This window comes from uncultured Jannaschia sp., from assembly GCF_947494025.1.
GTDB lineage: Bacteria > Pseudomonadota > Alphaproteobacteria > Rhodobacterales > Rhodobacteraceae > Jannaschia.
Window position 1 is genome coordinate 1 of sequence record NZ_CANLTQ010000018.1, and the last position, 57188, is coordinate 57188.

Sequence of the window (57188 nt, forward strand, 5' to 3'; positions counted from 1 at the left end):
GACCTTGGCAGCACCTTTGACGGCTACTGGGTGTCCAGCCCCGCTGCCGTCATCCACCTCGTAAACGCGAAGGACGGTTCTTGGAATTAGTCCGCTTTGCCCCCGCGCTGCGGTCGTTCGAAATCGGCGCAGCGAACGGCTGGACGCGATGGTAGTGACCTAAATCGAAGGTTATTGGACACCTTCCTTGAACCCCGTTCAAAAATAGGTTTTCTCGTTTTTCGGACATGTCCATCGGAAAAGAGGGATTTAGGACATCTTGGCTCGTACCTTCGCCTACCTCCGCGTCTCGACTGTCGGGCAGACGACCGAAAACCAGAAACAGCAGATCGCCGCCGCCGGAATAGAGGTCGAAGACTTCCGCATCATGGCCGAGACGATCTCGGGCAGCGTCGAGGCGATGAAGCGTCCGGGCTTCGCGCGTCTCGTCGATCGGCTCGAGGCCGGCGACATGCTGGTGGTCACGAAGATGGACCGGCTCGGGCGCAACGCGGTAGACGTGATGGCGACGATCGAGCGGCTGGGTGAAATGCCGGTTCGAGTGAAGAGCCTCGACCTGGGCGATATTGACCTGACCAGCGCCGCGGGGCGGATGACGACAAACATCCTCAACGTCGTCGCGCAGTTCGAACGGGAATTGATCGTCGAGCGGACCAGGGCCGGGATCGACCGCGCCAAGGCCGAAGGCAAGCGGCTCGGCCGACCGCCGGCCCTCGATGCCAAGACCCGGGCCGAGATCGACGCCGGACTGAAGAAGGGCGAGACGATCTCCGCCCTGGCACGGCAGTTCAAGACAAGCCGTCAGACCGTGCAGCGTATCCGCGACGGACTAGGCATGGTGAACCCCAAAGCCGAGGAGACCTGAGCCATGTGCAACCTGTATTCCTTGACCCGGGGCCAGGCCGCGATCCGGGAGATTGCGGAGGTCATGGAGGACCTGACCGGCAACCTCGCCCCGCTACCCGCCATTTTTCCCGACCAGTCCGCACCGGTCGTGCGCCAGACCGCCGATGGCCGCGAACTTGTCATGATGCGATGGGGGATGCCGTCGCCGTCCTTCGCGCTGAAGAACCGCAAGACCGATCCGGGCGTCACCAACGTCCGCAATCTCAGCTCGTCCCACTGGCGACGCTGGCTGGGCCCCGAGCATCGCTGCCTCGTCCCGTTCACCAGCTTTTCGGAATACCGCGTGGAACAGGACAAGAGCCGCACGCCGGTCTGGTTCGCGCGGAACGAGGACCGACCGCTGATGTTTTTCGCCGGCATTTGGACGGAGTGGACGAGCGTCCGGAAGGTGAAGGAGGGCGAGGTGACGGCCGAGCTCTACGGCTTCCTCACCACCGAGGCGAACGAGACCGTGGGCGCGATCCATCCGAAGGCCATGCCGGTGATCCTGACCGAACCGGACGAGTGGAAGGCGTGGCTGACCGCACCGTTCGACGAGGCGCGCGCGTTGCAGCGGCCGCTACCGGACGATGTGCTGCGGATCGTAGCGGCGGGGGAGCGAAGGGATGGTGACGACAATAGGTAGCCTCGGTTGTTCCGCATTGCGGCGATCGACACGGAGGGCGGAAAGCGGACTTTCGCCGCAAATGCGTGCCAGACATGGCGCGAAGGTGGGAGCCGACATTCGGACGACGCCGGAACTGCATGTTGATCTGCGCTGCCGCAAGGCCGCTCCGAGCCTAGATCGACCCAACAATGACATTTACGAACGTCTGCTTAGCATTGTTCTTGCATAGCTCCGCGTATTAAGAAAGGGTATGATACCCAATCTTTAGAGGCTATGGCTGCGCGTTTGATCCCCACCTCGGAGGCGGCTCGACTAACGGGTCTCTCGGTCGCGACCTTTCGCGAGTGGACAGTTCGACGTGCGCTCATCGCACCCGACGTCTCTCCGGCGGGGAAAGGGTCTTCGGCGAAGTTCGCGTGGCAGACAGTTCTCGTCCTGCGTATCGCCGCTCTTCTCAAGGATCGCCTGCACATCGAATTGCAAGCCCATCGGGGCTCTTTCGCCGAGCTTCGTGCACTCCTAGGGCGGACGTCTTTCGTTAAGCTTTGGGGTTGTCGGCTTCTCTGCGATCTGGACGGGAGTTGGGAGACGTTCGGCCCGGCAAATGAAGCTGATCCCGATAATTCCATCGTACTGGTCCTCGATCCGCATCTCGTAATTCTGCGAGACGGGTTCGCCCTTCCGAGGCAGCCCGGCCCAGAGCAGCTCGACCTGTTTACTTTGCCGGCGCTGCATGGCGAGGGGAGGCGGCGTATCGAGGCAGCCACCATCAGGCGATCGGCATGAATGGCTCTGACAGGCACGCGCTTCGCTGGCTCGAGCAGCTCGGCTATACCGCCGAGCCGGACGTCCTCCATATCCGCGGACGCTCGGTGGAAAAGACGCACCCGTTTGCTTTGGAAATTGAGACGCTCCTGAAGCCCGACGGCGCGATCCGCGCGCGGGCGGTCTTCGACGTTGAGGGCATCCCGACGGTGATCTTCGTTGACGAGAATGGCGGGGATCCGGACCGCCCCACGCTCGATGCGATCCGCAAACGCATCTGGAACCAGAACCTCGCGACGGTGGTAATCGAACTCGGCGAGGCGGAGGCCACGGCCGTCCCGGTGAGGCGGCTGGCAGACGCCCAAGAGACTTTGCGGATTGACGAGGTGCGTGTGGACGGCCCGTTCTCGGCGCTGGACGTGGCAAGCGCGAACCTGACGCGCAGGAAGCCCGCTTGGTTCGACATGAAGGCGCGGGTCGACGCAAAGCTGCTCGAGAACCTCAGCCGGGCGGTCGACGGCATTGCTCGGAACGGCCTCGAGGAGTCGGCGCGCCTAGACGAAGAGGATGGGCGCGCGCTCGCTGAACTCCTGATGGGGCAAGTCCTCTTTATCTCCTATCTCGAGCACCGTGGTATCGTCGGCGAGACCTACCGGTCCCGGCGGGACGTGCGCGCGATGCATGGTCTCGTGGCCGAGGCGGATCGCGATGGCGTGCGGTGGCTGATTGAGCGTCTGCGCGAGGATTTCAACGGCGACTTCCTCGGGAACGATCGCCATCATCCGTGGAACGCCCTAGCGAAGACGGGGTTCGAAACGCTCAACGCCTTCTTACAGCAGACCGATCTGGACACGGGCCAGCAAGCGTTCTGGAACTACGACTTCTCCTTTATCCCCGTGGAGCTACTTTCGGGGCTCTACGAAGCGTTCCTGTCGAAGGAAGAACAGGCGACGAACGGCGCGTACTACACGCCGCGCAACCTTGCGGTACTAGCGATCGATCAGGCGCTGGACGCCTCGCCCGCGCCTCTCGACGAGACGATCTTCGACGGTGCCTGCGGATCGGGGATCCTTTTAACGACGGCCTATAGGCGTCTGATCGCGCTCTCTGAGCATGCGGCGGAGACGCCGCTCGGCTTCACCGAGCGTGGCGAGCTACTGAGGCGGTCGATCTTTGGCGGCGACATCAATCCGATGGCGTGCCGGGTCACCGCGTTCAGCCTCTATCTATCGCTGCTCGAAGGGCTCGACCCCAAGGACATCTACGAAGCCCAAGAGAAGGAGGGGACGCGACTTCCATCTCTCGAGGGCACGAATCTCGTCCGCGGTTGGAACGATGCGGACTTTTTCTCCAAGGCGCATGGGTTCGCAGGCCGCCGGTTCTCGATGGTCATCTCGAACCCCCCTTGGGCGGAGGCTGCGGGGGGCACATGGTCCTCAATGGACGACTGGGCAAAGGCGGCTGGCCTGCCGATCGCCCGTCGCCAGATCGCCGGGGCGTTCACCGAGCGGGCGCTCGAGTTCCTAGCGGAGGGCGGCGTGGCCTGCTTCCTCCTCCCCATCGGTCAGTTCCTGGCGCCGACGAGCGCCGACTATGTAAGTCGTCTCTTCTGCCGATATCGCCCGCTCAGGCTGACGAATTTCGGTGACCTGCAGAACCTCCTCTTTCCGAGCGCGGAGAACACCTGTCACGTCTTCCTAGGCCAACGGCGGGCTGCCGAGGTGAACGGGCCGGCCCCGATGGAGGCGTTCGAGTATCTCGTGCCCAAGGCAGATTTGAGCTTGGTATATGGCCGCCTCACCATGCAGTCGGCCGACCGTCACATGGTACCGACCCAGTCGGTGATCGACGATCCAAAGCTGCTGGTGGCCTTGATGTGGGGCGATGCGAACGACCTCGCAATTTGGTCGCGGCTCGCTATCCGCGGCCGTCTTGCAGACTTCTGGGAAGGCCCGCCGCTTTTCAGACGTTGGGTCAAGCGCAAGGGCATCCATCGAATGGACAAGTCGCGGCAGGCCGTGAGCGCTGAGCCTTTGCGGGCGATGGATCATGTCACTGTCGAGGCGTTGCGAACTGGGTCTCCGGTTCTCCACCGCGATCTTCTCCGATCATGGCCCGAGGAGACCGAGACGGTAGTTGGTCTGTCGGACGGGGTCCAGCGCGTCTTCAACGGCCCGCGCGTGCTCTTCCCCGATGGGTTCTCGCGCGAGGAGCCGAACATTCGCGCGGTCTATTTCGATGGGCTGGCGACGTTTACTAGCAGCGTCGGTGTGATCGCGGGCAAGGCAGAGGACGCCGATCTCCTGAAGTTCTTGGCCGCCTATTTGCGGTCCGCGCTGGCTCGCTACTTCCTCGTCATTAACGGTTGGAAGCGCCTGACCGATCGCAACGCGATGCATCTAAAGGATGTCGAGGGCTTCCCCTTCTTCATGCCTGAGGGGGCTCCGGACCCGAAGGCGGCCGACGCCGCACTTCGAAAGGTGGTCGGTTGCATTGACGAGATCGCCGCGCTGCCCGAGCTCGATCAGAAGCGCGCCTACGGTGCTGCAAGGGCGGAGATCGATGATGCGATTTTCCGGTATTTCGGCCTCTATGAGGAGGAGCGTGCGCTCGTCCTCGAAACTTGCGAGGTGATCCTCCCGTCCGTGCGGCCGCGGAACTACAGGAGTCTCGACACGCCAATTCAGCGGCCTGCGGCGCAAAAGGATTTCAACCGCTATGCGTCGGGATTGGCGGATGCACTGACCTCGTGGCGGGAGCGGACGAGCGGACAGGGCCGTTTCCGAGTCGAGGTCTTTGCATCCGAGGGTGATCGTCAGGGGCGGGTGGGGATTGCGCGCGTTCATTATGAGGAAGCGCCCACTGGGCCACCACTGGCACAGGCGCGAATGAACGACGCAGCGGTGATCGAGACCTTGGGTGTCCTGCGCGAGGCGGGCCTGCATGTGATTCCGAGTGGAGAATACATGGGGCTAGTCCCCGATATTCACATTTGGGTCGGCGGCGATCTCTACGTAGTGCGGCCCCTCGCGCGCCGCAACTGGACTCTCAGGCAAGCCCTGCGCGACGCGGAGAGGATCGTTCGGGACGTGCAGCAGCGGGTGCCGGAGCCGCGAGAGAGGCTGAGCACTTGAGCGATCGGACTGCATGGCGGGCAGCGTTTCCGATCCGGCCGGCGACGGAAGCTGTCGAGGCAATCATCGAGGGTTGGACGCGTCTGGCGGCGACGGAGCTTCCGCAGTTCAACCCTAGGACGCGCGAGGACAAGCTGACGAAAGCGCTGAAGTTCCAAGTAGAGCGGGACGTCGCCCGGAGGCGGGGCCTACTCGGCGGATGGACGGCGGAGAACGTGATTGGGACTGTCAATCCCGCCACTGGCGAGATCACGGAGCAGCGTCGAACTGACATCTCCTATCATTGGAACGATGCGCTCCAATCAATGAACCTCGTGTTCGAGTTCAAGCGAGTCGGTCGTGGAAAGGGCCACCGGGACCATTATCTCGGGCCGAACGGTCTGGAGCGCTTCGTGAACGGCATCTACAGCGAAGGGCAATCTGTAGCGGCGATGGTCGGGGTATTGCTCGATCCCAAGGACGAGGTGATCCCACCACTGCGCAAGACGCTCGAGGAGATCGATCCAAACGGACCGCTCCAGTTGCGTAAGACGCCCGCGGGCACGTCGTGTATTGATCCGTCCGGTCTCTTTGCTGACGCGCTGTTTGATACCGTGCACGACCGGGCGCCGCCCGTGGGGCCGCCGCACGGATCGATCCATGTCTCACACATCTTCCTCGCGTTCGGCTATCCGACCACGACGCGGCGCCCTAGGAAGAAGGCTGCATCCTGAGGCAGAAACAAGCGAGCGGCCTAGGCCCGATAGATCGTCCGAAGCGGACATTCGGCTTGTAATAATCGACGGCAGTTCAGTCTGCACAGTTGACCTTCATCAACTCGCCAATGCTGCGTGCCACTGTGAAGGTCCGCTCTGGGGAAGCTGCACTGCGGCGCGCAGCGGCCATGCGAATGACCGGTAAGGGCCGAAATGTCAGGTTCACAACCAGGGCAGCAGCTCACGCTTTCATCCAGTCCTCGAGCAACTCCACCGACGTGGTGCCGGCGAGTTTGCCCATCCTTGCGATCTCGGCCAACAGTCCCGCGTGGCGCGCCTTGCCAAACCGCTCACCGGTCTCTGGCCAGAAGGCGCGCACCCGGATTGCCTGACCGACGCGCCGAGCGTCGAGCCGCCCGATTGGACGGTCCCCCTGCATGACGGGAAAGACGTAGTAGCCGTATGTCCGCTTGGCCTCGGGTACGAAGATCTCGATCCTGAAGCGAAACCCGAAGAGCCGTTCAGTTCGTGCCCGATCGCGCAGGACGGGGTCGAACGGGCTTAGAATGCGAACGCGCGAAGACGGGGCGGGCAGTGATGCAGCGCGGTCCAACATCGCTTCCGTCGTGAAACACCGGCGGCGGGCGCCGTCGGCCATTTCGATGTCCGCTTCGACGATCCGCCTCGCGGCCAGCGCTGCGGCGCACCAGGCCCTGGCCTCGTCGCGGCTCGCGATCTCGAAGAAGGCCGCGAGTTCGCCGCTCGTCGCGAACCCCAGTCTCTCCAGTGTCTCGGACATGGCCCAGTTGACGATCTCGGCGTCCTCACGGCGGACGGAAAGGTATTCCTGCGGGATAACCCGTTCAGGAAGATCGTAGTACTTCCGGAATCCTCGCCGATGGCAGACCGCGATCCGGCCAGAGCGCCAGAGGAACTCGAGGGCCGTCTTCGACGGATGCCAGTCCCACCAGCCGGACGATTTCTTTTCCTCGTTCTCCCCGACGTCGAGCGAACTGACCGCCCCGTGATCCGTAATGAGCTTTAGAATGGTTTCGAGTTCGTCTTGCCAACCGTCGCGTTGCGACGCAGGCCAGCGTTTTCGCATCCGGGCTTCGTCGCGTTCGAACTTCGATGGTGTCCCGGGACGTGGTGTAGCTCATCATGGGCCTCGCGCTCACTGGCGGGCCGAGCAGGTCAGTCGCGCTGCGCAGCAGGCAGGCTGACCATCACATCATCGCAGACCGGCGTGAGCGTTTCCAGCGTCATGTAACGGCCGCGCTGGACGGTCCATTCCTCGGTCTGCTCCAACAGGATCGCACCCACCAGTCTCCGGATCGAGGCCTCGTTTGGGAAGATCCCGACGACGTCCGTGCGTCGCTTGATCTCGCCGTTCAGGCGCTCAATTGGATTCGTGCTGTGTAGTTTCGCTCGGTGCTGGGCGGGGAAGGTCATGTAGGCCAGCACGTCCTCCTCCGCCGTGTCCATGAGCGTGGCCAACTTCGGCAGCTTGGGCCGCATCTGGTCCGCCACCAGCCGCCACTGGGTCTTGGCCGCAGTATGGTCGGGCTGCGCAAAGGCGGTGGCGATGAAGGCCGAGACCACCCTGCGGCTGCTCTTGCCGGCATGAGCGAGCGCATTACGCTGGAAATGAACCCGGCAGCGCTGCCAGGTGGTCGACAGCACCCGGGCCGTGGCCGCCTTGATGCCTTCATGCGCATCACTGATCACCAGCTTCACGCCGGAGAGGCCGCGGCGCACGAGGTCGCGCAGAAACTCTGTCCAGAAAGGTTCGGCTTCGGAAGCCCCGATCGCCATGCCCAGCACTTCGCGCCGGCCGTCGGTGTTGACGCCCACCGCGATCGTCACGGCAACAGATACGATCCGGCCACTCTGGCGCACCTTGAGGTAAGTCGCGTCGATCCAGAGGTAGGGCCATTCGCCCTCGATCGGGCGAGTGAGAAAGGCATCCACCCGTTCATCGATATCTTCGCAGAGCCGGCTAACCTGGCTCTTCGAGATGCCGGTCCCGCCCATGGCCTGCACGAGGTCATCCATCGATCGCGTCGAAACGCCATGGACATAGGCCTCTTGGATAACGGCCGTCAGCGCTTTCTCGACCGAGCGCCGCGGCTCGAGAAAGGACGGGAAGTAGGAGCCGGTGCGCAGGCGCGGGATGCGCAGCTCGACACTACCGGCCCGGGTCTGCCAGTCGCGATCGCGGTAGCCATTGCGTTGCGCCAGCCGCTCAGGGGTCTTCTCGCCGTAGTCGGCGCCAGTCTTGGCACCGACCTCCAGCTCCATCAGACGTTCGGCGGCAAAGCCGATCATCTCACGCAGTAGATCAGCATCTCCGCTCTTCTCCACCAGCGCGCGGAGGTCCATCATCGGTTTGGTCATCGGGTCTATCCCTCGGTTCAGGTTGGTTGTCGCAACCCGACCCTACCGAGAAACCCGATGGCCACCGACAGCTACACCACGTCCCGGGACATCATCCGAACTTCAAACGCCACATCGGATAGTAGCGCATCGGGATCACCGCGGCGTCGTGGGTCCAGTGCTCGAACCCCGTCCGCCGACGGGCGACGAGCGCCTCGAGGGCGGATGGACGGTACTGCCCGCGCCGCGACCACAGGATCAGATCGTGCGCCCGGGCAAGCGTGTTGACGCTGTCGATCTGTACGAAGCCGAGGCCATCGAGGACCGTCTCCAGATCATGCCCCTTTGCTGGAGCCTGAACCCGGACGCAGCAGCAGGTGGCGGTCGAGGAAGAGCCGGCGGGCGGTCGGGTTGGTCAGAAAAGGGCGTGTCATCTAGGCACAATACCGGCGCCGGGGGCGTACAACAGTGTTCCCGCTCCCGAGCTTCCCTCAGGCTACAGCACGCATTGTCCAATACCGAGGCAGGAATTCGGTCCAACCCGCACGCGAGTGTTGATTGCAATGCAATCACTCTCTAACCTGACACGTAAGGTGGAGGACGCCATGGCCAGCATCACGATCCGCAATCTCGACGACACTCTGAAGCAGCGTCTGCGCATGCGGGCCGCCGAACACGGTCGGTATATGGAGGAGGAAGTCCGCGAAATCCTGCGCCGGTCGGTCGGCCGGTCGCCGTCGCGTGCGAATCTGGGCGAGACCATCCACCAGCGCTTCGCTGCTCTGGGCGGGGCGGAGGTCGACCTGCCGCCGCGCGAGCCCATGCCCGAGCCGCCGCGCTTCGACTGAGGCAGGTACCGGCCGTGATCCTGATCGACACCAACGTCGTCTCCGAGCTGATGCGCCCGTCGCCTGCGGATGCAGTGATCGACTGGTTCGGTCGGCAGGACGCGGCCGCGCTTCATCTCAGCGCGGTCAGCGAGGCCGAGCTCCGCCGTGGCGTTGCCCTTCTGCCGGACGGCCGGCGACGCGCCGCGCTCCTCGCTGCGATCGACGCGATGGTCGCGGAGGACTTCGAGGGCCGCGTGGTGGCGTTCGACAGTGCCGCTGCATCGGCCTTCGCGACCATCTTCGCCGAGCGGCAGGCAAGAGGCCATCCGATATCCTTTCCCGACTGCCAGATCGCGGCCACCGCCCGGGCGTGCGGGGCCGCGGTCGCGACGCGGGACAGGGACGGTTTCGCCGATTGTGGGATCGAGGTCATCGATCCATGGACGGAAGGGGCAGGGGGTAGATGATCGGCATCGACAAGCGCGGCCTGTCCGAGCGCGACATCTGCACGAAATTCATCACCCCCGCCTTGCGTGCGACAGGCTGGGACGAAATGCACCAGATCCGCGAGGAAGTCGGCTTCACGAAGGGCCGCATCGTCGTGCGCGGCAAGATGGTGAGCCGCGGCCAGGCCAAGCGTGCCGACTACGTTCTGTCCTACGTTCCCAATGTCCCGATCGCCGTCATCGAGGCTAAGGACAACGCGCATGCCGTTGGCGACGGAATGCAGCAAGCCCTCGACTACGCCGAGACCCTCGACATCCCGTTTGTCTTTGCCTCGAACGGCGACGGCTTCGTGTTCCACGACCGGACCGGTCAGAGCAATCAGCGCGAGACGACGCTCTCGCTCGATGCATTTCCCTCGCCTGCTGACCTGTGGGCCCGCTACCGCGCCTGGAAGGGTCTCGATGCCGCAGCGGAGCAAACCGTCCTGCAGGATTATTTCGACGACGGCAGCGGCAAGGCCCCGCGCTACTATCAGGTCAACGCGATCAACGCCGCGACGGAGGCCATCGCCAAGGGAAAGGATCGTGTTCTGCTCGTGATGGCCACCGGTACCGGCAAGACCTACACGGCGTTCCAGATCATCTGGCGGCTGTGGAAGGCCAAGCAGAAGAAGCGCATCCTGTTCCTCGCCGATCGAAACGTGCTGATCGACCAGACGATGGTGAACGATTTCCGCCCCTTCGGCGGCGTCATGGCGAAACTCTCGACCAAGGCCAAGACTATCGAGCGGCAGGACGGCAGCCGCGAGACGCTGACCCTCGCGCTCGACCGCAAGCGCCGCATCGATCCGGCCTACGAGGTGTATCTTGGCCTGTACCAAGCCATCACCGGGCCGGAGGAACGGCAGAAGCTCTACAAGGAGTTCTCGGAGGACTTCTTCGACCTCATCGTCATCGACGAGTGCCACCGCGGAAGTGCCGCCGAGGACTCGGCATGGCGCGAAATCCTCGAGCACTTCTCGTCCGCCACACAGATCGGCCTGACCGCCACCCCGAAGGAAACGGAATACGCCTCCAACATCGAGTATTTCGGGGAGCCGGTGTACTCCTACTCGCTCAAGCAGGGCATCCGCGATGGCTTTCTCGCGCCCTACAAGGTGGTGAAGGTCCATGTCGACCGGGACATCGAGGGCTATCGTCCGGAGAGGGGCCAGCTCGACCGCGCGGGCCAGGAGGTCGAGGACCGGCTCTACAACGCCAAGGATTTCGACCGCGCTTTGGTGATCGACGACCGCACGACGCTCGTCGCGCGCAAGGTCACGCAGTTCCTGCGGGAGAGCGGCGACCGCTATGCCAAGACCATCGTGTTCTGCGTCGACCAGGAGCATGCGGCGCGCATGCGTCAGGCGCTGATCAACGAGAACGCCGACCTCGCCGCCGAAAGCTCGAGATACGTGATGCGCATCACCGGCAACGACGCCGAGGGACAGGCGCAGCTCGACAACTTCATCGACCCGGAATCCCGATGGCCGGTGATCGTGACGACATCACGCCTTCTGTCTACGGGCGTGGACGCGCAGACCTGCCGGTTGATCGTGCTCGACCGCGAGGTGGGGTCCATGACCGAGTTCAAGCAGATCGTCGGACGCGGCACGCGCGTGCATGAGGACACGGGCAAGTACTTTTTCACGCTGATCGACTTCCGCGGCGCCACCAGCCATTTTGCCGATCCGGAGTTCGATGGCGAGCCCGTCCAAATCTACAGCCCGACACCGGACCAGCCCGTCGATCCTCCGACACCGGGGGCCGGTGAGCCGGACCCCAGCGAAGGCGAGGGGGTCTGGAACGATGGAGGCGACACGACCCCGATCGACCCGGTCGGCAACTTGTTCGAGGCCAAGGGCAAGGGTCCGCAGAAGAAGATCTACGTCGACGGGGTCGGGGCTGTCATCGTCGCCGAGCGTGTCGAGTATCTCGACGAGAACGGCAAACTCGTCACGGAATCCCTGCGCGATTTTACCAAACGCGCCCTGCAGCAGCGCTACGCGAGCCTCGATGCCTTCCTGCGCCGCTGGAACGCCACCGAGCGGAAGCAGGCCATACTCGAGGAACTCGCCGCCGAGGGGTTGCCGCTCGATCTCATCGGAGCGGAACTGGATCGTGACCTCGATCCCTTCGACCTGATCTGTCATGTCGCCTTCGACGCCAAGCCGCTAACGCGCGCGGAGCGCGCCGACAATGTCCGCAAGCGCGATGCCTTCGCCACGTACGGCGACCAGGCGCGCGCGGTCCTCGATGCGCTGCTGGAGAAGTATGCCGACGAGGGTGTCACGAACTTCGGCGACGTGGCAGTGCTGCGGATCGCTCCCCTCGACCGCCTCGGCACGCCCGTCGAGCTGGTCCGTGCATTCGGTGGCAGGCCCGGCTTCGAGCGCGCCGCTCATGACCTGCAAACCGAACTCTACAAGGATACCGCCTGATCCATGTCCGTCCGCACCCTCGTCAAATCCATTCAGGACATCATGCGTCAGGACACCGGCGTCGATGGCGATGCACAGCGCATCAGCCAGCTGTGCTGGATGTTCTTCCTCAAGATCATCGACGATCAGGATCAGGAATTGGAGCTCCTGCGCGACGATTACCGTTCGCCGATCCCCGAGCGGCTGCAATGGCGGGCCTGGGCGGCCGACCCCGAGGGCATTACCGGCGAGGCGCTGCAGGAGTTCGTGAACGACGATCTCTTCCCTACGCTCAAAGGCCTCATCCCCGCCACGCCCCGAGCCCGCACCGTGCGCAGCGTGTTCGAGGACGCCTACAATTACATGAAGTCCGGCCAGCTGATGCGGCAGGTCGTCAATCGAATCGACGGCATCGATTTCAACAACCTGAGCGAGCGGCAGCACTTCGGCGACATCTACGAGCAGATCCTCAACGACCTGCAATCGGCCGGCAACGCGGGCGAATATTACACGCCCCGCGCCGTCACAGCCTTCATGACCGAGATGATCGAACCGCGCCCCGGCGAGACGATGTTCGATCCGGCCTGCGGAACGGGCGGCTTTCTGACCTGTGCCATCCGTCACATGCGCGAACACCATGTGAAGCGCCCCGAGGACGAGGCTGTGATGCAGGCCAGCCTCCGCGCGGTGGAGAAGAAACAACTCCCCCACATGCTCGCGGTCACCAACATGCTGTTGCACGGGATCGAAGACCCCTCGTTCCTGCGCCACGACAACACGCTGGCCCGCCCCTACATTTCCTGGGGCAAGGACGAGCGGGTGGACGTCGTCCTCACAAACCCGCCCTTCGGCGGGCGCGAGGAGGACGGGATCGAGTCCAACTTCCCGCAGCACTTCCGCACCCGCGAGACCGCCGATCTCTTCCTCGCCCTAATTATCCGCCTGCTGAGACCCGGCGGCCGCGCGGCGGTGGTCCTGCCCGACGGCTCGCTCTTCGGCGAGGGCGTCAAGACCCGGCTGAAGGAGGCGCTGATGGAGGAGTGCAACCTCCACACCATCGTGCGCCTGCCGAACTCGGTCTTCCGCCCCTACGCCTCGATCGGCACGAACCTGCTGTTCTTCGAGAAGGGCGCGCCGACGCAGGACATCTGGTTCTGGGAACACCGGGTGCCCGAGGGGCAGAAGGCCTATTCCATGACCCGGCCCATCAGGGCAGAGCATCTGGCCGACTGCGCCGCTTGGTGGGGCGGGCCGCACCGCGAGGGGCGGGTGGAGACCGAGCGCGCCTGGAAGGTCAGCGCCGAGGACGTGAAGGCCCGCGGCTACAACCTCGACATCAAGAACCCCTACACGGTGGCCGAGGATCACGGCGACCCCGAGACGCTGCTGGAGGACTTGGGCCGCGCCGAGGCCGAGGTAGCCGCACTCCGCGACCAGTTGAAGGCGATCCTGTCGGAGGCACTCGCCCGATGAACGCCGACCGCCTGCTTGCCCTCTACGAGAAGGTGGCCGAGGCGCCCAACGCGGTTCCCCGCCTGCGCCGCTTCGTGCTGGACCTCGCCGTCCGCGGCAAACTGGTGGAACAGGACCCGACCGACGAACCTGCGTCGGAATTGCTGAAGCGGATCGCCGCGGAGAAAGCGCGGCTGGTGAAGGCGGGGGAGCTCCGGGAGCCGCGCAACGCCGTCGTGATCAAGCGCGACGAGTTGCCCTTCGTCCCACCTGCCCATTGGGTATGGGCACGCCTTATCGATATCGCGCGACCGAGCTACGGCTTCGCGTTCAAGTCCAGCCAGTTCAATGGCGAGAAACGTGGGATGCCGCTGATCCGCATTCGCGACATTTCAAAGATGGACACCGAGGCATACTACGAAGGTGAATACGATCCCGGCTATCTCGTGCGTGCAGGCGACTACCTCGTCGGCATGGACGGCGACTTCAATTTGCGACGTTGGGCCGGGCCGGATGGGCTTCTGAACCAGCGGGTGATGCGCATCAACGGCTGGCGCTGCGAAATCGACCCCAAGTTCGTGAAACTACCGCTCCAGATGATCTTGGGCTACCTGCACGGCGACACGTCTCTGACGACCGTTAAGCATCTGTCCGCGAAGCAGGTCAACGGCATCGAAATCCCCCTCCCACCCCTCGCCGAACAGCGGCGGATCGTGGGATCGGAAGAGGAACTGATGGCGCTGCTGGACCGGCTGGAGGCGGTGCGCACCACGCGCGAGGCCACCCGCGACCGGCTGACCGCCGCCAGCCTCGCCCGCCTGACCGCGCCCGGCACAGACCAAGCGGATTTCCCGGCCAACGCCCGCTTCGCCCTCGCCACGCTCCCCGCCCTCACCACGCACCCGGACCAGATCAAACCCCTCCGCCAGACCATCCTCAACCTCGCCGTCCGCGGCAAACTGGTGGAACAGAACCCGACCGACGAGCCGGCGTCGGAATTGCTCGACAAACTGCATTCGGAATCCAGCAAGAAGAAAAAGACAGCGCGGACTTCGCCAGCAAAGCATGCGGCGGAAATGTCGTTTGAATGCCCTCCTGGCTGGGCTTGGGCTCAGGTCCGGCAAATCCTCGCCCCAGATCGAGACATTTCATACGGCGTCATTAAGCTCGGCCCAGAACCAAAGTCTGGCGGCGTTCCGACGCTTCGGTGCAGCGATGTCAGACCCGGTTTCATTGACCTCTCGGGTGTCCGAAAAGTCCAAGAGTCTATCGAGGCTGACTACGCAAGGACGCGGCTCGAAGGCGGTGAGGTTGTGATCAACATCCGTGGGACGCTCGGTGGCGTCGCATTGGTGCCCGACGATCTCAAGGGGCACAACGTCGCTCGAGAAGTCGCCGTCATCCCCATTGCGGCCGATCTTTCCGGGCCTTTCTTGGTTTACTTGATGCTCTCGCCCTACTTTTGGGATCACATCCAAAATAACCTTCGCGGGATCGCGTATAAGGGTCTGAACTTGGGAATCTTGCGGGAGCTGCCCATCCCCCTCCCACCCCTCGCCGAACAACACCGCATCGTGGCGAAGGTCGATGTCCTCATGGCCCTCTGCGACCGGTTGGAGACCTCCCTCACCACCGCCGACACCACCCGCGCCCGCCTCCTCGAAGTCCTCCTCCACGAGGTCTTAGGCTCAGGACTCACAACCAGAACATGACGGTTGCGGCGATACAGATGGCGGATAGGAACAGCTCGCCGCATCTGTCGTAGCGGGTGGCGATCCGGCGCCAGTCTTTGAGGCGGGCAAAGAGGTTCTCGATCCGGTGGCGCTGCTTATAGAGTTTCCGGTCGTGGCTGGCGGGGTTCTTCCGTCCGCGCCGGGCCGGGATGCACACAGCGATCCCCTTGTCCTCAAGGGCTTCGCGGAACCAATCGGCATCGTAGCCCTTGTCGGCAAGAAGCGCCTTGGCGGGCGGCAGGGCATTCAGCAGAGCCAGCGCGCCTTTCGCATCGCTCATCTGGCCTGGTGACAGGAAGAAGGTCAACGGCCGTCCCAATCCGTCGCAGACCATGTGCAGCTTCGAGTTTAGCCCGCCCTTTGTCCGCCCGATTGCCCTCGGCCGAGTCCCCCTTTTGAGAGGCTTGCCGCCGTGCGGTGCGCCTTGAGGTGGGTGCTGTCGATCATGATGGTCTCGCCGTCCGGTCCGGGCTGCGCCAACTCGACGAAAATCCGGGCGAACACGCCCATGCGTGACCAGCGGACGAACCGGTTGTAGAGCGTCTTGGGCGGGCCGTAGATGGAAGGCGCATCCTTCCACTGCAAACCGTTCTTCTTGATGTAGATTATCCCGCTCAGCACCCGCCGGTCATCAACGCGTGGCTTGCCTCGGGACTTCGGAAAGAATGGCCGCAGCCGCTCAATCTGCTCGTCGGTCAGCCAGAAATGCCCGCTCATCATGCCCCCTCTGTTTGGGAGCTTGAATCACGCAGCCGGGGCACCCTCAAGCAAGTTTATGGGTCCTGACCCTAGATCCAACCCTTATACCGGTGATCGCAGCTATCGCATAAAATGTATAGTTCCTTTTATATTGCATAGAGCGAACGTCTGACATTAATTAATAAGATTAGATTTTCTCATTGGTTTTGCCGAGCGCGCACGTATTGACCGATAATTTCGAAAGCTTCTCGAAACGGAAGATTGAAAAACTCCCTATCTTGTCTGACGCGATAATCATCCAATAATCTATGTATTTCCTTCTCCGTCCTAGCTGCTTCTTCCACGGTCCATGCCGCTCGAACACCGAAGGGCTCCAGAACAGCAGTAGCGGCGTTTATCTCGGAGGCGCGCAATATTGGATCTCGAGTCGTATAACCGATCTTTAGAAATTCAGGCTGGGATCGCGATGACAAGACGTATATTACTCCTCCTTTCCAATCCGTTCTTCCCGTGAGATAATTTCCAAGAAATCGAGGAACACCGCAGCTTTGTAGTTCACCGCGTAAATGTTCTACAAATTCTGGTTGGTCTGACTTTAGAGATTTTCGAAGCTCGCCTAGACCCGTAGCAGACTGTTGCAACAGATGATTTGGTGGACGTCCTAGATAGGACCAGACTATGAACCAATCCCACTGATCTTGGCGGTAAGCTCTACTGAAAAGGCCCTTCGATTCGGAAAGTGCTTCGAGATCAGTAGCTGTATCGGCGTTGTCGCCTTTGATTAGATCAATTGTCCGACGTGCAGCAGTCATGCGGCGGGCGCGTGTCTCTGGTTTCTCAGGGGAGAGGCCGAAGCCCCACTTTTGGGATACTCGGACGGGGCGAGGTAGGGTAGGTTTGGTCATTGTCTCGAGATATCACGCAAAGAAAAATGAGAGAACACCAAGTCTGAGCCCACATCGGTCAGAGCTGATTATACATAACCGACCTCAGTTCCAAAAACTTTGGATAACCTTTCTAAATAGATAGGTAACAGTCTTCATGTTCAGTAACCATCAGTGGTAGGTAGACAGGACGACAGAATGAGACGCCTTCTTTCCACAGACCATGCTGCGCGCTATCTTCCTTATATGACAATGCCGTCCCCATCGGAGCCACAGCAGCCCCTATGGGCCGGGATCGTCACGATGGTCCCGGGTCTTCGTGGCGGACGTCCCGTAATCCGCGGCATGCGTATTACCGTGGGCGACGTGCTGGGCTGGCTGGCCTCGGGCATGAGCGTCGCAGAGATCATCGAGGACTTTCCCGAACTGACTGAGGCGGACATCCGCGCTGCGTTGGCCTTCGCCGCGGAGCGCGAGCACACCACGACCGTCGCGGCGGAGTGACGGGACCCGGTTCGCTTCCTTTGTCGTGAAGCTTCTGTTCGATCAGAATCTCAGCCACCGTCTTCCACTGCGGCTGGCCGACCTTATTCCCGGGGTCAACTCAAGTCCGTCTAATCGATCTGGATCGCGCCCCTGACACAGACGTTTGGGAGCATGCGGCCCAAGACGGTTTCGCGATCGCCACCCGCGACGTCGACCTGGCGGAGATAGCTACGCTTCGTGGCGCGCCTCCGCTCGTCGTCTGGCTGCGCGGCGGCAATAGTTCGACGGCCGCTGTCGAAGCAGCACTACGTGTACGCTACGCCGATATTGTCGCCGCAGAGGAGAGCGGAGCAGCCTGCGTTGAGGTCTGGTGGTAAGAGCATGATCATCAACAGGAATTCGTTCAGAACTCTGTAAATTGTAAGTGCTATTATGTAAAATGCTTAGTCTCACTTCTCGTAAGCTGTCCGTCAGGAACGGCATCTAACGCCCCGTTGAATCAATCAACGAGGCCGCAGCCACCATGATCTGGAAAACCTTCGCCGGAACCCTTCTTACCCTGCTCGTTCTGGCGGCCATCGAGTACCAGGGCATGGGATACCTCATCTCGGAGGCACGAGCGTTCATCTTTCCGCCGAACGGCCTGACACCGCAAAAAGTAGTTCAGACCGATACCGCTGCCGACGGCACCACGACCCTCCTCGCTGTTGGGGATATCGCGAGTTGTGAAGAGCGGCCCGGCTTCGCCGACAAGCTGCCGAACTTTGCCGGTCTCCTCGGGCTGGAAAGCGCGCTGGACCCGACCACCGCGCTTGCCAACGAGACCGCGGCCCTGGCAGAAAGTTGGCCTGAAGCGCCGATCCTGGCTCTTGGCGATATCGTCTACAGCAAGGGTCGTCCCGTGGAATTCGAGCACTGCTTCGAGCCGACCTGGGGCTCTCTGAAGCCCCGCATCCTGCCGGCGCCCGGCAATCACGAATACAACACCCCCGCCGCGTTTGGCTACTACGACTACTTCGGCGCGCAAGCCGGACCGGACCGACGCGGATGGTATGCGGTCAACGTGCCCGGCTGGCTGATCCTGTCGCTGAATAGCGAGGTGGACGCGTCCCCCAGCTCTCCCCAGTCGACATGGCTTCGCGACCGGCTCGACGAGGCTGGCGGCGCCTGCATCCTCGCGTTCTACCACAAGCCCGCGCACTCGCTCGCGGAGCGCGACGGCCGGGCGAGCGCCGTCGACCTCTTTCGGCAGCTCCAGCAGGGCGGCGCAACGCTGGTCCTGAACGGCCACAACCACTTCTACGAGCGCACCGTGGCGCTCGACGGCGCAGGCCGGATGGCCCCCGGCATCGGCACCGTCGCCTTCACCGTAGGGACGGGCGGGAAGACGTCTGAAGATCGGCCGAGGCTGGAGACGACGGAGGCGGCGGCCTTCGGGCGGACGGGCCTGCTACGCCTCGACCTGCGGGACGGGGCGTATTCGTGGGCCTACGTCGATGCGCTTACCCGGGATGTCCTCGATGAGGGGACACGGCCATGCAATCCCATGCGCGCCTGACCGACCAAAATCCGCGTCAGGCGACTGCGTGGAACGTCGCGGCGAACCCGCCCTCGCGCCCCACCGGCGGGGAGGCGAGCGCGAGGCTGCCGCCGGACTGCCTAGCGATGGTCTCGGCGATGTGGAGGCCGAGCCCGAACCCCCCGCCCGCGACACGGCCGCGGCGGAAGCGCCGCGTGAGCCCGGCGAGCTCGGCCTCGGGCAGGCAAATGCCATCATTCTCGACGCGCAGCACGGCGTCGGACGTGAGCGTGACGCGGATATCGGATCCCTCCGGCGCGTGCTGGAACGCGTTGTCGACGAGGTTCCCCGCCAGGATGGCGAAGGCATCTGCGTCGATCCGCGCCATGACGGGGCCGGCGGACATCGCGACCGTCAGCCGAGAGGCGCGCGCGGGGTCGCGGCGGCTGTCCTCGAGGACGAGGTCGAGCAACGACCGAAGATCCTGTGGATCGGTTGCCGCCCCGATCCCGGCATCGGCGCGGGCGAGCTGCAGCAGCCGAGCGACCAGCCGCGACATGCGCACGAGCGCCGTCTCGATCCGCGCGATCCGCTCTCGGTCGTCGTTGCGGGCCTCGGCCTTCAGCCGTTGAACCTGCGCGAGCGCCACGGCCACGGGTGTGCGCAGCTCGTGCGCGGCGTTGGTGGCGAAGGCGCGCTCGCCGTCGATGGCGCGGCCGAGCCGGATCATCAGCCCGTTTAGCGTCGCTGTGATTGCGCGCAGCTCGCCCGGTTGCCCGCCCGCGTCGATCGGGTCGAGCCGCCCGTCTCCCCGGGCGGCGATCTCGCCGCGCAGCGCGTCGAGCGGGCGCAGCGCGGTCCGCGCGATCCAGCCGACCATCAGGTAGCCGATCGGCAGGAGCGCCAGCATCGGCAGGAGGAAGGCTAGGAAGCTGTCGCGGTAGGCCTCCCACCGCTCGTGCAGCGGGTCGCCGAAGGCCACGGCATATCCCGCCTCGTCCGCGCCGGTCAGGTAAAAAGCGTGGGTCTCGGTCTCGCGGTATCCCCGCGCAGGCGGCCCCTTGGGGAGGTCTGCCTGCGCCGTGCCGGCGGAGCGCAGCAAGACGCGACCCTCGGAGTCGAGCAACAGGAAAACCAGCGCCTCATCGGCATCGGGCGGGTCGTCCGACGGGGCCATCGCGCCGCCCTCGCCGCTCTTCCAACGCTCGACTAAGACCGGCTGGAACAGCTCGGCCGTCTCTCGCAGCGTGAGGTCGAGAAGCTCTTCCTGCTCGGACCGCAGCACGAGCGCCATGGCCAACGTCGCGAGCAGCCAGATCGCCGCGAAGCCAAGGCTCGTGAGACGCGCCAGCCGCCGCGCGAGGCTGCGATCGGCCCTCATGCCTGGCCCATCCGGTAGCCGAAGCCGCGCACCGTCTCGACCGCGTCGCGCCCCAGCTTGGCGCGCAGACGGCTCACATGCGCCTCGATGGCGTTGCTTTCGACCTCCTCGCCGAAGCCGTAGACCGCGTCCTCCAGCTCCGAGCGACCCACGGTCAGGTCGGGCCTGCGGCTCAGCCGGTCCAGCACAGCCCACTCCCTGCGGGTCAGCGATATGGGGATGCCATCCACCTCGACCAATCCCGTTGCGGGCACGAGGCGCAGCGCGCCGAACCGTCGCTCGGGCGTCCGGTCCCCGTCGATCCGGCGCAGAATCGCCGCGACCCGCGCGAGCATCTCGTCGAGGTCGTAGGGCTTTACCAGGTAATCATCCGCGCCTGCATCGAGCCCCGCAATCCGCTCGGTGATCCGGTCGCGCGCGGTGACGATCAGCACGGGCGTGGCGTCGCCGCGCTCCCGCAGATCGCGGAGCAGCGCGAGCCCCTCGCCGTCCGGCAGCGCCAGGTCGAGCAGGATCAGCGCGTAGGCTACGGCGCGCGCGGCGCCCATCGCGTCGTCGAGCGTCGCGACCACGTCGACGGCATGGGAGGCCGCGCGCAGGTGGTCGGCCACCGCGCCCGCCAGATCCCGCTCGTCCTCCACCACCAGCAGGCGCATCGACCCTCCGCATCGGCAAGCTCGTCGCAGGCTAATCCGCCCGTCAGCGAAACGTAAGGTTCGACCGTCACGAGCCCCTCGGACCGCGGGCGCAACCGCGCGTCGGACGAGGAGACGAGATGACGGCGGAGACGATCTGGATCGGGGTGGGGCTTGCCGGGCAGCTTTTCTTCACCTCGCGGTTCCTGGTGCAGTGGATCGTCAGCGAGCGTCGGCGCCAAAGCGTGATCCCGGTAGCTTTCTGGTGGTTCAGCCTGCTGGGCGGGATCACGCTCCTGAGCTACGCGATCTGGCGGCGCGACCCGGTCTTCATTCTGGGGCAGGCAACTGGTCTCGTCGTCTACGCGCGCAACCTCGCGCTGATCGGACGTGCCCGGCGGTCGCTCGCGGCATGACCGACGGCGCTGCTGCACGCACCGCGGTGCTCGCCTTCGTATCGGTCGCCGTGGCAGGCGTCCTCCTGCGCCCCGCCATGCCGATCGACGAGACCCGTTATCTGGCCGTCGCCTGGGAGATGTGGCTGTCCGGCGATTGGCTGGTTCCGTCGAAGAACTTCGCGCTCTACACCCACAAGCCGCCGCTGCTCTTCTGGGCGATCAATGCGGTCTGGTCCGCCACAGGGGTCTCGGAGACCGGTGCGCGGCTGGTCGGTCCCGCCTTCGCCGTGCTGGCGATCTTGTTGACCGGCCGGCTGTCGCGGGCGCTCTGGCCCGAAGACGCGGGCGCCGGACCCCGCGCGGTCCTCGCCCTTTCGGGCCTACTGATCTTCGGCTTCTACGGCGGGTTGACGATGTTCGACGCCGCCCTCGCGGCAGCGACAGTTGCGGCGATGCTGGCGCTCTTGCGCGCGGCCGAGACCGGTCGGGGCCGCTACTGGGCGCTGCTCGGGGCAGCCATCGCCGCAGGCGTACTGGTCAAGGGGCCGGTGATCCTGATCCACGTGGCACCGGCGCTGCTGCTGGTACCGCTCTGGGCCGGCAAGCGTCGGCGCGCATCTGCCCGCCGCCTTGTCGCCGGCGGCGGGCTGGCGCTTGCCACGGCGCTCGGCGTCGTCGCGCTGTGGCTCATCCCGGCCATCGTCGCGGGTGGTCCCGAATACCGCGAAGCTGTCCTGTGGACGCAGAGCGCGGGACGAATGGCCGACAGCTTCGCCCATGCCAAACCCTGGTGGTTCTACCTCGCCCTGCTGCCGGCACTGCTGTTTCCCTGGGCCTGGATGCCGGGCCTGTGGCGCGCGGCGCTTGATCGGGACATCTTCCGGGAGCCGGGCCTGCGGCTCTGCCTCGTCTGGGGCGGGGGCGCGCTCCTCCTCTTCAGCCTCATCAGCGGCAAGCAGGCGCACTATCTGGTGCCCGAGTTGGCGGCCGTAGCCATCGTCGTCGCGCGGCTCGCGCGGGACGTCCGCAGCACCGTCATGGTCGCCGCCTTGCCGGTCCTCCTGCTGGCGGCCCTCGGCCTAGGTGTGGCGGCCGGCTTGGTCCCTATCGGCAAGGCCGCCGATCTGGTGCACCCCCGCTCGATCCTCGTCGTGTGGGTCCTGCTGACTCTGACGGTCTGCTGGCTCGCGATCCGTCTCGGTAGCCTGCGTGGAGGCGCGGTGCTGTCCCTAGGCCTGCTGCTGTCTTTCGACCTGGCCATCGGCCTGACCGACACGCGCGGCATCTACGACACGGAAGAGATCGCGAAGGCGGTCGCGTCCCGCGAGACGGACGGCATCGCCTTCTACGGGCAGACCTACCACGCCGAGTTCAACTTCGCCGGGCGGCTGACGCGACCGGTCGCCAACCCGCGATCGGCGGCCGCGCTGGCGGAATGGCGGGCCGCCCATCCGGGCGGCATCATCGTCGCTCGCTCCGACCGCGCCGCCCCGGACTGGCGGCCGCACGAGACGATCGTATTCCGTAACGCCCCCTATGCCATCTGGCACGTCGCCGACGCGCCCGCTCCGGAGCCCACTTCATGACATCCCGCGACCCTGACGCCGTCGCGCCGGCGATCAGCGTGATCGTTCCCGCCCGCGACGAGGTCGTGGCCATCGGCCCGCTGGTGGCGGAGATCGGACGGGTGCTCGCGCACCACGCCTTCGAGCTGATCGTCGTCGACGACGGCTCGACAGACGGGACGCACCACGCGTTGAACGCGCTCCAGGCACGCCATGACTTTCTCGCCGTGATCCGCAACGACGCGCCCCGCGGGCAGTCCTGCGCGATCCGCCAGGGCGTCCGGCGCGCGTGCGGCGCCATCGTCGTCACGCTCGACGGCGACGGGCAGAACCCGCCCAACCAGATTCCGTTGCTGCTCGCGCCGTTCGATGCTTCGGGCGCGGATCGTCTGGGCCTCGTGCAGGGCGAGCGCATCCGCCGTCTGGACACGGCCTGGCGTCGCTTGGCATCACAGGCGGCGAACGCCATCCGCCGCGCTCTGCTGCGCGACGGCGTGCGCGATTCGGGCTGCGGCATGAAGGCGTTCCGCCGCGCCGCCTATCTCGACCTGTCCTGGTTCGACCACATCCACCGATTCATGCCCGCGATGATGCTGCGCGAGGGCTGGGACGTGGCCGTCACGCGCGTAACGCATCGCGAGCGCTTGGGCGGCGCGTCGAAATACTCCAACCTCGCCCGCGCGCTCGTCGGCATCCCGGACCTCCTCGGCGCCGCATGGCTCATCCGCAGGCGCGGCTGCGAAAGTGGTCGTCTGCTCGGCCGGGAACAGCCCGTCGAGCCACTGGACGCTCCGCAGACGGAGCTTCGCTCGTGAGCCGTCCCAACCCCGTCCTGAGCCGGATCGAGGCCGTGGGCATCGCGGCCCTCCTGGTCGCAGCCCTGTTCTTGACCTTCCCGAACCTGGATCTTCGGATCAGCGGTATCTTCGGCGACGCCCGGGGCTTCCCGTTGCGTGCCTCCATGGCCTGGAACGCCGTACGGGACGCGATGATCGGCCTGACCGACGGCGCAATGATCGTGGTGGTCGGGATGCTGCTCGCGGGCCTGGCCTGGCCGGCCAGCCGCGTCCTGCGTACGCGCGTCCTCGCCTTCGCGACCGCGTCCTACGCGCTCGGCCCGGGCCTTCTGGTCAACGCGGTGCTCAAACCCCAGTCCGGCCGCGCCCGGCCCTGGAACGTCGACCTCTTCGGCGGCGACGCGGCCTTCACGCCGGTGCTCACCGCCGCCGACCAATGCCCGTCGCATTGCAGTTTCGTCTCGGGCGAGGCCAGCGCGCTGGCCACCATGACGACGATCCTCCTGCTCGTCGCGGTGCCGCTCCTGCCCGCCCGGCACTGCGTCGTGGCCAGGGTCGGCATCGTCGCGGTCGCCATCTTCGGCTCGCTCTTGCGCGTCGCCTTCGGGGCGCACTTCCTCAGCGACGTGGTCTTCGCCTGGCTCGTCTCGGTGCCGATCGTGCTGGCATTGCATGCCGCGTTCCGGATCGGACAGATCGAGACGCCGCTCGCCTTCGATGCTTCGTTGACGGAATCTCCATTGCAGGACTGTAATCCAGCCGACAGACACGCTTGATCCCGGCTCCTCATAATGATGACAGGCGCAGCCGATGGGGTCGCGTCGACAAGAAGAGGATACAGAACATGACCGGACCAAACCCGCGCAGCGCGCTCGGCGCCCTGTCCCTCGCCGCCGCGATGGCCGTCACGTTGGCCGCACCGTTGCCCGCTTTTGCGCAATCGACCGCCACCGACGAGGCGAGCGAGAGCCAGCTCGACATGAGCATCGAGCGGTTCTTCGACAGCCACGGCATCACCACCGAGGTGCAAACGCTGTCGCTCGGACAGCTCGCCGCGATCCACGCCCTCGTCTCGGACTCAGGCAGCACGACGAAGGAGCAGATCGAGGCGATCATCGGCGACAACTGAGCCGTCTCCGGACGACGATCCGATCATGCAGCAATCGGGGTCAGCCTTCACGCAAGGCCGGCCTGTTCGCCGTGAGGCAGACCGGATGCTTACTCCTTCGAGCCGGCGCCCGCCGCCGGAAAGGCGAGGCGCACGATTAGGCCCGGCGCCGCGTCGCCGAGCGAGAGCGTGGCATCGTGCAGCCCGGCGATGGCGGCGACGAGCGACAGCCCGAGGCCGCTGCCGTCCGTCGTGCGGCTGCGCTCCAGCCGGTAGAGGCGCCGAAGCACGAGGTCGCGCTCCTCCGCCGGGATCCCGGGGCCGTCGTCGGCGACGACGAGGGCGGCCCGAGGACCCTCGCGCGCGAGGGTCACGACGATGCGGCCGCCCAGAGGCACGTGGCGCAGGCCGTTCTCGATCAGGTTGGCGAGCACCTGGCCCAGCAGTTGCCGATCGCCGTTCACGTCGAACGGTCCGGCCCCGACCACGTCCAGTCGCAGATCATGGCCGCTCGCCTCGGCATCCGGCCCGTAGATGTCCACGACACCCGAGACGACCGCGCGCAGGTCGGTCGGCGTGAAGCGGTCGCGGACGGCGCCGCCCTCGAGCTGCGCGATCTGCAGGAGCGACTGGAACGTGCGCACGATGCGGTCGCACTCGGCCCGCGCGGCCTCGACGGTCCCCTTCTGGTCCGCGGTCAGGTAGGTCCTGCTTTCAAGCCGCTCCAGCTGGATCGCGACCCGCTGGATCGGCGTCTTCAGGTCATGGGCGATGTCGGCCGAGATCTGGCGGAGCGAGGCCGTGGACGTGGCCTGCGCGCGGGCCATCCCGTTCACCGCCCGGCCGATCTGCTCGAGATCGTCCGCCGCGTCGGTCACGTCCGGCACCCGCGCCGTCAGGTCGCCGGAGGTCAGCTCGGCCAGCGTCCCGCGGATCGCTTCCACGCGGTCGCGCGCCCGGCGCGCAACGGCCAGCCCGGCCGCCGAGGCCATCGCCAGCGTCGGCAGGAAGCCGACCAGAAAGACGGTCAGGAACAGCTCTCCCATCTCGACGACCTGCTCGCGGGTCTGCGCGACGACCAGATGCCCGCCCGCGACCCAGCCGCCGATCGCGAGATAGCTGTCGGAGAGCGCGCGCGTGCCTGCCGCGATCTCGCCTTCGGACAGGACGCGGAGGACGTCGATGTCCGGCAGGCCATCGACATTGCCGACAGACGCCCCGGCATCGGGCACGAAGCGCAGCACCGTCATCTCGGCTGGTATCGCCGCGACCTCGGCGGCCAGCCGCTCCCGCAGCTCCTCCTCCTCGTCGATGGCCTGGTAGCTCGCGAGCGCCTGCGTGACGCTCTCCCGCAGGGCGTCATCGAAGTCCTGCCGAACGGCGAGGAACGAGAAACTGAAGATGGCGAGCGACGAGACCGTGAAGATCGCGATCAGGATCAGCGTCAGACGGAGCGGCGTCGATCTGAGCGGGTTTCCCGGCAGGCCGGGCGTCACTCGGCGTCGATCCGGTAGCCTGCGCCGCGCACCGTCTCGATCAAGTCGCGGTCGAAGGGCTTGTCCACCTTGCCGCGCAGGCGGCTCACATGGGTCTCGACCACATTGGTCTGCGGATCGAAGTGGATGTCCCACACCGCCTCGAGCAGCATGGTCCGGGTCTGCACCCGGCCCTTGCGACGCAGAAGGTGCTCGAGCAGCGCGAATTCGCGCGGCAGCAGGTCGATCGAAGTCCCGCCCCGCGTCACCTTGCGCGTAAGCAGGTTCATCTCTAGGTCGCGGGCGCGCAGGGCCGTCGGCTCCTCGGCCATCTGCGGGCGCCGGCCGAGCGCGGCGATCCGCGCCTTCAACTCGCCGAAGGCGAAGGGCTTCACGAGGTAGTCGTCGGCGCCCGCATCCAGCCCCTCGATCCGATCATCGACCCCGCCGAGCGCGGTGAGCAGCAGGACAGGCGTGCGGTTCTTCGCGCCACGCAGGGTCTTGACCAGGGAGACGCCGTCGAGCCCGGGCAGCATCCGGTCCACGACCATCACGTCATAGGCGCCCACGGTCGCCTGGATCAGCCCATCCTGACCGTTCGCGAGCAGGTCGACGGAATGGCCCTCCTCGCGTAGGCCCTCCACGATGTAGGGGCCTGCCGTCTTGTCGTCCTCGATCACGAGTATCTTCATGAGTCCGCCTATGGAGGGGCCGGCGGCACGCGTAGGCGCCGCCGGCCTGATCGTCTATGCGAGGCTACACCGAGTGTCAGTCGTTGTCTTCGCCGTCGCCGTCGCCGTCGTCGCTAGCGTCGTCGTAGGACGTCACTGCCCCATCGGTCGCGCCGACGAAGAATTTGGAGATCGACCCGTCCGCAGCCGCCAGCTCGACTTCGAAGCCGGCCCGCTCGCCATCGTCCCCGTGGTCGAACTCGGCGCTCATGGCGTGGCCTCCGCCGGAGTCTTCTGCGGCCGAGATCGCTTCGCTCAGCGTCATGTTCGTAGCCATGAGCGCCTGGGCCTCCGCCTGGTCGTCGGAGCCGGTTCCGCCGCCCGACTGCGCGGCGGCCGCGCCGCCGAGAAGGCCCAGGGCCGCCAAGGCCGCCAGGCCGAGCTTCGTGTTCGTCATTCTCATCGTCCATCTCCTCAGGTCTCGGGCCGCCGTCATGGCGCCCCATGCCATCCGAGATGAGGTCGGTCCGTCGCCCCCGCCTGTCGGGGGAATTACAATCCTGCAATCGCTTTTGGCCGGCAGCGGGACGGCACGCACCCGCACGAACGGCAAGACCGCCATCGCCGGGAGGAACGGCACGACCAGGTAGATCAGCCGGAACACCAGGAGCGCCGCCAGCGCCGACGAGGCCGGCACCGAGGTGGGGAGAGCGGCGATCACGGCGCCCTCGAACACGCCGACGCCTCCGGGCACGTGGCTCGCGACGGCCGCGAGCGTAGCCGCCGCGTAGACGACGATCAGCTCCAGCCAGGAGATCGTTCCTGGCGGCAGAAGCAGGTGCAGGATCACCGCCGCCAAGCCCATCTCGGCTAGGGTCAGCGCAAGGAGCCGGCCGAGCACCCCGAGGGCAACCGGGCGAAGCCTGAGGCGGCCGAGGGCGATCGGCCGCCGCCGCAGGGACTGCAGGGACAGGCCGACGGCCCCGGCGGCGAGCGCGGCGAGGGCCGCGAGCCGGACCTGTACGGGTGACAGGCTGCTCAACGCGGCCAGCGCGGTCGGATCGACGGCCAGCGCGGCGAGGCCTACAATCGCCGCGCCGATCCCGTAGGCGACCGTCGTAAAGGTCGAGACGGCCGCGACCTGCCAGCCGTCGAGACCCTCGCGGGCGTAGACGCGCCAGCGCGCCGCGCCGCCCGACAGCGCGCTCAGCCCCACCGTGTTGCCCACGGCGTAGCCGAGCGCCGCACCAAGCACGGCCGCCGCCGGCCGGACCGGCAGCCGCAGGTGGCTTAGGGCCACCCGATCGAAACCGATGAAGACGCCGTAAGCCAGGGCCGTCGCCGCGAAGGCGCCGAGATAGGTCATCGGCGTCACGGCGGTCAGCTGATCGCGTAGCGCGGCCAGGCCTATCGGCGCGAGCAGGCGGTGGAGCATGGCGAGGCCTGCCGCGAACAGAAGGGCGGTCGCCGCCGGCGCCAGCCAACGGTGCGCCCGAGCGAGCCATGGCTCATGGGACGCCGCGCCGCCCGCGCCGTTGCCTTTGAAGGTCTCGCGGTCTTGCTCCATGGTTCTGCCCCGGGTGACGGCATGTCACCGCTGGATCATCGGGGCGTCCGATGAGGCGTGCCTGTCGTTCGGATTGCAATCCTGCAATCCGCGTGGGTGCGGCCAGCTGACGTCGGTAGCGGCCCGTCACTGCCCGCGACATTGCGGCGATGTAATCCGGACGAGAGGACCCCGCGAGCCCCGTCGCCGAGTGCGGTTCGGCACGGCGGGGTCGTCCCGCGGCCCGGACGTCCGCGAAAGACCCTCGGACCCCGCTTTCTCAAACCGCTCGACGGAGCCAGACATGACCACCGAACCCTCTCCGTACGCGCCGACCGGACCGGACGTCGACGCAATCACCGTCAACCGCGTGGCCGAGGTCACGCTCGCCTTCTGGATCATGAAGATCCTCGCCACCACGCTGGGGGAGACGGCGGGCGACTTCCTGTCGATGACTCTCAACTTGGGCTATTACATCGGCTTTGCGATCACCTTCGCCCTGCTCGGCGTGATCCTCTGGGTCAAGATCCGCGCGGAGGGGTTCCACCCCGTCCTGTTCTGGACCGCCATCGTCGCCACCACCACCGCCGGCACGGAGGTATCGGACCTGATGGACCGGTCGCTGGGCCTCGGATACCTCTGGGGCTCGGTGCTGCTCGTCGCCGGCCTCGTCGCCACGCTGATCTTCTGGAAGCGGCGTCACGGCAGCCTGTCGGTCGAGCCGATCTTCACCCGCCCGGTCGAGATCCTGTTCTGGATCGCGGTCGTGTTCTCCAACAGCCTCGGCACCGCGTTCGGCGACTTCCTCACCGATAACCTGTCGCTGAGCTACCTGCAGGGCGCCTTCGTCACCGCGGGCGTGATCGGCGTCGTGCTGGCGCTGCACTACGCGACCCGGATCAACGCGGTGCTGCTGTTCTGGCTCGCCTTCGTGTTCACCCGGCCCTTCGGCGCGACTTTCGGCGACTTCCTGACCAAGCCGGCAGCGGATGGCGGGTTGAGCCTTCCGCGCGAATGGGCATCGCTGGTGACGCTGGCCGCGCTCGCGGCGGTCCTGGCTTTAACGATGGTTCGGGCATCCCGGACCGCGCCGCAGTCCTGATATGGAACCGGAGCGGGCGATTCCGCTCCGGCCCTCTTCGCCTGCACGACATGCTATGGCCGATGCGGGCGAGCGCGACGGCTCGACCCATACAGGACCGCACCCGACATGCTGCACATCTTCGACCAGATCCTGCCGTCGCTCCAGTCCATGGGGGTCTGGACCTACTGGATCCTCGCCGCCTTCGCGATGGTCGAGGCGATCGTGTTCGCGGGCGTGTTCGTGCCGGGCGCGGTCGCGGTGATCGCCGGAGGCGCGCTGGTGCAGCGCGGCCTGATCGACTTCTTCGACCTCGCCTGGTTCGTAGGGCTTGGCACGATCCTCGGCGGGACGGTCAGCTTCCAGCTCGGCCGCCTCGTGGGCCGGAGCTTGTCTGGCCATTCGCGCGCGACATCCTCGCCGCATGTCACGCGGGCACGTGACCTGCTCGCCCGATGGGGCGGCTTCGCGATGGTGCCGGGTCGGTTCCTCGGCCCGCTCTCGGCCTTCGTCCCCTTCGCGGCTGCGATGGCCGGGATGGAGTTTCGCCGGTTCATGCTCTGGAACGCGCTCAGCGCCGTGCCCTACGCGCTGGTGCTGCCCGCCATCGGCTTCTTCGGGGGCGGACTCGTCGGACGGCTCGGAGCCGCCGCGCCGCGCGTCCTCGCCTTCGCGCTCGGAGCCCTCGCCGTTCTCGCCGTCCTCTGGTTCGTCGTGCTGAGAACACGCCGGATGCTCCCGCATCTGGCGGACCTCATCCGCGCCGTTCGCGACGGGCTCACCGCAACGCCGGCCTGGCGAGGCTTCGTCGAGCGCCATCCGGTCGCCACGCGCCGCATGGCGGCGCGGTTCGATCCGGCGCGCTTCTCCGGCTTCACGGCGACGGCCCTGGTCGCGGTCTTCGCCTACCTCCTCGCGACCTGGCTCGACTCCGTCTTCGACTTCGTCGGCGATCCCGGCGTCGCCCAGGGCGATCTGCGACTCGCGAACCTGCTCTACGCGATGCGGGACGACCGGCTGATCGCGATGTTCGGCTGGATCACGGCCATCGGCAGCTCGACGGTGATCCTCGTGTTGGCGCTGCCGGTTTCGGCGGTCCTGCTGCTCTTGCGGCGTCTCGGCCTCCTCGCGGGGCTCTGGATCTCGATCCTGGGCAACGCCGCGACGGTCACGCTTCTCAAGGCGCTCTTTGCCCGGCCCCGCTCCGACCTGGGCTACTTCGTCGAGACCTCGGGCAGCTTCCCGAGCGGGCACGCCGCCGGCGCGGTCGCGGCCTGGGGGATGTTCTGGATCGTCGCCTGGCGCCTGCGCGCGACCGGCGCGACGGTCGCGCTGCTCGGAGCGGTCACGACGGCGTTCCTGATCGGGCTGAGCCGCATCTACCTGATCGAACACTACGTCTCCGACGTGCTCAACTGCTACCTCGTGGGCGGGCTCTGGCTGGTCATCGGCATCGCGGTCGCCGAGAGGCTGCGCGGTCGCGGATCGCCGCATGTGCCCGTCAGAGCAGGGCGGAAGCGCATCGCGCTCACCCTGCTTACGGTCGGCGTCCTCGGCGCGATCGGCATCGCCACGACGCAGAAGGACGCGCTGAGCCCGCCACCCCCGGCTATCGCCTCTCAAGCCGCCAAGCCGGCCGGAATCGGCACGGAGACGCTGCTCGGCGCGCCGCGCGGCCCCGTCATTCTCCGTGTCGAGGCGGCGGACGCGGCCGCCCTCACCGCCGCGATGCGGGGCGCGGGATGGACCGAGGCCGCCCGCCCCGGTCCCGTCTCGCTCCTGCGTGCCGCCTGGTCGGACTGGACGGGGGGAAGCCCGCCCGATCCGCTGATCGTGCCGAACTTCCGTGCGAGCCGGCCGAACGACCTCGCCTTCGCTGCGCCGGATGAGGTCGGGCCCGACGGCCGCCGCCTCCACGCCCGGTTCTGGCAACTCGCCGCGGGCGGGTCCGGAGCGGCCTATGTCGCGTCTGCGATCCGCGAGGACCCGGTCGTCTGGCTCGAGGACGCGGCGCGCCAGCGCGCCTTGGCGCCTTCCGATCCTGCCGTTCGCGCGCTCGTGGCGCGCCTGCGCCTCGGGGCTGGATGCGGAGGCGATCCCGGCGCGATGATCGGATCGCAGCGACGCACCAATCCCGTCAGGCAATTGTAAGGTCGTTTGACGAGATGGGATCGCAACCGGCACGCCCGCCGGTTTGCCACGCCGGCATCGCATCCCCTCACGCCACGAGGACCAAACCATGTTCGACCTGATCTCCGGCTGGATCGCGGCCGCGGGCCCGCTCGGCGTCTTCGCGCTGATGGTGCTCGAGAACGTCTTCCCGCCGATTCCGTCCGAGCTCGTCATGCCGCTCGCTGGGTTTCAGGCCGCCGAAGGGACGTTGTCGCTGGTCGCCGTCCTTCTCGCCGGAGTCGCCGGCTCCGTCGCGGGGGCCCTGCCTTGGTACTACGCCGGACGCTGGATCGGCCGCGACCGGCTTCGCCGTCTCGCGGAGCGGCACGGGATCTGGCTGACGATGGACGCCGAGGACGTCGACGGCGCCATCGCCTGGTTCGACCGGCATGGCGGCAAGGCGGTGTTCCTCGGCCGGATGGTGCCGGCCGTGCGGACGCTGATCTCGGTGCCCGCCGGGCTCGCGGACATGCCGCTCGTCCGGTTCCTCGTTCTGACGACGCTCGGCAGCGCGGTCTGGGTCGGCTTGCTGACGGCTGCGGGCTACGTCCTGCGGTCGCAATACGAGCGGGTCGGGGCGTGGCTCGATCCGGTGACCACGGCGATCGTGATCGGCGTCGTCGGGCTCTACCTGTTCCGGCTCGTCCGGATGCTCTGGCGGCGGCGCGACGACGCCTCCTGAGGACGGCTCGACATTGCGGATTTGCAATCCGCCCGACAGGGCCGCGCATGACGAAGCGTCCATGATGGCAGGATCGGGAGGCGGGCCCAGGGGCCGGAAGACCTCCGCAACCCTATCCCATGTCCCGAAAGACCATTCCATGCGCAACCTCCTCCTCAGCGTCGCGCTGATCGCGGCTCCCGTCGCCGTCTTCGCCGCCGGCTACGTGGTCCTGACACCGCCCGCCGCACAGACGGCCGCCGCAATCCCGGATGCTGCCCCGCCCCTTGGCGACATGACGCCCTTCGCGGCGATCACCACGGATGTGCAGTCTGTCGCCGCGACCGGCGACCTCGCCGCCGCCGAGATGCGGATCACCGAGCTCGAGACCGCATGGGACGACGCGCAGGCGACCCTGCGCCCGGTGAACACTGCGGCCTGGGGGCATGTCGACGGCGCCATCGACGACGCCCTGAGCGCCCTGCGCACCGGTTCCCCCGATGCCGCCGGGCAGGTCGATGCCGCGCTCGCCGCGCTCCAAGGCGCGCTGGCGGACCCAACGGCCGGGACCGCCCCGGCGGCGGGCGGACCGGGCACCGTGTCCGGGATCGTCGTGACCGACGCCTCGGGCCGCGCGCTACCCTGCGAGGTCATGCTGGAGCAACTCCGCACCGGTCTTGTGGGCAGCGCGATCCCGGATCCCGACCGCACCGCCGCCACCGCGCTGCAGGCCAAGGCGACGGAGCGCTGCAACGCCGACGACGATGCCCGGTCCGACGCCTTCTCCGCCCAGGCCCTCGCCCTCCTGCCCAACTGACCCCTCCATACAAGGACGCCCGCCATGGCCATGCTCGCCCAGACCGCCGACCTGAACCACTCCTTCGCCCGCTACGACCAGCCCGTCGCCGTAAACCGCGTCCCGGAGGTGACGCCGTCCTTCTGGCTCATCAAGCTCATGGCTGTGACCATGGGCGAGACGGCCGCCGACTACCTCGCCGTCAACCTCGGCCTCGGCCTCACGGCGACATCGCTGCTGATGACGGCGATCCTCGCCGGGGCGCTCTTCCTTCAGTTCGGACAGAAGCGCTACGTCCCCTGGTCCTACTGGCTCGCCGTCGTGCTGATCAGCATCGTCGGCACGCTGGTCACCGACAACCTGGTCGACAATTTCGGCGTGTCGCTCGTGACTACGACGGTGTTCTTCACCCTCGCGCTCGCCGCCACCTTCGCGACCTGGTGGGCCACCGAGCGGACGCTCTCGATCCACGAGGTGTTCACCACCCGGCGCGAGGCGTTCTACTGGCTCGCGATCCTCTTCACCTTCGCGCTCGGCACCGCCGCGGGCGATCTCGTGGCCGAGCAGTTCGGGCTTGGTTATCTGGGGACCGGCATCCTCTTCGGCATGGTCATCGCCTCGATCACGGCGGGCTACTACTTCCTCCGGCTCGACGGCATCCTCGCCTTCTGGATCGCCTACATCTTCACCCGCCCGCTCGGCGCGTCCTTCGGCGACCTGCTCTCGCAGCCCGTGGAATACGGCGGCCTCGGCCTCGGCACGATCGTGACGAGCGCGATCTTCCTCGCCGTCATCGTCGCGACGGTCGTCTGGATGAGTGTAGGTCGCGCACACGACGTCAAAGCCCGTTGACACAATTAGGATGGTCCGGCGCATTTCGCCGGGCCACCGCCCTGCCAGGCTCCCCCGGCCATACAGACCCCAGAGACTCGGTCGAAGGACTCTGCGATTCTGCTCAAGACCTCAGGCTCGATCGCCGCGCACACGATCTATCGCCCTGTCCGGCGAGGGAATGCAGCGTATCTGGTAAGGACAGTCCGTAAGCTACCAAATTTCTTAGGTTTAAAAAATAGTAGTACTTTCATTATGTATAATACGCAGTGAATCCCGTCGGTGAGAGCGCAATGCGTCGTCGGTCAGCGGACCTAGGGCACTGACGATACGTCAGTGCTTGGGCGACTAACGGTCCGCTACCTTTTCCGACTATCGCGTCGCCCTTGGAACATGCAAACTGTCCGCCATTACCTGCTCTGCCAGTGAAACTCGAGCGCTTGCCAAGATGGTCTTATTCGGACAGCCCGACAGAAGACGCGCCAGCGCTTCGGGTGATCTTGCCCCCTCGCTCCGTAGGCGGTGCCCGCCCGGCCATTCTGATAGCAAAGACCTCGCACCGGGCGCGAGGTGACGAATGCGATAGGGATCGAGTTCTAATCTAGTCCCGGGTTTCTCGGAGGCTCCAGACTATGAAGGGATAGAGCCACGTGGACCACCTCAGTCTTCGCCCCCGCTTCATGCTCGCGCAGGATCGGGATCACCTGCTGTCTGCTGGACTTCGATCGCTTCATCGTCCGTCCTCTCGTTTGCTCTGCTCCCTGAAAACTGGACCGCTCTGAACTGGAGTTTTCGGCTACGGTTTTTCCGAACAGTCCCCGCCATCATCGCAGATAGGCCTCGCCGGCGTAGCGGCGCATCATGCGCTGGCTGTTGAAGCGTGGGCCGATCTTGCTCATCGCCTGTTTCATCATCCAGATCCAGCGCGGCCGGTCGTCGTGGTAAAGCGGTAGGACCACGCGCTCCAGCTTGTCGTAGAGGTCTGCGGCGTCGTCCTCGTGGCGCCGGTCGTCGTCGCCCACGGCCCAGCCGGTCACGCCCTCGATCCAGGCCTCGATCCACCAGCCGTCGAGCACGCTAAGGTTCAGCACGCCGTTCACCGCCGCCTTCATGCCCGAGGTGCCCGAGGCCTCCATCGGCGGCAGCGGCGTGTTGAGCCATATATCGGCGCCCGCAACCATCGTCTTGGCCAGCGCCATGTCGTAATCGGGCATGAACGCCATCGGCATGCTTTCCTGCAGCGCTCGCATGTGTTCGTGGACGCGCCCGATCAGCGCCTTGCCGCCGTCGTCGCGGGGATGCGCCTTGCCCGCCATCACCAGCTGGAACGGCCGCTCCCGCTGGATCGCCCGCAGCCGCTCGAGGTCGGCGAAGATCAGGTCGGCGCGCTTGTAGCCGGTCATCCGGCGGGCGAAGGCGACGATCGGAAGGTCGGGCCGCATCTCGACCCCGCTGCGCGCCCGAATCTCGGCGATCAGCCCCGCCTTGGCCTCGGAATGCGCGTCCCAGACCTCGGCGTCGGACAGCGTGTCGGCCACAGCGAGCTGCTCGGGGTCGTGGCCCCAGGCGGGCACGAGGCGCTCGAACAGCCGTGCGAACGCCGGATGCGTCCAGGTCGGGACGTGAACGCCATTGGTCACCGCCCTGATGGTGTAGCCGGGGAACATGCCGCGGGTGGTCTCGGCATGCCGGATCGCCACGCCGTTTACGAAGCCGCTGAGGTTCAGCGCCAGCCGCGTCATGTTGAGGCGGTCCTCGCCCGCGAGCAGGCGGAGCTGACCGATCGGGATCAGCCCGTCAAGCTGCCGTTCGACGAGGTCGTAAGAGAAATGGTCGTGCCCCGCCTCGATGGGGGTATGCGTGGTGAAGACGCAGACCTCGCGCACCCGGTCGTCGTCGTAGTGCAGAACGTCGCCCGTGCTCAGGTGGGTTGTGCGCGGATGACGGCGCAGCAGAGCCGCCGTCAGCAGCGCGGCATGGCCCTCGTTCAGGTGATACGTCTCGATCTCGAAACCAAGCGCCCGCAGGAGCATCTCGCCGCCGATTCCCAGTACGATCTCCTGCTTCAGCCGCCAGGTATTCTCGCCGCCATAGAGCCGGTCGGTGATCGCCCGGTCCTCGGGTGCGTTCTGCTCCAGCCGGGTATCGAGCAACAGCACCGGCACCGCCTGTCCGATCGGGCAGGTCAGCACGTAGAGCCAAGGCCTTATCCAGACCGGCCGCCCCTCGATCGTCACCGCGACCATCGCGTCGAGCGGCACAGCCCACTCCGCCGGGTCCCATGGGTCGGCATGGTCGACCTGCCGGCCCTCCGCATCGATCTCCTGGCGCAGATAGCCCTCGCGGCTGGCGAGGGTGACGAACACCATAGGCAGGTCGAGATCGGCCGCTGACCGGGCGGTGTCGCCGGCGAGGATGCCGAGGCCGCCGGAATAGGTGTGGATTTCGGGGCGCAGCGCGATCTCCATCGAGAAATACGCCACGCGCCGCCGCGCAAGGAACGGGGCGATCGGCGCCATCGCTCAGCGCCCGCCGAGCGCATCCGCGACCGCGCCGACCCCGAGCGAGGCGTTCGTCGCCGCGATCGAGCGTTCGGCCTCGCGCACCTGTCCGGTCAGCGCGCGGATCGCGTCGATGGTCTCGGGGATCACGATCGCCTGGTTGTCGACCATGTAGGCGTAGAACAGCTCGTCGCCCTGCACCTTCAGCATGTCCGACCAGAGCGCCACCTCGTAGAGGTTGTCATGCGGGCGCCCGAGATCGGCCATCATCTCCTTGACGGCGTTGAGCGCAGTCAGCCCCTCGCCGACCTCGATCAGCGCGATCCGGGAGGAGGCGCGGAACGCCGCCAGAACCTCGTCCTTCTCGGCCTCGCGGGTCATCTGCACCGACCAGTAATGAAGGTGCGCCAGCGTCTCGGGCACCTTCACCGCCATCGTGACGACGTCGAGTTCGGGGTCGACGCTCTGCGCGTCGGGCCCCTGGTGGCTGGGGATCTCGGGCTCGGGCACCAGCGTGTTCATGATGCCGCCGAGATGGCTCTCCCACGGATCGGTCGCGCGCCTGAGCAGGGTGCCGCGGGCACGGGCGAGCAGCCCGGCACGCTTCAGCGCCAACAACGTCCGCACCGTCGAGGTGGTGTTGCACGAGACGACGCGAGTGCTGTCGCGGTCGAGCGCACTGGCATAGTTCGCCTCGGCGACGAAGGAATGGCCGGTGACCTCATGCTTCTCGCCGCCTTGCAGGATGAACTTGATGCCGCGCTGACGGTAGGTTTCGACGTTCTGCGCGGCGACCTTCTTCGGCGTGCAGTCCACGACCACGTCGGCTGCGCCGAGCAGGTCGTCCAGCGTGCCGGCGACGTCGAGCCCGGCGGTCCGCATCGCTCCGGCATGGTCGTCGGTGGCGGCGTAAAGGCCGAAGCCCTTGCGCGTGACGATCCGCGCCCGCCAATCGGCGGCGATGTCGGCCACGCCGGCCAGCTCCATGTCGTCCTGCAGCGCCACCGCGTCGGCGACCCGCTTGCCGATCACGCCGTAGCCGTTGACCGCGACGCGCGTCTTGGATTGCTGGTTCATGGTTCTCTCCTGTCTTCTGGGTTGGTGTCGCCTGCTATGCTCGATGGTGTCGCCTGCGGGCGATCCGCGCGAACGCCCTGCAACAGGACCATCGAGTGCGGCGCGAGCCGGCAGCCATGCGATGGCGGAATACGCTCCTGCGTTTCGAGGATTGCCCCATCGTCGGGTGCACATCTTGCCGTGTCGAGCACGCGCCTCCAGCCGCCGTCAGGCGATGCCGGCAACGTGAAGTCCGCAGGCTCATCGCCGGCATTGAACATCAGGCACAGCATCGCATCGTCGCTTGGCACGGATTGGGCGGGATGGATCATCATGCCGAGCGTCGTGCCCGCACCGCCCCAATCCGGCGCGAGGCCGTCACGGTCGAACCAGTCGACCTCGCTGTCGGTGTAGAAGCTGTCCGAGCGCAGCGTCGGGAAGCGTCGGCGGATGTCGATGAGGTTGCGCACGAAGCGCACGAGGCCCGCGTTCCCGTCGGCGAGGCGCCAGTCGTACCAGGACACCTCGTTGTCCTGGCACCAGGCGTTGCTGTTGCCCTGCTGCGTGCGACGAAACTCGTCGCCGCCCAAGATCATCGGGACGCCGCGCGACAGCAGCACGGTCGCCAGCATGTTCCTGATCTGCCGGAGCCGGAGGAGCTCGATGGCGGGGTCTTCGGTCGCGCCTTCGACTCCATGATTGGCGCTGAACTCCTGCCCGGGGCCGTCCCGGTTGCCCTCGCCGTTGGCCTCGTTGTGCTTGCGGCCGTAGCTCACCAGATCGTTCAGCGTGAAGCCGTCATGGCTGGTGACGAAGTTGATGCTGCCGAGCGGCGACTTCCCATGCTGGTACAGGTCGGCGCTACCGCAGAGGCGCGACGCGAAGGCGCCGCGGAGCCCCGGATCGCCGCGCCAGAAGCGGCGGACGTCGTCGCGAAAGTGGCAGTTCCACTCGGCCCATCGCTGGCCGGGGAAGCGACCGACCTGGAACGCGCCGCCCGCGTCCCAGGCCTCGGCGATCAGCTTGGCGTCGCGCAGCAGCGGATCCTCGGCGATCCGCTCGAGCAGCGGCGGGTTCTCGAGCAACCGGCCGTCCGCGCCCCGGCCGAGGATCGAGGCAAGGTCGAAGCGGAACCCGTCCACATGCATCTCGGCAACCCAGGTGCGCAGGCAGTCGATGATGGTGTCGCGCACGACCGGGTGGTTGCAGTTCACCGTGTTGCCGCAGTCGGAATAGTTTAGGTAGCCGCCGTCCGGGTCGAGCAGGTAGTAGATGGCGTTGTCGAAGCCGCGAAAGCTTAAGGTAGGCCCGTCCTCGCCGCCCTCGGCGGTATGGTTGAACACGACGTCGAGGATCACCTCGATGCCAGCACGGTGGAGTTCGCGCATCATCGTCTTGAACTCCGCCACCTGGCAACCGAGCTTGCGCCCGCTGCCGTAGCTCTCCTTCGGCGCGAAGAAGGCTGCGGTGTCGTAGCCCCAGTAATTGGCGAGGGGGATGCCGGCCTCCGGGTTCGCGCGCCCAACCTCCCGGCTGTTGAACTCCTGCACCGGCATCAGCTCCAGAGCGGTGATCCCGAGGTCGCGGAAATACGGGATCTTCTCGATCACGCCAAGAAAGCCGCCCGCTGCCCGGACGCCGGAGGAGGGGTGGATGGTCAGACCGCGCACATGCGTCTCGTAGATCACCGTCTCCGACCATGGCCGGCGGGGCCGCTCCACCCCCTGCCAGTCGAACTGCCCGTCCACCAGCAGCGACCGCACGGCAGGAAGGGCCGCGCCCCGCTGATCGGCGGCGGCCTCGCGGCGCCGGGTCAGCCGGCCAACGTCCGAACCCCCGGTTTCCACGACAGCGGTGGCATAGGGGTCGAGGAGCTGCAGACGCGCGTCGAACCGATGCCCCTGGCGCGGCGCCCATGGCCCATGGACACGCCAGGCGAAGGACTGGCCCCAACCGATGCCGCCGACGAACACGTGCCAGACGTCGCCCGTCCGGTGCCGCACGGGATCGAGATCGAGCACGAGCGCCGGGACGGCTGCCTCGACGCTGTCATAGAGCACCAGCTCGACCCGCTCCGCGTGGCGCGAGAAGACGGCGAAGTTGAACCCGTCGCAGCCCTCGCTGACCCCGAGCGAAAGCGGGCTCCCCGGCCGAATCTCAACGGCCTGCGCTGCGCTGCGCCGCGTCGCGCCGGGAGAAGCAGGATCGTGTCGTGGCATCACGCCCGCGTTCCGCGGATCGCCGACAGGTGCGGCACGAAGGCCGGAACACGCGCGGCATAGTCGCGGTAGGCCGCGCCGAACTCGGCCAGCGCCTCGCGCTCCTCGGCGCGTGCCAGGCGCAGGTACATGACTACCAGTACCGGGAACATCGCGAGCGTCAGCAGCGTCGGCCATTGCAGAAGGAAGCCGAACAGCACCAGCACGAAGCCCGCGTATTGCGGGTGGCGCAGCGCGGCGTAGGGGCCGGTGGTCGCCAGCGTCCCCCGCTGCTGCGCCGCGTAGAGGATCTTCCAGGCCGCCGAGATCAGGACGAAGCCGCCGCCGATGAAGACGAAGCTCAGCAGATGGAACGGTCCGAAATGCGGGTTCGCCTCCCAGCCGAACAGCATCTCGAGAAGGTGGCCGGCGTCGTGCGACAGCCAGTCGATGCCGGGATAGGCGCTCTGCAGCCAGCCCGACAGCAAGTAGATCGTCAGCGGAAAGCCGTACATTTCGGCGAAAAGCGCCACGAGAAAGGCGCTGAACGCGCCGAACGAGCGCCAGTCGCGCGTCGTCTGCGGCTTGAAGAAGCTGAACGCGAACAGGATGAAGATCGCCGAGTTGAGCACGACCAGCAGCCAGAGCCCGTAGGCGGGGACGGCCTCGGTCATTCTTCGTCTCTCGCCCGATTGCCGCCGCCCGCAGCGGTATCGTCGCGGTGCTCAGGGGGGTGTTCCGCGCCGCGGCCGTGCCTGTGGCTGCCGTGGCCTCCATGCCCCGCGTGCATGAAAAGGTGCATTCCACCGCAGAGCAGGAGAAGCATGATCAGCGGCCCCGCCCCCACCACATGGGCCCAGTGCTCTGCAATCATGTAGAAGCCGCCGACGGCGAGAAAGGTCATGAGGACGAGGTTGGTGGGTGATGCGAAGAAGCGCCGCAGCGCGTCGCGTCGATTGTCTTGCATGATGTCTTTCTCCTTGCTCCGCGTCAGGCCGCTTCCGGCTGTCCCGGCGCGGACTGCTTCCCTTTATCCTCAATGCCTTCCAGCCGAGTCCGCTTGAGCAGCAGCGCATTGACCGCGACCAGCGCCGAACTGCCCGACATGGCGAGCGCCGCGACGGCAGGGCTGATGATCAGCGGGTAAAACACTCCTGCTGCCATCGGGAAGGCGATCACGTTGTAGGCCACCGCCCAGAACAGGTTCTGGTGCATCTTTCGTAAGGTGGCGCGCGAAAGTTCGATGGCCCCCACGACGTCGTAGGGATCGCTCTTCATCAACACGACATCGGCGCTTTCCATCGCCACATCCGTGCCCGCTCCGATGGCAAAGCCGACATCGGCCTGGGTCAGCGCGGGCGCATCGTTGACACCGTCGCCGACCATGCCGACCTTTTTGCCCTGGGCCTGAAGCTCTTTCACCTTCTCGGCCTTCTGGCCCGGCAGCACATCGGCCAGCACCGTGTCGATGCCCAGTTCGCCCGCGATGCGGCGCGCCGTGCCCTCGTTGTCGCCGGTCAGCATCGCCACCTCGACGCCGCGTTCACGCAGCTTGGCCACGGCGGCCATCGCGCTCGGGCGCGGCGCATCGGCGATGGCGATCAGGCCCAGCATCCGGCCCGCCTGCGCCACATGGACGACCGTCCGGCCCTCGCCCTTCAGGCGCTCGGCCTCGGCGGTCAGGGCGCCGACGTCGATGCCCTCCTCGTCCATCAGGCGCCTGTTCCCGACCAGCACCGTCTCGCCCGCGATCTCGGCGCGCGCACCCCGCCCTTCGAGGTTGAGAAACCCCGCCATCTGCGGCACGTCGAGATCCGCGGCGCGTTCGACAATGGCCAGGGCTAGTGGGTGGTCCGATCCGCGGTCCACGGCCGCCGCAGCCCGCAGCGCGTCATCTCCGGTGCCGCCCTCGGCAGCCACGACCTCGACCACGCGCGGCTGACCCATGGTCAGCGTGCCGGTCTTGTCGAAGACGATCACGTCCAGCTTGGTCGCATCTTCCAGCGCGCCCGCATTCTTGAACAGGATGCCGTGCTGCGCGCCCAGCCCGGTGCCGACCATCACCGCCATCGGCGTGGCCAGCCCCAACGCGTCAGGGCAGGCGATGACGAAGACGGTGATCGTCAGCGTCAGCGCGAAGAGAAGCGGCGAGCCGATCCACCAGAACCAGACGGAGAAGGTGGCTAGCCCGATTACGATGGCGATTAAGACCAGCCACTGCGAGGCACGGTCGGCGAGCAGCTGCGCCGGCGCCTTGGAGTTCTGCGCCTCCTGCACCAGCTTGACGATCTGCGCCAGCGCGGTATCGGCGCCGACCTTGGTCGCCTGGTAGCGGAAGCTTCCGCTCTTGTTGATGGTGGCGCCGATGACCCGGTCGCCGGGCACCTTGTTCACCGGCATCGATTCGCCGGTGAGCATGGATTCGTCGACCAGGGTTTCGCCCTCGATCACCTCGCCGTCGACCGGGATCTTGTTGCCCGGACGGATGACGACCGTCTCCCCCTCCTGAACCTCCGAGGTCGGGATCTCCACCTCGCGCCCGTCGCGCAGGACCGTCGCCATCGGCGGGGCGAGGTCGAGGAGCGCCCGGATCGCCGCCGAGGCGCCGGCGCGCGCCCGCATCTCGAGCCAGTGACCGAGCAGGATGAAGACGAGCAGCACCGCCACCGCCTCGTAGAACTGCACGCCGGGAAAGAAGAAGGTCGAGCCGACGCTGAAGACGTAGCCGGTGCCGACCGACAGCACGACAAGCACCGCCATGTTGAGCACGCCGTTCCTCAGCGCCCGCCAAGCGGCTGTGAAGAACGGCCAGCTCGGATAGAGGATCGCGAGACTGCCGAGGAAGAACAGCCACAGGTCGAGTTCCAGCCCGAACGGCGGCGCCGGGGGCGTGAACATGCCGCCCATCGGCGAGTAGACGAAGATCGGGATGGTGAAGGCCAGCGCGATCCAGAACCGGTTGCGCATGTCGCGGACCATCTCCGCCATATCCATGCCGGCGCCGTGGCCCATCTCGTGCGCCATCTCGTCATGGGGGCCGCCGCCGCCGACGGCATGTCCTCCATACGGCGCGGGTACCGCCGCCGGCTTGCAGACGTGCCGCGGCGCAACCTCGCCGCCGCAGCGGAAGCCGCAAGAGGCGATCCGCTTGCGCAGCTTGCCGGCGTCGGTCGCGGCCGGGTCGAAATCGACCGTGACGCTGCTCGAAGCCGGATTGGCCGCCGCCCGGCTCACGCCCGGCTCCTGCCGCAGCCGCTTCTCGACGGAGAGATGGTCGAGCTCCTCGAAGAGGCCGCCGACCTCGAGTGTGACCGTGCGCATGGGCTGACCTCCGGCGATCACGTGACCGCGCTTCCTCGTTTCGATCGGGGGCTCAAACGCCACAGCAGCAGCCATTTGCGCTGGCCGCACGCGTTGCGGGCGCCGACTGCGGCGCCGCGGCCGGTTGCGCAGGTTGCGCGGGTTGCGATGCCTGCAGCGCTTGGGTTGCGGCAGCCGTTCCGTTGCGGCAGCGGCATCCTTCAGGCTGGACGGCGCCTGATCTCGCTTCGTTGGTCATCGTCGTTCTCCTCGACCGCCGCAATGGGCGGGCTTCATGGCTTGGTTCAACAGACGCGGAGCGACGCGGGACATTACAGATCCTCGATATTGCGGGCGGTTGCATAGCGCCGCCGGATCCGTTCGGCCTCCTCGCAGCCGCAGTCGAGATAGCCGTGCACCGGACAGGTCAGGCACATCTCCTGCAGCCGCCGCTTCAGCGCTTCCCGGGCGCGGTGCAGCCGCACGCCGAGCGCGTTGAGGGTGATGTCGAGACGCGCCGCCACCGCCTCCCGCGTCTCCCCGATCAGGTCGATGCGCCAGATCACCTCGGCATGTTCGGGTTTCAGCGTCGGCAGGAGCTTGTAGAGGCAGTTGCAGACCGCCTCCTCCAGCTCGGGATCGGGCTCGGCGGAAAACGCGTCGAACTCGTCGGGGCTCATTACCGTCTCCCGCTGTCGCCGCCGAATGGCGTGCCGCTGATGGTCTGCGATGCTGGTGGCGAGGATGCGGCCCAGCCAGCCGCGGATGCTCCGCACATCGCGCAGATCCGCCGACCGCGAGAGCGCCCGAAGCACGAAGGCCTGCAACACGTCCTCGGCCTCGTCGACGCTGCCGAGCCGTCGCCGCAGGTGCCCCAGGAGTGCCCGGCGGCTATCGACCAGCGCTTGGCGCACGGCGGCATCCGCAACCGTCCTGACGGCCTGCTCATTGGGATCAGGGATACTCATCGCCACCTCCGCCCTGTCTGACGCTTTGGCGTCGGCTTTTGTTACACTCCCCGCGATCCTCCTGCGTCTGCGCAGCCGCAAGTCTGAAACCCGCCGTCGCAACAGCTGCCGCAGCGCTTCGTGAGCTTGATCTTCAGCGCCCGCCGGGCGCGGTGCAGGCGCACGCCGACATTGTTGACGGTAATGCCCAGTTCCGAGGCGATTTCCTCGCGCGGGGCCTCCTCGAGATCGGCGCGCCGGATGATCTCGGCGTATCCCGGATTCAGTGCCGGCAGGACCTCATGGATGCAGGCGCAGAGTGTCGTCTGCGGTTCCTGATCGACCGCGTCCTCCCGCGGCTCCAGCGCGTAGTCGGCCTCGGCCCGCTGCCGCGTGGCGCGGCGCCGGTAGTGATCGGTCAGCGTGTTGCGCAGGATGCGGCCGAGCCAGGCATTGATCTTCTCGCCGTCCTGCAATGTGTCCGCGGCGCGGATCACCTTGAGCGAGAAGTCCTGAACGGCGTCCTCGGCGTCCTCGGGACGGGCGAGGCGGCGGCGGAAATAGCGTAGGAACTCATTACGGCATTCGACGAGATGGCGCTCGACCGCCTTGTCGCGGACGGCCGGGCTCGAGGGGTGGAATCGGTGGCGGAGGTGAACAGACATCGAAAGCGTCTCCAGGCGCAGGGGATTGACACGATTGCCAAGAGCGCCGCTGGCACGCTGATGCGCCGCGGCGATCACTCAGGCGAGCGCGGGGAGACGAGGTGGGCGGAAGAGCCCGTCGATCGGTCGCGGGTCGTGGCGGGGCGCAACGTCCTTCCGTCGCCAGCCGGACCGCCTAGCCAAGCTGGGCAGCGCCATGTCGGCTTCGGGAAGATAGAGGCAGGCGCCGACCATGTGGCAGGATACAAGCCGTCCCGCACCGTTGTCGTGGCGGATCTCGGAAGGCTGCGTGAAATCCGCAACCCGCATCGCCTGCGCATCCGCAGTTGCCGGCGCCGCATGCCGGAGGTCGGACATGCCGCCGATGGCAATGAGAAGACCGAGCAGAACCGCCCACGTCCAGGACGGCGCGGCCGGACGCCGTCTCTTTCCACGGCTCGAGCGTGTTGGCATTTTACTGATCACGGCCCCTGCTACCGCACTGGCGGGCGGACGCACTTGATCAGGATCAAGCCGCTCCAGGTCCGGATGCGAGCCTAACGGAGCGATCCACGCGCTTGCATCTCTGCGTAGAGCCGCTCGACGTCCTCGCGTCGGCAGAGCTCGGTCCCAGGCGAGAGCACCGCGGCGGCGCCTGCTGCCATGCCGTAGGCGAATGCGTCCTCGACCGAGCGCCCCCAAGCCACCGCCAGCGTCATGGCGGCGAGAAAGCTGTCGCCGGCGCCGACGGCGCTCCTCACCGGCACCGCTGGCGGGGCCAGGCGCAAAGCGCCATTGGCCGTGACAAGGAGCGCCCCGTCTCGCCCGAGCGTCAGCGCGACGATCTGGGTCGCGCCAGACGCGATGAGTTCGTGCGCGGCGGCCTCCTGCTCGGCTGGGGCGGGCAACCTCCGCCCGACGAGCGTCTCGAACTCGCCGAGGCTTGGCTTGATCAAGTATACGCCGTCGCCGATCCCGGCCCGAAGTGCGGCTCCGGAGGTATCAAGCACCAGCTTGATTCCCTTCCGCCGCGCGGCCTCGCCGGCCAAGGCATAGAAGTCTTGGGGCACGCCGCGCGGCAGGCTGCCGCTCGCCACCAGGTAGTCGCAGTCGATTTCGTCCAGCGCCGCCAGGCAGGCGCGCCACTCGGCCTCCGCCACCAGCGGGCCTTCGGGCACGAAGCGGTATTCCATGCCGCTCGATCGCTCGAAGACGGCGTGGCTGATCCGGGTATGGTCGGCGATCGAGATGCGCCGCCGGGTGATCGCCGTGGCGGCCAGCAGGTCGTCGAACACGGCCCCCGTGGCGCCGCCGGCGAGATAGACGGCGAGCGTCGGCCCGCCGAGCTCGCGCATGACCCGCGCCACGTTGATCCCGCCGCCGCCGGGATCGTATCGATCGTCCGAGGTCCGCACCTTGTGGATCGGTCGGACAGTCTCGGCCTCCGCGGCGCCGTCGATGGAGGGGTTCAGCGTCAGCGTGACTATGGGTTTCATCAGGCCTCCTGCTTCCCGTCGGCCATGCCGGTCCAGCGCTTGAGGTAGAGCCGCTCGAGCACGAACACGACGACGATCGCGAGAACGGCCGTGACGACGATGAGGGGATCGGAGCGCAGCCGCAATGCCCCGAAGACCGCGAGCACCACGATGTCGAGCGTGATCGCGGTGATCAGGATCCAGTTCCGCGCGCCGATCTCCTGCCGCAGGCCACGGAGGACGCCCCAGTGGATCAGGATGTCCATCACTAGGTAGAAAAAGACGCCGAGCGCGGCGATGCGGGTGAGATCGAAGAACACCGCCAGCACCGACGCCAGTACAACCGTGTAGACCAGCGTGTGGTCGCGGATCGGCCCCGACATGCCGAAATGGCTGTGCGGGATCATCTTCATACTCGTGAGCATCGCCAGCATGCGCGAGACCGCGAAGACGCTGGCTAGAAGTCCGGATCCCGTGGCCACGACCGCGAGGGCGATGGTGAAGTAGAAGCCCGCCGACCCGAAGGCCGGCGCCGCCGCCTCGGCCAGGGCATAGTCCTTGGCGGCGACGATCTCGTCCAGCGAGAGGCTCGCTCCGACGGCGAACGCGACGAGCAGATAGATCACCACGCAGATCGCGATCGAGATCATGATCGTGCGACCGACATTGCGGTGCGGATCGACGATCTCCGCCCCGCTGTTGGTGATCGTCGTGAATCCCTTGAACGCGAGGATCGAAAGGGCGATCGAGGCGACGAATCCGGCGATGGGCTGCGCCTCGGCGCCACTCCTGGCCGGCACGAAGGCGAACCCGGCCGCCCAGAGCGCGGCGATGCCGAAGAGCGCGATGCCACCGATCTTGATCGCGGCCATCACCAGCGAGAAGAGCCCGACCGAGCGAGCACCGGACGCGTTCACCAGATAGGCGAAGACGATCAGCGCGACGGCGAGCACCGGCACCAGGGCGCTGTCCTCGCCGACGCCGAACGGCCGCAGCACGTAGGTGCCGAAGGTCCGCGCCACCAGGCTCTCGTTGATCACCATTGAGAGCGCCATCAGCAACGACGCCGCCGCCGCGATGGCACCCGGGCCGTAGGCCTTCTGCAGGATCATCGCGATGCCGCCGGCCGAGGGATAGGCGTTCGACATCTTGACGTAGGTGTAGGCGCTGAACGCGGTGACGATCGCGCCCGCGACGAAGGACAGCGGAAACCACGGCCCCGCCAGTTCGGCGATCTGGCCGGTCAGCGCGAAGATCCCCGCCCCGATCATGACGCCGGTCCCCATGGAGACCGCGCCGATGAGCGTGATGCTGTTCTTCTGGTAGCCGGAGTTCGCCGCCCGGTTCTGGGTTCCGTGCGTCACGGTCATCCGATCCGGCCCCCCGTATGTCGAGACACGACCCCCGGCGTCACCGGCCCCACCGCGCGGCGAAGATGTTGAAGAGCGGCGCGAAGATCAGCGCGATATACCAGCCATAGGCGAAGCTCTCCACCAGCCCGAGCAGAAAGCTTGGCCAGCTGAGCCAGGTGAAGCCAGGCAGTAACTCGATCCAGGCGCGGAACATAACCGCTTGCGGAAAGATCAGCCCGAACGCCACGCAAAGCGCGAAGCTGATCGCCAGGAAGAGCCCGAGGCTCATGCCGAGCGCCAGCACCGGAATGCGCGGCGGGCGTGTCGCGGCGGGATGAAGGTCAGCCTGATAGATCTTGGTCATCCTTGTCTCCCGCGCAGTCCCTCGCGAGGCGCGTGGCTCGGGACCGCACGGCGCATCGTCGTTCCGTCGGGGGCGACCCCGCCCGCCAAGAGAGCGCTCATCGGCAGGATCAGCCCGATCCAGACTGCGAGAAACATCAGCGTCTCCATATCTTGTCTCCTTTCCGGTTTCCACGGCATCGCGAAAGCCGGGAGCCGGCCTTCATGCTGGTTTGGACGCGCGACCCGCCGCGAGATTACAGCGGCGCCGCGCTTGAGCCCGCGTAACCTTCGGGCGAGACATGCGTCACGAAAGGTCGGGCGCGCCGCGATGACCGCGAGGACGAGCCGTCTGCCGAACCGAGACAGGGAGGCCCGATGACCGCCCCACTTCCCCGAAGATCCCGCCGATGATCCTTGCCGCGCTGACCCCGTTGCTGGCGGTTCTCGGCCTGCTCGTCGTCCTGCGCCTGCCGGCGGCGGTGGCGATGCCGGGGAGCTTCGCCCTCACCGCGGGCGTGAGCGTCGCGGCCTGGGGCGTGCCTCTCCGCCGAGTGCTGGCCGCCTCGATCGAGGGGATACTGATCGCGGTCTCGATCCTCTGGATCGTGTTCGGCGCCATCCTGCTTCTGAAGGTGCTGACCGGCGGCGGCGCGATGGCGGCGATCCGACAGGGCTTCGCGCGGATCTCGCCCGATCCGCGGGTGCAGGTCATCGTCATCGCCTGGCTCTTCGGCGCGTTTCTCGAGGGCGCCGCAGGTTTTGGCACGCCCGCTGCGGTTACCGCGCCGCTGCTAGTCGCGTTGGGGTTTCGGCCGATGGCGGCGGTCACGCTGGCGCTTGTCGCCGACAGCAGCCCGGTGTCGTTCGGCGCCATCGGCACGCCGGTGGCCGTCGGGCTGATGCAGGGCCTGCAGACCGGCGACAGCGCCGTCGCGCCGGACTTCGTCCAGGCCGTGGCGGTGCAGGCCGCCGCCATCGACGTGCTTGTCGGGACCTTCGTCCCGCTGGTCCTGCTGGTGCTGCTGGCCGGCATCTTTGACGAGCGGCGCGACTGGCGGCGCGGGTTGGCGGCGTGGCGGTTCGCCCTGTTCGCAGGCCTAGCCTACACCTTGCCGGCCTTGGCTGTCGCTGCGTTACTCGGGCCGGAGTTTCCCGCGCTGATCGGGGCGTTGGTCGGTCTGGCCGCGGTGGTGCCGACGGCGCGCCGCGGCTTTCTGCTGCCGGCGGACACGACGCCGCCCGCCTCGGAACCAAGTGGCGCGGCGCAGATGCCTCTCGTCCGGGCCTGGGCGCCCTACCTGCTGCTGGCACTCTTGCTCGTCGCCACCCGCGTCGAATTCCTGCCCTTGAAGGCCTGGCTCCAGAGTATCGTGCTGGCCTGGCCGGATATCCTGGCAACCGGCATCGGCGTCACGCTGGCCCCGCTCTACCTGCCCGGGACGGCCTTCGTCGCCGTTGTGCTGATCGCCCTTCCGCTGCACGGCATGAATGGGCGCGAGACTGCCGCGGCGCTGCACGGCGCCGGCGGCGCCATCGCCGGCAGCGCGCTTGCGCTCGGCGCGGCGGTGCCGATGGTGCGGGTCTTCATCCATTCCGACGTGAACGACACTGGCCGCGCCAGCATGCCGATGGAGCTTGCTGCCGTTGCCGCCGATCTGGCCGGCGCGGGCTGGCCGCTGGCGGCGCCCTTTGTCGGCGCGCTCGGCAGTTTCCTGTCGGGCAGCGCGACCTTCAGCAACCTGATGTTCGCGCAGTTCCAGATCGGCGCCGCCGACCGCGCCGCAGTGCCCGAAACCGTGGTGCTGACGGCGCAGATGCTTGGCGCCAATGCCGGGAACATGATCTCGGTCCTCAACGTCGTCGCCGCGGCGGCCGTGGTCGGCCTGTCGCGTCGGGAGGGGGCGATCATCCGCATCACGCTGGTGCCGATGTCGCTCTACTGCCTCGCCGCGGGGACGGTGGCACTGCTGGTCGCCGCGTTCGGCTGAGGGCCGGTGCGTAGATTTCTCAACGCCGGCTGTAATGCCGCGATGTCCGGTGCGTCTGTCATCAGAAGGCCGCGCGGCATCGTCAGGCGTGTCGGCTGTCGACTTCGACCGGAAGGAGCAAAACGTCATGCGAATGAACGGCAAGGTGGCGATCGTCACCGGGGCGGCGCTAGGGCTGGGCGCGGCCATGGCGCGGATGCTGGCGCGCGAGGGCGCGAAGGTGGTCGTGACCGACATCAAGGATGCCGAGGGCGAGGGCGTGGCGCAGGCGATCACCGAAGCCGGCGGCGAGGCGCTCTACCGCACCCACGACGTCGCCGACGAGGCCGCCTGGGAAGCGGTAGTCGCGGCCACGCTGGACCGCTTCGGCCGGCTCGACGTGCTGGTCAACAACGCCGGCGTCGGCTGGGGCGGCCCGCCCGAGGACGAGACGCTGAAGCGCTGGCGCCAGCTGATGGCCATCAACCTCGACGGCGTGTTCCTCGGCACCAAGCACGCGATCCGGGCGATGAAGCGGAACGATCCTCCAGGCGGCGCAATCGTCAACATCTCGTCGATCGAGGGGCTGGTGGGCGATCCGAACCTCGGCGCCTACAACGCCTCCAAAGGCGGCGTGCGGCTCTACACCAAGTCGGTCGCGCTCTACTGCGCCAAGGCGGGGTTGAACATTCGGGTGAACTCGCTGCATCCGGGCTACATCTGGACGCCGATGGTCGAGAGCTATTTGGCCGAGCACGGCGACGTGGCGGAGGGGCGCCGGGCGCTCGACGCGATGCACCCGGTGGGCCATGTCGGCGAGCCCGACGACATCGCCTATGGCGTGGTCTACCTCGCCTCGGACGAGGCGAAGTTCGTCACCGGCGCCGAGCTGGTCATCGACGGCGGCTACACGGCGCAATAGCCCATGGAGGCCGAAATGCTGATCGAACACGCGCCGGACAGAGGAGGATCGACAGACCGCGCCACGTTCCTCTCGATGGACAGGATCGCAGCGCTCGACGCGGTCATCTTCGACCTCGACGGGGTGGTGACGCGGACGGCGCGGCTGCACCAGGCGGCGTGGAACGTGCTCTTCGAAGAGCACCTTGCGCCCCGGACGGATGCGCGCGTCAAGCCTTTCATGGACACCGATTATCGCCGCTTCGTCGACGGAAAGCCGCGCTACGAGGGGGTGCGCAGCTTCCTGGCCTCCCGCGGCATCGCGCTTCCTTACGGCGATCCCGCCGATCCACCGGATCGCTTGACCATCTGCGGCCTCGGTAACCGCAAGAACCTGGTCTTCAACGATCTGCTGGCTGAGCGCGGTGTTGAGGTGTTCGAGGGCTCGGTTGCCTTCATCCGCTCGCTGCGGGAGCGTGGCGTGCGGACGGCGCTGGTCTCGGCGAGCCGCAACGCGGTGTCGGTGCTGGAGGCCGCCGCGTTGACCGACCTCTTCGAGGTGGTGGTGGACGGGGTAGAGGCGGCGCGCCTCGGCCTCCCGGGCAAGCCGGGGCCGGACACGTTCCTGGAAGCCGCGCGGCGCCTGGGCATACCGCCCGATCGAGCGGCGGTGGTCGAGGATGCCATCGCGGGAGTCGCGGCCGGACGCGCCGGCGGCTTTGCCTTGGTGATCGGGGTCGCGCAGGCCGGCGACGATGCTGCGCTGCGCGAGGCTGGCGCCGATCTGGTGGTAGGCGACCTGTCTGAGCTCGAGCCGCCGCCGGCGAGCTCCGGGTTGCCGGACGCGGGGGAGCGGATCGGCGAGATCGCCGCCCGGCTCGCCGGCAAGCGGGCGGCCGTGTTTCTTGACTACGATGGCACGCTGACGCCGATGGTGGACCGGCCCGAGCGCGCCGTGCTGAGCGACGCGATGCGCGATGTCCTGCGCCGCCTCGCCGAGGTGAGCACGCTGGCCATCGTCAGCGGCCGCGACCGTGTCGACGTCGCGCGGCTGGTGGGCATCGGGTCGCTGATCTACGCGGGCAGCCACGGCTTCGACATCACCGGACCCGATGGGCTAGCCCAGGAGAACGAGCGCGCCGCCGAGGCGCTGCCCGCGCTCGCGGCCGCCGCGGACCGGCTCGACGCGGCGCTGGAGGGCATCGAGGGTGCGCAGGTCGAGCGCAAGAAGTTCGCCATCGCCGTGCACTACCGGCGGGTCGCCGAAGGCGAGGTCGACGCGCTGCGGCGCGCCGTCGAGGCGGTCGCGGCCGAGCATCCGGAGCTGAGGCAGACCGGCGGCAAGATGATCCTGGAGCTGCGCCCGCGCGTCGACTGGGACAAGGGCCGTGCCGTCCTGTGGCTGCTCGAGGCGCTGGGGATGGGCGACGACGACGTGCTGCCGCTCTATCTCGGCGACGACGACACCGACGAGGACGCCTTCGCGGCACTTGCCGGGCGCGGCATCGGCATCCTGGTCTCCGACACCAAGCGGCAGACCGCGGCGCAGTACGTCCTGACGGATACCGACGCGGCGGGCGCCTTCCTCCACGACCTGGCCAGCGTGCTGGACGGGGGCGCCCGGTGACCGAATGGACGCTCGCCTACGACGGGTTCGATCCGGCGGCGGAGGGGCTGCGCGAGGCGCTCTGCACGCTGGGCAACGGCGTCTTCGCCACCCGCGGTGCCGGCGAGGAGGCCGAGGCAAGCGACATCCACTATCCCGGCACCTACCTCGCCGGGGGCTTTGATCGGCTGACCACCCAGATCGCCGGCCGCGAGATCGAGAACGAGGACCTCGTCAACCTGCCCAACTGGCTGCCGCTCAGCTTCCGCCCCGAGGGCGGCGAGTGGCTGAACCTGCTGGCGGTCGAGATCCTCGCCTACCGGCAGGAACTCGACCTGCAGGCCGGCGTGCTGCGGCGCAAGCTGCGCGTGCGTGACCACCAGGGGCGCGAGACGTCGCTCGCCTCCCGGCGGCTCGTCAGCATGGACGCGCCGCATCTGGCGGCGATCGAATGGACGCTCACGGCGGAGAACTGGTCGGGCGGCGTCGAGATCCGCGCCGCGCTCGACGGGCGGGTGATCAACGCAGGCGTCGAGCGCTACCGCCAGCTCGACGGCAAGCACCTCGTGCCGCTCTCGACCGGAGAGATCGGCGCAGACGCGGTCTCGCTCGGCGCCCGCACCCGGCAGTCGCATTTGCGCATCGCCGAGGCGGCGCGGACGCAGCTTTTCCGTGGCGACGCACCCATAGACTGCACGCGGTGGACCGAGCACGAGGACGGCTACGTGGCCCAGACGCTGAGCTTCGAGCTGGCCGAGGGTCAGCCGGTCAAGGTCGAGAAGGTCGTGGCGCTTTACACCTCGCGCGACCGGGCGATCTCCGAGCCGGCGCTGGCGGCGGCCGAGGCGCTGCGCGAGGCGGGGCGGTTCGACGCGCTGCTCGAACGCCACGCGCTCGCCTGGTCGCAGCTCTGGCGGCGCTGCGACCTCAGGCTGGAGGGCCATCCGCGCACACAGATGATCCTGCGGCTGCACATCTTTCATCTGCTGCAGACCGTTTCGCCGCACAGTGTCGAGCTTGACGTGGGCGTGCCGGCACGCGGGCTGCATGGCGAGGCATATCGCGGGCACATCTTCTGGGACGAGCTCTTCATCTTCCCGTTCCTCAACCTGCGCCTGCCGCAACTCACCCGGGCGCTGCTGCGCTACCGCCACCGCCGCCTGCCTGCGGCGCGGCGGCTGGCGCACGAGGCCGGCTATCGCGGCGCGATGTATCCCTGGCAAAGCGGCAGCGATGGGCGCGAGGAGACGCAGGTCGTCCATCTCAATCCCAAGTCCGGCCGCTGGCTGCCCGACAACAGCCAGCTTCAGCGCCACGTCAACGCGGCCATCGCCTACAACGTCTGGCGCTACTACGAGGCGACCGGTGACGCCGAGTTCCTGTCGGTTCGCGGCGCCGAGATGCTGATCGAGATCGCCCGGTTCTGGGCCAGCATCGCTGAGCACGACGAGGACGGGCGCTGGCACATAAGAGGCGTGATGGGGCCCGACGAATTCCATGACAGGGTGCCCTGGTCGGAGGCGCCGGGGCTCGACGACAACGCCTATACCAACGTCATGGCGGCCTGGGTGCTGGTTCGCGCCGGCGAGGCGCACGACCTGCTCGAGCCCGACCGGCGCGCCGAGCTCGACGAGACGCTCGGGTTCGCGGCCGAGGAGCGTGCCCTCTGGGACGAGATCAGCCGCAAGCTCATGGTGCCGTTCCACGACGGCGTCATCAGCCAGTTCGCGGGCTACGAGCGGCTGCAGGAGTTCGACTGGGAGAGCTACGCCGCGAAGTACGGCGACATTCACCGGCTCGACCGCATCCTCGAGGCCGAGGGCGACAGCGTGAACCGCTACAAGGCCTCCAAGCAGGCCGACGCGCTGATGCTGTTCTATCTCTTCTCCGCCGAAGAGCTGGAGGACCTGTTCACCCGGCTCGGCTACGACTTCGATCGCGAGATGATCCCGCGCACGATCGCCTATTACGGCACGCGCACCTCGCATGGCTCGACGCTCAGTCGCATCGTCCAGTCCTGGGTGCTGGCGCGCTCGGACCGCGGCGGGTCCTGGACGCTGCTCAAGGAGGCGTTGGAGAGCGACATCGCCGACGTTCAGGGCGGCACGACCGCCGAGGGCATCCATCTCGGCGCCATGGCCGGCACGGTGGACCTGGTGCAGCGCGGCCAGACCGGGCTGGAGATGCGCGGCGACGTGCTGCGGATCAACCCTTGCCTGCCCGAGGAACTGACCGGCCTGAGGATGCGTATCCGCTACCGCGGGCACTGGCTGGAGATCGCCGCCGATCGCGGCCATCTGACGGTTCGGGCGCCCGACGGCTGGAACGGACCAGACCGGATTGTGATCCGCGACCGCGACTATCCGTTTGCGGCAGGCGAGACGCTCGACATTCCCTGCCACGCCGAGGACGGCGGCTGGTGCCCGGACACCGCGCGAGGAAACGAGCCATGAGGATCGCCGTGTTCGAGGCCGAGGAATGGGAGCGGCGGGCCTGCCAGACGCTGCAGCCGGCACATAGCGTGAGCTGCACGCCCGAGGCGCTGAACGCGCGGAATGCCGAGGCCCATGGCGCGGCCGAGATCGTCAGCACCTTCGTCAACTCGCGCCTCGGCGCCGACGTGCTGGCGAACTTCTCCGACCTGAAGCTGATCGCGACCCGATCTACCGGCTACGACCACATCGACCGCGACTGGTGCGCCGTGCATGACGTCACCATCGCCAACGTGCCCGATTACGGTGATGCGACGGTGGCCGAGCACGCCTTCGCGCTGCTGCTCGCGGTGGCGCGAAACCTGGTCGAGGCGGTCGAACACACCCGCCACGGCAACTTCTCGCAAAACGGGCTGCGCGGGTTCGAGCTGCGCGGCAAGGTGCTGGGGGTTGTGGGCACCGGGCGGATCGGCCGGAAGGTGATCGAGATCGCCGGCGGCTTCGGCATGGAGATCGTGGCGCACGACCTGCATCCCGACGGCGAGGCGGCTGCGCGGCTGGGGTTTCTGTAGAGCGACGATCTCGACGCGGTGCTGGCGGCGGCGGATGTCCTCACGCTGCACGTGCCGGCGACGCCCGGCGCCGCCAGCCTGATCGGCGACCGCGAATTTGCGCTGATGAAGCCCCGCGCGGTGCTGATCAACACCGCGCGGGGCAACGTCGTCGATGTGCCGGCGCTGGTGCGGGCGCTGGCCGAGGGAAGGCTGCGCGCCGCCGGGCTCGACGTGCTGCCGCAGGAGCCCTTGATCCGCGAGGAGGCGCAGATCTTCCGCGGCGCCTGGTCGAAGGGGCATGACCTCAAGGCGCTGGTCGCCAACCACGTGCTGCTGCGCTTCCCGAATGTCGTCGTGACGCCGCACACCGCCTACAACACCGAGGCCGGTCACCGCCCTGCCCTGCGCCAGGCCGAGGCGGTGCCGATCGCGGCGAAGTAGGCCGCCGTCGGGACGACGATCCATTGCAGCAGGGGCGTCAGGCCGGCGTCGATGACGGGTACGACCGGCATGATGTCGCGGTAGGCCCAGGCCGCCCGGATGACGATGTTCAGCCATTCGCTGAAGATCGTGTAGCCGACACCGAACACGAGCGCGACGACGAGGACCCTGTGCCTGCGTGCCAGGGGCCAGGATGCGTCGCCGACAACGAACAGCGCGAGAAACAGGGCGCTCATGGCGATGAGGAGATCGCCGCCCGTGCAATGCACGACCGCGAAGACGATCTCGCCCCAGGTGCCCTCCACCCAGATCGTGTAGAGCGGGATATGGGCGGTCTCCCACAGCAGATGACCGACGGCCGAGAACAGGACGTAGCGGCGGAGCACGGACACCCAGTCGGGGCGTGCATTTTCAAGGAATGTTGCGTCGGTCATTCAAAGAACCTCCGGATTCGGTCGAGCGGCCCCGGCTCGGGAGGATGTGCGTTCGTCAGGCCGTTGATGTAGCGGATCATGTTGACCCGCGCGAAACCCGACCCGTGGAACAGGCCTGCCTCTTGCGCCCCGCGTCCCAGGACGTAGGCGATCGGCCCCTCCGCGCCACGATCCGACATGCGCGCCCAGTCGGCACGTAGCTCGGCGACGGCGCCGTCCTCGCGGGGAACGAGGTCGAGCCGGTCGGCGTCGCCCCCGCCCGCGGCCGTCGGGCTTCCGTGCGCCATTACGGTCACGAAGGCGGCCAGGTCGCGCATCAGGGTGTCGTTCACGGCCTCCCTCACGCGGGCCAGCAGCGCCTGCTGATCGGCGCAAGAGGTCCCGCAGCCCGCGGGCACGAAGCTCAGGACGACAACCTTCTCCTCGAGATCGCGCAAGTCGAACTCCGTCCCGTCGACGGCTCGCAGCTGCAGGCCGGGTGGGTTGCGCCGGGCGTGCTCGAAGGATGACTCCTTCGCGGCCATCGCCTCGCCCAGTCGGTCCCCCGGATGGTTGGCCAGCGCGGGCTCGGACATGGCCAGCAGGGCCAGCAGCCCTGCCCTCATCCAGCGCGCCGCACCAGCCGGGTCACGGCGGCCCCCGGCCTGCTCGGCAAAGGACATGCGGATCCGGGGCATCATCGGTCCCCCCATGCGCCCATGCGCGCCGAGATCAGGGTGGCCATGTCCTCGGGCGGCTGCTCCCTCTCCTGGAAGACCGCCTCGAACGTCCCGTCCGGGCGCATCAGGTAGATGTGGCCGGCATGAGCCATCATGTAGCCGTCGGGCGCGGTCTCGTTCTCCACCCGCTCGTACCAGGTCCGGAAGCTTGCCGCAGCGTCGGTCACCTGTGCCTCGGTGCCGGTCAGCCCGTTCAGGCGCGGGTGGAA

Annotated in this window: 49 protein-coding genes and 3 pseudogenes (1 of these 52 running past the window's edge); 27 read left to right on the plus strand and 25 right to left on the minus strand. The window is 67.1% G+C overall.

What is annotated here, in order from left to right; genetic code table 11:
- The first annotated feature begins 259 nt into the window (after positions 1–259).
- From Q1B08_RS15520 to Q1B08_RS15535, 4 genes are all read left to right on the plus strand, one after another.
- Positions 260–865 carry a recombinase family protein gene (locus Q1B08_RS15520; protein WP_299820849.1) on the plus strand — a complete coding sequence of 202 codons (606 nt, stop codon included), beginning with the start codon at positions 260–262 and terminating at the stop codon, positions 863–865.
- Positions 866–868: 3 nt separating this feature from the next.
- Positions 869–1531 (plus strand): SOS response-associated peptidase, encoded by a 663-nt coding sequence (locus tag Q1B08_RS15525; protein WP_299820852.1) that lies wholly within the window; start codon positions 869–871, stop codon positions 1529–1531.
- A 764-nt stretch (positions 1532–2295) separates the two neighbouring features.
- Complete coding sequence (locus Q1B08_RS15530) at positions 2296–5412, plus strand: N-6 DNA methylase (RefSeq protein WP_299820855.1); 3117 nt, start codon at positions 2296–2298, stop codon at positions 5410–5412.
- Entirely contained in the window at positions 5409–6125 is a 717-nt protein-coding gene (locus tag Q1B08_RS15535; RefSeq protein ID WP_299820866.1) for a Fis family transcriptional regulator, read from the plus strand. The genes Q1B08_RS15530 and Q1B08_RS15535 overlap by 4 nt, the downstream gene beginning before the upstream one ends.
- Positions 6126–6348: 223 nt before the next feature.
- On the opposite strand, the gene Q1B08_RS15540 is transcribed toward Q1B08_RS15535, so the two are convergent.
- The 3 genes and pseudogenes from Q1B08_RS15540 to Q1B08_RS15550 all read right to left on the minus strand — a co-directional run.
- Positions 6349–7212: a crosslink repair DNA glycosylase YcaQ family protein gene (locus tag Q1B08_RS15540; RefSeq protein ID WP_299820869.1), complete on the minus strand. Its 864-nt coding sequence runs from the start codon at positions 7210–7212 to the stop codon at positions 6349–6351.
- A gap of 89 nt (positions 7213–7301) precedes the next feature.
- A complete protein-coding gene (locus Q1B08_RS15545; protein WP_299820872.1) occupies positions 7302–8504 on the minus strand; it encodes an IS256 family transposase in 1203 nt (400 codons plus the stop codon).
- Positions 8505–8601: 97 nt separating this feature from the next.
- Positions 8602–8917, minus strand: a pseudogene (locus Q1B08_RS15550) (crosslink repair DNA glycosylase YcaQ family protein); the annotation flags it as partial.
- 171 nt (positions 8918–9088) lie between these two features.
- Here Q1B08_RS15550 and Q1B08_RS15555 point away from each other — a divergent pair.
- Genes Q1B08_RS15555 through Q1B08_RS15575 form a run of 5 tightly spaced genes read left to right on the plus strand, consistent with a single transcriptional unit; the run spans position 9089 to position 15382 of the window.
- Positions 9089–9331 carry a plasmid stabilization protein gene (locus Q1B08_RS15555; RefSeq protein WP_299820875.1) on the plus strand — a complete coding sequence of 81 codons (243 nt, stop codon included), beginning with the start codon at positions 9089–9091 and terminating at the stop codon, positions 9329–9331.
- Positions 9332–9345: 14 nt separating this feature from the next.
- Positions 9346–9780 carry a type II toxin-antitoxin system VapC family toxin gene (locus Q1B08_RS15560; protein ID WP_299820878.1) on the plus strand — a complete coding sequence of 145 codons (435 nt, stop codon included), beginning with the start codon at positions 9346–9348 and terminating at the stop codon, positions 9778–9780.
- Between the two features lie 5 nt (positions 9781–9785).
- Entirely contained in the window at positions 9786–12239 is a 2454-nt protein-coding gene (gene hsdR / locus Q1B08_RS15565) for an EcoAI/FtnUII family type I restriction enzme subunit R (RefSeq protein ID WP_366140032.1), read from the plus strand.
- A gap of 3 nt (positions 12240–12242) precedes the next feature.
- Complete coding sequence (locus tag Q1B08_RS15570) at positions 12243–13691, plus strand: class I SAM-dependent DNA methyltransferase (protein ID WP_299820884.1); 1449 nt, start codon at positions 12243–12245, stop codon at positions 13689–13691.
- The gene (locus Q1B08_RS15575; protein WP_299820887.1) at positions 13688–15382 is read left to right on the plus strand and encodes a restriction endonuclease subunit S; all 1695 of its coding nucleotides are present in this window, start codon (positions 13688–13690) and stop codon (positions 15380–15382) included. Before Q1B08_RS15570 ends, Q1B08_RS15575 begins: the two co-directional genes overlap by 4 nt.
- Here Q1B08_RS15575 and Q1B08_RS15580 read toward each other — a convergent pair.
- Positions 15366–16123, minus strand: a pseudogene (locus tag Q1B08_RS15580) (IS5 family transposase). The gene Q1B08_RS15575 and the pseudogene Q1B08_RS15580 overlap by 17 nt on opposite strands.
- 176 nt (positions 16124–16299) lie before the next feature.
- Complete coding sequence (locus Q1B08_RS15585) at positions 16300–17007, minus strand: GIY-YIG nuclease family protein (RefSeq protein ID WP_299820893.1); 708 nt, start codon at positions 17005–17007, stop codon at positions 16300–16302.
- Between the two features lie 231 nt (positions 17008–17238).
- Between Q1B08_RS15585 and Q1B08_RS15590 the strand changes: the two genes are divergently transcribed.
- The 3 genes from Q1B08_RS15590 to Q1B08_RS15595 all read left to right on the plus strand — a co-directional run bounded on the left by Q1B08_RS15590 (position 17239) and on the right by Q1B08_RS15595 (position 19030).
- Positions 17239–17490 (plus strand): DUF433 domain-containing protein, encoded by a 252-nt coding sequence (locus Q1B08_RS15590; protein WP_366140033.1) that lies wholly within the window; start codon positions 17239–17241, stop codon positions 17488–17490.
- 47 nt (positions 17491–17537) lie between these two features.
- Positions 17538–17849: a DUF5615 family PIN-like protein gene (locus tag Q1B08_RS22060; RefSeq protein ID WP_366140034.1), complete on the plus strand. Its 312-nt coding sequence runs from the start codon at positions 17538–17540 to the stop codon at positions 17847–17849.
- Between the two features lie 146 nt (positions 17850–17995).
- A complete protein-coding gene (locus Q1B08_RS15595) occupies positions 17996–19030 on the plus strand; it encodes a metallophosphoesterase (RefSeq protein WP_299820897.1) in 1035 nt (344 codons plus the stop codon).
- A gap of 16 nt (positions 19031–19046) precedes the next feature.
- Here the strand turns inward: Q1B08_RS15595 and Q1B08_RS15600 are convergent, their stop codons facing one another.
- Complete coding sequence (locus tag Q1B08_RS15600) at positions 19047–20372, minus strand: ATP-binding protein (protein ID WP_299820901.1); 1326 nt, start codon at positions 20370–20372, stop codon at positions 19047–19049.
- Positions 20369–21028, minus strand: a complete 660-nt coding sequence (locus Q1B08_RS15605) for a response regulator transcription factor (protein ID WP_299820904.1) — start codon at positions 21026–21028, stop codon at positions 20369–20371. The genes Q1B08_RS15600 and Q1B08_RS15605 overlap by 4 nt, the downstream gene beginning before the upstream one ends.
- Positions 21029–21147: 119 nt before the next feature.
- Between Q1B08_RS15605 and Q1B08_RS15610 the strand changes: the two genes are divergently transcribed.
- The 5 genes from Q1B08_RS15610 to Q1B08_RS15630 all read left to right on the plus strand — a co-directional run bounded on the left by Q1B08_RS15610 (position 21148) and on the right by Q1B08_RS15630 (position 24896).
- Positions 21148–21423 (plus strand): lipid-A-disaccharide synthase N-terminal domain-containing protein, encoded by a 276-nt coding sequence (locus tag Q1B08_RS15610; protein WP_299820907.1) that lies wholly within the window; start codon positions 21148–21150, stop codon positions 21421–21423.
- Positions 21420–22991: a glycosyltransferase family 39 protein gene (locus tag Q1B08_RS15615; protein ID WP_299820910.1), complete on the plus strand. Its 1572-nt coding sequence runs from the start codon at positions 21420–21422 to the stop codon at positions 22989–22991. The genes Q1B08_RS15610 and Q1B08_RS15615 overlap by 4 nt, the downstream gene beginning before the upstream one ends.
- Positions 22988–23785, plus strand: a complete 798-nt coding sequence (locus Q1B08_RS15620) for a glycosyltransferase family 2 protein (protein ID WP_299820913.1) — start codon at positions 22988–22990, stop codon at positions 23783–23785. Before Q1B08_RS15615 ends, Q1B08_RS15620 begins: the two co-directional genes overlap by 4 nt.
- Complete coding sequence (locus Q1B08_RS15625; protein ID WP_299820915.1) at positions 23782–24543, plus strand: phosphatase PAP2 family protein; 762 nt, start codon at positions 23782–23784, stop codon at positions 24541–24543. The genes Q1B08_RS15620 and Q1B08_RS15625 overlap by 4 nt, the downstream gene beginning before the upstream one ends.
- 68 nt (positions 24544–24611) lie before the next feature.
- Positions 24612–24896 (plus strand): hypothetical protein, encoded by a 285-nt coding sequence (locus tag Q1B08_RS15630; protein ID WP_299820918.1) that lies wholly within the window; start codon positions 24612–24614, stop codon positions 24894–24896.
- A gap of 89 nt (positions 24897–24985) precedes the next feature.
- Here the strand turns inward: Q1B08_RS15630 and Q1B08_RS15635 are convergent, their stop codons facing one another.
- The 3 genes from Q1B08_RS15635 to Q1B08_RS15645 all read right to left on the minus strand — a co-directional run bounded on the left by Q1B08_RS15635 (position 24986) and on the right by Q1B08_RS15645 (position 28588).
- On the minus strand, positions 24986–26371 hold the full coding sequence (locus tag Q1B08_RS15635) for a HAMP domain-containing sensor histidine kinase (protein WP_299820922.1): 1386 nt from the start codon (positions 26369–26371) through the stop codon (positions 24986–24988).
- The gene (locus tag Q1B08_RS15640; RefSeq protein WP_299820925.1) at positions 26368–27042 is read right to left on the minus strand and encodes a response regulator transcription factor; all 675 of its coding nucleotides are present in this window, start codon (positions 27040–27042) and stop codon (positions 26368–26370) included. Before Q1B08_RS15640 ends, Q1B08_RS15635 begins: the two co-directional genes overlap by 4 nt.
- Positions 27043–27118: 76 nt before the next feature.
- Entirely contained in the window at positions 27119–28588 is a 1470-nt protein-coding gene (locus Q1B08_RS15645; RefSeq protein WP_299820927.1) for a lysylphosphatidylglycerol synthase domain-containing protein, read from the minus strand.
- Positions 28589–28871: 283 nt separating this feature from the next.
- Here Q1B08_RS15645 and Q1B08_RS15650 point away from each other — a divergent pair, with 283 nt between their 5' ends.
- The 5 genes from Q1B08_RS15650 to Q1B08_RS15670 all read left to right on the plus strand — a co-directional run bounded on the left by Q1B08_RS15650 (position 28872) and on the right by Q1B08_RS15670 (position 34129).
- Entirely contained in the window at positions 28872–29669 is a 798-nt protein-coding gene (locus Q1B08_RS15650; RefSeq protein WP_299820930.1) for a hypothetical protein, read from the plus strand.
- A gap of 108 nt (positions 29670–29777) precedes the next feature.
- Positions 29778–31799: a bifunctional DedA family/phosphatase PAP2 family protein gene (locus tag Q1B08_RS15655; RefSeq protein ID WP_299820933.1), complete on the plus strand. Its 2022-nt coding sequence runs from the start codon at positions 29778–29780 to the stop codon at positions 31797–31799.
- A gap of 88 nt (positions 31800–31887) precedes the next feature.
- Positions 31888–32502, plus strand: a complete 615-nt coding sequence (locus tag Q1B08_RS15660) for a DedA family protein (RefSeq protein ID WP_299820936.1) — start codon at positions 31888–31890, stop codon at positions 32500–32502.
- A gap of 139 nt (positions 32503–32641) precedes the next feature.
- Positions 32642–33298, plus strand: a complete 657-nt coding sequence (locus Q1B08_RS15665; RefSeq protein WP_299820939.1) for a hypothetical protein — start codon at positions 32642–32644, stop codon at positions 33296–33298.
- Positions 33299–33322: 24 nt separating this feature from the next.
- Entirely contained in the window at positions 33323–34129 is an 807-nt protein-coding gene (locus Q1B08_RS15670) for a hypothetical protein (protein WP_299820941.1), read from the plus strand.
- An 803-nt stretch (positions 34130–34932) separates the two neighbouring features.
- On the opposite strand, the gene glgP is transcribed toward Q1B08_RS15670, so the two are convergent.
- The 12 genes from glgP to Q1B08_RS15730 all read right to left on the minus strand — a co-directional run bounded on the left by glgP (position 34933) and on the right by Q1B08_RS15730 (position 48094).
- Positions 34933–36627 (minus strand): alpha-glucan family phosphorylase, encoded by a 1695-nt coding sequence (gene glgP / locus Q1B08_RS15675; RefSeq protein ID WP_299820946.1) that lies wholly within the window; start codon positions 36625–36627, stop codon positions 34933–34935.
- 3 nt (positions 36628–36630) lie between these two features.
- Positions 36631–37686 (minus strand): type II glyceraldehyde-3-phosphate dehydrogenase, encoded by a 1056-nt coding sequence (locus Q1B08_RS15680; protein ID WP_299820949.1) that lies wholly within the window; start codon positions 37684–37686, stop codon positions 36631–36633.
- Positions 37683–39884, minus strand: coding sequence for a glycogen debranching protein GlgX (gene glgX, locus Q1B08_RS15685; RefSeq protein ID WP_299821001.1), 2202 nt, complete (start codon positions 39882–39884; stop codon positions 37683–37685). The genes Q1B08_RS15680 and glgX overlap by 4 nt, the downstream gene beginning before the upstream one ends.
- Entirely contained in the window at positions 39884–40537 is a 654-nt protein-coding gene (locus tag Q1B08_RS15690; RefSeq protein WP_299820952.1) for an isoprenylcysteine carboxylmethyltransferase family protein, read from the minus strand. Before Q1B08_RS15690 ends, glgX begins: the two co-directional genes overlap by 1 nt.
- Positions 40534–40830 carry a DUF2933 domain-containing protein gene (locus Q1B08_RS15695; RefSeq protein ID WP_299820955.1) on the minus strand — a complete coding sequence of 99 codons (297 nt, stop codon included), beginning with the start codon at positions 40828–40830 and terminating at the stop codon, positions 40534–40536. The genes Q1B08_RS15690 and Q1B08_RS15695 overlap by 4 nt, the downstream gene beginning before the upstream one ends.
- A 23-nt stretch (positions 40831–40853) precedes the next feature.
- On the minus strand, positions 40854–43184 hold the full coding sequence (locus Q1B08_RS15700; RefSeq protein ID WP_299820958.1) for a heavy metal translocating P-type ATPase: 2331 nt from the start codon (positions 43182–43184) through the stop codon (positions 40854–40856).
- A 311-nt stretch (positions 43185–43495) separates the two neighbouring features.
- Positions 43496–44131 (minus strand): RNA polymerase sigma factor, encoded by a 636-nt coding sequence (locus tag Q1B08_RS15705; protein WP_299820961.1) that lies wholly within the window; start codon positions 44129–44131, stop codon positions 43496–43498.
- A gap of 41 nt (positions 44132–44172) precedes the next feature.
- Positions 44173–44853: a sigma-70 family RNA polymerase sigma factor gene (locus Q1B08_RS15710; protein ID WP_299820964.1), complete on the minus strand. Its 681-nt coding sequence runs from the start codon at positions 44851–44853 to the stop codon at positions 44173–44175.
- A 458-nt stretch (positions 44854–45311) separates the two neighbouring features.
- The gene (locus tag Q1B08_RS15715; protein WP_299820967.1) at positions 45312–46250 is read right to left on the minus strand and encodes a 1-phosphofructokinase family hexose kinase; all 939 of its coding nucleotides are present in this window, start codon (positions 46248–46250) and stop codon (positions 45312–45314) included.
- Entirely contained in the window at positions 46250–47593 is a 1344-nt protein-coding gene (locus tag Q1B08_RS15720) for an APC family permease (RefSeq protein ID WP_366140031.1), read from the minus strand. The genes Q1B08_RS15715 and Q1B08_RS15720 overlap by 1 nt, the downstream gene beginning before the upstream one ends.
- A gap of 46 nt (positions 47594–47639) precedes the next feature.
- Positions 47640–47945 carry a DUF5676 family membrane protein gene (locus Q1B08_RS15725; RefSeq protein WP_299820973.1) on the minus strand — a complete coding sequence of 102 codons (306 nt, stop codon included), beginning with the start codon at positions 47943–47945 and terminating at the stop codon, positions 47640–47642.
- On the minus strand, positions 47942–48094 hold the full coding sequence (locus Q1B08_RS15730; RefSeq protein WP_299820976.1) for a hypothetical protein: 153 nt from the start codon (positions 48092–48094) through the stop codon (positions 47942–47944). Before Q1B08_RS15730 ends, Q1B08_RS15725 begins: the two co-directional genes overlap by 4 nt.
- A 239-nt stretch (positions 48095–48333) precedes the next feature.
- On the opposite strand from Q1B08_RS15730, the gene Q1B08_RS15735 reads away from it, so the two are divergent.
- The 5 genes and pseudogenes from Q1B08_RS15735 to Q1B08_RS15755 all read left to right on the plus strand — a co-directional run bounded on the left by Q1B08_RS15735 (position 48334) and on the right by Q1B08_RS15755 (position 55826).
- A complete protein-coding gene (locus Q1B08_RS15735) occupies positions 48334–49914 on the plus strand; it encodes an L-lactate permease (RefSeq protein WP_299820979.1) in 1581 nt (526 codons plus the stop codon).
- Positions 49915–50041: 127 nt separating this feature from the next.
- On the plus strand, positions 50042–50815 hold the full coding sequence (locus Q1B08_RS15740; protein ID WP_299820982.1) for a glucose 1-dehydrogenase: 774 nt from the start codon (positions 50042–50044) through the stop codon (positions 50813–50815).
- A gap of 15 nt (positions 50816–50830) precedes the next feature.
- A complete protein-coding gene (gene otsB / locus Q1B08_RS15745; RefSeq protein ID WP_299820985.1) occupies positions 50831–52420 on the plus strand; it encodes a trehalose-phosphatase in 1590 nt (529 codons plus the stop codon).
- Positions 52417–54852, plus strand: a complete 2436-nt coding sequence (locus Q1B08_RS15750; RefSeq protein WP_299820989.1) for a glycosyl hydrolase family 65 protein — start codon at positions 52417–52419, stop codon at positions 54850–54852. The genes otsB and Q1B08_RS15750 overlap by 4 nt, the downstream gene beginning before the upstream one ends.
- Positions 54849–55826: pseudogene (locus Q1B08_RS15755) on the plus strand (NAD(P)-dependent oxidoreductase). Before Q1B08_RS15750 ends, Q1B08_RS15755 begins: the two are co-directional and overlap by 4 nt.
- On the opposite strand, the gene Q1B08_RS15760 reads toward Q1B08_RS15755, so the two are convergent.
- The 3 genes in view from Q1B08_RS15760 to Q1B08_RS15770 are tightly spaced (each overlapping or abutting the next) and all read right to left on the minus strand, a layout consistent with a single transcriptional unit that may run on beyond the window.
- Positions 55775–56260 carry a hypothetical protein gene (locus tag Q1B08_RS15760; protein WP_299820992.1) on the minus strand — a complete coding sequence of 162 codons (486 nt, stop codon included), beginning with the start codon at positions 56258–56260 and terminating at the stop codon, positions 55775–55777. The pseudogene Q1B08_RS15755 and the gene Q1B08_RS15760 sit on opposite strands and share 52 nt — an antisense overlap.
- On the minus strand, positions 56257–56937 hold the full coding sequence (locus Q1B08_RS15765; RefSeq protein WP_299820995.1) for a cytochrome-c oxidase: 681 nt from the start codon (positions 56935–56937) through the stop codon (positions 56257–56259). Before Q1B08_RS15765 ends, Q1B08_RS15760 begins: the two co-directional genes overlap by 4 nt.
- Positions 56937–57188 carry the final stretch of an SCO family protein gene (locus Q1B08_RS15770; protein WP_299820998.1) on the minus strand. 399 nt of this gene lie beyond the right edge of the window, so the window shows 252 of its 651 coding nt (coding positions 400–651); the start codon falls outside the window, past its right edge; it ends in the stop codon at positions 56937–56939. Before Q1B08_RS15770 ends, Q1B08_RS15765 begins: the two co-directional genes overlap by 1 nt.

Bases quoted from the DNA above. Each gene is read 5' to 3' on its own strand.
- Q1B08_RS15670 (WP_299820941.1), top strand. From the start codon at position 33,323: ATGGCCATGCTCGCCCAGACCGCCGACCTGAACCACTCCTTCGCCCGC.
- glgP (WP_299820946.1), bottom strand. From the start codon at position 36,627: ATGGCGCCGATCGCCCCGTTCCTTGCGCGGCGGCGCGTGGCGTATTTC.
- Q1B08_RS15650 (WP_299820930.1), top strand. From the start codon at position 28,872: ATGACCACCGAACCCTCTCCGTACGCGCCGACCGGACCGGACGTCGAC.
- Q1B08_RS15575 (WP_299820887.1), top strand. From the start codon at position 13,688: ATGAACGCCGACCGCCTGCTTGCCCTCTACGAGAAGGTGGCCGAGGCG.
- Q1B08_RS15610 (WP_299820907.1), top strand. From the start codon at position 21,148: ATGACGGCGGAGACGATCTGGATCGGGGTGGGGCTTGCCGGGCAGCTT.
- Q1B08_RS15555 (WP_299820875.1), top strand. From the start codon at position 9,089: ATGGCCAGCATCACGATCCGCAATCTCGACGACACTCTGAAGCAGCGT.
- Q1B08_RS15705 (WP_299820961.1), bottom strand. From the start codon at position 44,131: ATGAGTATCCCTGATCCCAATGAGCAGGCCGTCAGGACGGTTGCGGAT.
- Q1B08_RS15630 (WP_299820918.1), top strand. From the start codon at position 24,612: ATGACCGGACCAAACCCGCGCAGCGCGCTCGGCGCCCTGTCCCTCGCC.
- Q1B08_RS15700 (WP_299820958.1), bottom strand. From the start codon at position 43,184: ATGCGCACGGTCACACTCGAGGTCGGCGGCCTCTTCGAGGAGCTCGAC.
- Q1B08_RS15595 (WP_299820897.1), top strand. From the start codon at position 17,996: ATGATCTGGAAAACCTTCGCCGGAACCCTTCTTACCCTGCTCGTTCTG.
- Q1B08_RS15530 (WP_299820855.1), top strand. From the start codon at position 2,296: ATGAATGGCTCTGACAGGCACGCGCTTCGCTGGCTCGAGCAGCTCGGC.
- Q1B08_RS15640 (WP_299820925.1), bottom strand. From the start codon at position 27,042: ATGAAGATACTCGTGATCGAGGACGACAAGACGGCAGGCCCCTACATC.
- otsB (WP_299820985.1), top strand. From the start codon at position 50,831: ATGCTGATCGAACACGCGCCGGACAGAGGAGGATCGACAGACCGCGCC.
- Q1B08_RS15585 (WP_299820893.1), bottom strand. From the start codon at position 17,007: ATGACCAAACCTACCCTACCTCGCCCCGTCCGAGTATCCCAAAAGTGG.
- Q1B08_RS15600 (WP_299820901.1), bottom strand. From the start codon at position 20,372: ATGAGGGCCGATCGCAGCCTCGCGCGGCGGCTGGCGCGTCTCACGAGC.
- Q1B08_RS15680 (WP_299820949.1), bottom strand. From the start codon at position 37,686: ATGAACCAGCAATCCAAGACGCGCGTCGCGGTCAACGGCTACGGCGTG.
- Q1B08_RS15570 (WP_299820884.1), top strand. From the start codon at position 12,243: ATGTCCGTCCGCACCCTCGTCAAATCCATTCAGGACATCATGCGTCAG.
- Q1B08_RS15690 (WP_299820952.1), bottom strand. From the start codon at position 40,537: ATGACCGAGGCCGTCCCCGCCTACGGGCTCTGGCTGCTGGTCGTGCTC.
- Q1B08_RS15545 (WP_299820872.1), bottom strand. From the start codon at position 8,504: ATGACCAAACCGATGATGGACCTCCGCGCGCTGGTGGAGAAGAGCGGA.
- glgX (WP_299821001.1), bottom strand. From the start codon at position 39,884: ATGCCACGACACGATCCTGCTTCTCCCGGCGCGACGCGGCGCAGCGCA.
- Q1B08_RS15760 (WP_299820992.1), bottom strand. From the start codon at position 56,260: ATGACCGACGCAACATTCCTTGAAAATGCACGCCCCGACTGGGTGTCC.
- Q1B08_RS15615 (WP_299820910.1), top strand. From the start codon at position 21,420: ATGACCGACGGCGCTGCTGCACGCACCGCGGTGCTCGCCTTCGTATCG.
- Q1B08_RS15730 (WP_299820976.1), bottom strand. From the start codon at position 48,094: ATGGAGACGCTGATGTTTCTCGCAGTCTGGATCGGGCTGATCCTGCCG.
- Q1B08_RS15655 (WP_299820933.1), top strand. From the start codon at position 29,778: ATGCTGCACATCTTCGACCAGATCCTGCCGTCGCTCCAGTCCATGGGG.
- Q1B08_RS15735 (WP_299820979.1), top strand. From the start codon at position 48,334: ATGATCCTTGCCGCGCTGACCCCGTTGCTGGCGGTTCTCGGCCTGCTC.
- Q1B08_RS15715 (WP_299820967.1), bottom strand. From the start codon at position 46,250: ATGAAACCCATAGTCACGCTGACGCTGAACCCCTCCATCGACGGCGCC.
- Q1B08_RS15605 (WP_299820904.1), bottom strand. From the start codon at position 21,028: ATGCGCCTGCTGGTGGTGGAGGACGAGCGGGATCTGGCGGGCGCGGTG.
- Q1B08_RS15645 (WP_299820927.1), bottom strand. From the start codon at position 28,588: ATGGAGCAAGACCGCGAGACCTTCAAAGGCAACGGCGCGGGCGGCGCG.
- Q1B08_RS15620 (WP_299820913.1), top strand. From the start codon at position 22,988: ATGACATCCCGCGACCCTGACGCCGTCGCGCCGGCGATCAGCGTGATC.
- Q1B08_RS15665 (WP_299820939.1), top strand. From the start codon at position 32,642: ATGCGCAACCTCCTCCTCAGCGTCGCGCTGATCGCGGCTCCCGTCGCC.
- Q1B08_RS15660 (WP_299820936.1), top strand. From the start codon at position 31,888: ATGTTCGACCTGATCTCCGGCTGGATCGCGGCCGCGGGCCCGCTCGGC.
- Q1B08_RS15695 (WP_299820955.1), bottom strand. From the start codon at position 40,830: ATGCAAGACAATCGACGCGACGCGCTGCGGCGCTTCTTCGCATCACCC.
- Q1B08_RS15525 (WP_299820852.1), top strand. From the start codon at position 869: ATGTGCAACCTGTATTCCTTGACCCGGGGCCAGGCCGCGATCCGGGAG.
- Q1B08_RS15765 (WP_299820995.1), bottom strand. From the start codon at position 56,937: ATGCCCCGGATCCGCATGTCCTTTGCCGAGCAGGCCGGGGGCCGCCGT.
- Q1B08_RS15725 (WP_299820973.1), bottom strand. From the start codon at position 47,945: ATGACCAAGATCTATCAGGCTGACCTTCATCCCGCCGCGACACGCCCG.
- Q1B08_RS15740 (WP_299820982.1), top strand. From the start codon at position 50,042: ATGCGAATGAACGGCAAGGTGGCGATCGTCACCGGGGCGGCGCTAGGG.
- Q1B08_RS15540 (WP_299820869.1), bottom strand. From the start codon at position 7,212: ATGCGAAAACGCTGGCCTGCGTCGCAACGCGACGGTTGGCAAGACGAA.
- Q1B08_RS15590 (WP_366140033.1), top strand. From the start codon at position 17,239: ATGCCGTCCCCATCGGAGCCACAGCAGCCCCTATGGGCCGGGATCGTC.